This window comes from Micromonospora sp. DT44, from assembly GCF_049841635.1.
Lineage (GTDB): Bacteria > Actinomycetota > Actinomycetes > Mycobacteriales > Micromonosporaceae > Micromonospora.
Genome location: NZ_JBNCKS010000041.1, coordinates 1 through 54719, shown reverse-complemented (window position 1 = coordinate 54719; position 54719 = coordinate 1). Strand labels below are relative to the sequence as shown.

Below are 54719 nucleotides of genomic sequence, written 5' to 3'. Positions count from 1 at the left end.
ACTGCGCCGCGGTGCCGTTGCAGGTGTACTGGATGAGCTGGACGCTGTCCGCCGTGGATGCTCCCGGCACGTCCAGGCACTTGCCGCTGCTGCGGTTGACGATGCGGTAGTAGCCGCCGCCCTCGGACTCCGCGCGCCACTGCTGGTTGACGCCGCCGCTGTAGGACCAGAGCTGGATGGGGGCCGAGTCGGCGGTCGACCGGTCGGTCACGTCGAGCACCTGCGCGCTGTTGTTGCGGTTGTTGACCCGCAGGTAGCCGTCGCTGGTCGGGACGAACTGGTACTGCTGGGCGGTGCTGTTGTTGCAGGCGTACTGCTGGATCGCGGTGCCGTTCGCGGTGCCGGCGGCCCGCGCGTCCACGCACTTGCCGTTGCCCCGGTTGACGACGGTGTGCCAGGCGGTCGGGGAGATCGGGCCGGCGCTGCCGGTCGGGGTGGGCGTCGGGGTCGGGGTCGGCGACGTGCCGACGCCGGCGAGCCAGTGCAGCCCGTCGATCAGCAGCTTGTTCTGCTGGGCGCTGTCGAAGGTGGACGACAGGCCGGTCTTGGTGCCGTAGTCCATCTTGTTGTGCCCGAAGTTGGCGTAGATCATCTTGTACTGCCGGTTGCTCCAGACCAGCGGGTAGTAGCCGCTGTACCAGGACTGGTTGGGGTCGGTGCCGACCGGGAAGCTCGACGGGTCGACCGAGGCCAGGATGTCGATGTTGGGGTTCTGCCGCAGGTCGTTGCTCCACGAGTACCACTCGCTGAACGACGACGAGAACGTCGCCGGCAGGCTCCTGGTGGCCGCGTGGGTGCGGTTGTCGACGCGCATGGTGACCCGGGTCGGCAGCCAGGTGTTGGTCCGGAACGAGCCGGAGCCGAGGAAGGTGTTGTAGTACCAGCTCCAGCTTGACGGGTTGTCGGTCCACGCGCTGACGTGAAAGCCCATCCACGCGCCGCCGTTCTGCATGTACTGCTGGAAGGCGGGGCGCTGGGCGGCGGGCGGCGCGTCGTCCAGGAACATGACGACCTTGTACTGGGCCAGGTTGGACGTGTTCAGCAGGCTCCAGTTGTTGGTGGCTTCCCAGGAGAAGCCGTACTGCGCGGCGGCCCGCGGGAACCAGGCGCGCGCGTCCTTGATGAAGTCGATGTGCGCGTCGTCCCAGGTGCCGTTGTAGAAGGCCAGGACCTTGAACGTCGGCGCGGCCTGCGCGCTGCGCGCGACGCCGAGGCCGACGCCGGCGGTCACGGCGACGACGAGCGCGACGAACACCGACAGGATCCTTCTGGTACGGGAGGAAAGTTCTGCGATCACCTGATCGTCCCTTCGGTGGGGACGCGCGCCGCCGCGTCGTCGTAAATCTGTTCACAAGGTTTACAGATAGACGGCAGATTATGCGTTCCCGACGTGTGGCGTCAATCGCCAGGACGGCGATCGGGTGGGATTCCTGCGGCAACGGGTACTCCGGCCCGATGACCAGCCCGGATGCCGTCGACGTCGACAAGCCGCTGGCCGTGGACGTGCCCGCCGCCCCGCACGACGCCAGCGGCGAGCGGGTGCCGATCCGTGACCTGACCGCCCTCGCTCCGGAGGCGCGACCCGCGCGTCGGTGGACGCCGGGTCGGGTCGTGGCCACCCCCGCCGCCCTGGACCACCCGCACGGACAGCGGATCGTCGACCGGGTGCAGGCGCTCGGCATCGAGGTGCAACGGCTCCGAGCCAACCGACTCAGCGGAGTACGCGGGCAGACCGACCGCGAGACCTACGCGCGGGCCAAGGCGACCATGGCGATCGTGGTGAGCCCGCCGTCCCGGCGCGACCTGCAACCCATCGCGCCCAGCGCCGACTGGCGCGTCGACCTCGCCGAGGGCTGCCCCGCGCACTGCCAGTACTGCTACCTGGCCGGCTCGCTCTCCGGCCCGCCGGTGACCCGGGTGTACGCGGACCTCGACGACATCCTGGCCGGGCTGACTCCGTACGCCGGACGGGGCACGGTGACCAGCCGCGACGCGCGTCGCGCCGACGAGGGCACCACGTTCGAGGCGTCCTGCTACACCGACCCCCTGGCGCTTGAGCACCTGACCGGCAGTTGGCAACGGGCGGTGCGGCACTTCGCCGACTGGGACGCCCCCGTGCAGTTGCGCTGGACCACCAAGTACGCCGACGTGGACAGCTTCGTCGGCCTGCCCCACCACGGCCGTACCCGGGTCCGGTTCAGCGTCAACTGCGCGCCGGTCAGCCAGCGGTTCGAGGGCGGCACCGCCCGGGTGCCGGACCGGCTCGCCGCCCTGCGCCGGCTCGCGCTCGACGGCTATCCCGTCGGGCTGACCATCGCGCCCATCATCGCGCTGCCCGACTGGCGCGAGGCGTACGGCGACCTGCTGGACCAGGTCCGCGCGGCGGTCGACGGGGTGCCGGAGCTGGACCTGACCGCCGAGCTGATCACCCACCGGTTCACGCCCGGCAGCAAGGAGGTGCTGCTGGGCTGGTACCCGCGCACCCGGCTGGAGATGGACGAGGAGGTCCGCAGCCGCAAGCACGGCAAATTCGGCGCGGTGAAGTACGTCTACCCCCGGGACACAATGGCCGAGCTGCGACGATGGTTCACCGACGAGCTGGCCGCGCGGATACCCGCCGGCCGCGTCCTCTACTGGACCTGACCGCCGGGTCTCAGCCGACCGACGAACGGGCGACCGGCGCGGCGAAGAACGTGTCCGGGTACGGCTCGTCGCGCAGGCGGTAGTGCCACCACTCCCGGTCATAGTTCACGAAACCGGCGTCGGTCATCAGCCGTCGCAGCAACCGCCGGTTGTCCCGGGCGGTCCCGGTGATCCGCGGGTCGTCGGTGTGCGCTCGGGCGTCGAAGCAGTCGAAGCCCGTACCCATGTCGATGCTGTTGTCCGGGAAGCGTTGCGCCCGGGGCGCGGTGCAGGCCACCAGCGACTGGCCGGGCCGGTACGGAGGTTGGCTGGCGGCGGGCTCGTCGACGAGGGTGAGGTCCATCGTGCTGCCCCGGCTGTGCGCGGTCGGCGCGCCGATGTAGCCGTCGGCGAAGAGCCGGTTCTTCGCCAGGTCCGGGTAGAACTCGGCCTTGGTCTGCTGCTCACCGGGACGCTTCGACCAGGCGACGAAGTCGGCCACCGCCGGCTGCGGGCGGTAGCAGTCGTACACCTTGAGGCTGTGGCCCCCGGCGAGCGCGGCGTCCTGGACCCGGCGCAGCGCCTCGGCCGCCGACCGGGTGAGCAGACACAGCGGTTCGCGGTAGCCGGCGATCACCCTGCCCACGAAGTTGTGCGCCGTGCCGTACCGGATGTCGGCGTGGATGCGCGGGTCGACGTCGGTCAGCACCACGAAGCCCGGCAACCCACCCGCGCCCGGCGGGGTCGCGCTCGGGCGGGCGGTAGGGGCGTCAGGCGTCGGTCGAGGGCTCGCCGAGACCGGGGTGGCGACCGTCGGGGTGGAGCGTGGCGGCGAGGAGCAGCCGCCGAGCGCCGCGGCGAGCGCGAGCACGGCGACGCCACCCAACCGTCCTGACCTGCGCACAGGTCCTGTCTACCAAAGGCGGTCGGTGACGCGCGGCAGATCGCTCGGCGCGTCCCGCGCCCGGTCCCGCAGGCCCGCTTTCACGCGCCGGGCGTCAGCGGAACCGGGTGGACGCCGACCTTCGTCGCCTCGGGCGTCTCGACCAACTGCGCGGCGAGGAAGCGCAGGGCCGCCTCGTCGTCGTCGATCCCGCCTGCCTCGTGGCCGTTGTAGCGCCACACCGACAGCTCCGTCGGTCCGGCGTGGGAGTTGTGGGCGGCGTAGACACCCGAGGGCGGCACGATGTCGTCCATCAACGCCACCGAGTAGCGGGTGGGCCGGCGGCAGCGCCGCGCGAAGTTGACGCCGTCGACGTACGACAGGGTCGTCAGCGTCCGCTCCTCGGCGTCGCGGTGGATCGCCAGGTAGTCACGGATCTCCCGGTACGGGTGGGCGTCGGTGATCACCACGGCGCGGGGGATGTCGCACAGGAACGGCACGAGGGCCACCACCGCCCGCACACCGGGCGCCAACGCGCCGGCCGCCAGCGCCATGGCCCCGCCCTGGCTGTGCCCGAGCACCGCCAGTCGGGTCGGGTCGACCATGGGCAGGGTACGGGCGGCGTCCACGGCCCGTACCGCGTCGGTGATCAACCGTCGGTAGTAGTATGTGCGTGGGTCAGCGATGCCCCGCGTCGCCACGCCGGGCGCCTGCGCGCCTGTCGCGCCCAGGTCCGCCGTGTCGCCCCGGCTCCAGCCGGAGCCCTGCCCCCGGGTGTCCATCTGCAGATGGGTGAACCCGGCGGTCGCCCAGAGCAGGTTCTCCAGCGGGTGCCCGCGCCCGCCGCCGTAGCCCACGTACTGCACGACGGTCGGCAGCGCGGTGCCAGTGCCGTGAGGTACCCGGAGCCAGGCCCGTACGGGCTGTCCGGCGAAGCCGGGGAACGTCACGTCGTACACGTCGATGGCGGTCAGACCGGTCACCACGGGTTCGAGCCGGACCGGCCACGCCGCCTCGCGCGCCTGCACCAGAGTGCGCGCCCAGAAGTCGTCGAAGTCGGCGGGCTCGCGCACCACGCCGCGGTACTCGCGTAGCTGCTCCTCGGGCAGGTCCGTGTACATGGCGTCCTTGTCTGTCACGCGGGACGGTACGGCGAGACGCATCCGACAAATTACCGGAACATTTCCGCAACTTTGCCGAACGCTATGACCGACCTGGCGTGTCGTCAACCCCCCTCGGTGAGGCAAGATGACCCGAGGAGCGGGCGTGCCGTTCCGGGACACGGGACGGGCGACGCGGGCGGTGGCCCCTCCCGGAGCGGTGAAGGAGACACGGGTGGACGCGGACGACGGACGCAGGGTGACCATCACCGCGATCGCACGGGAGGCCGGCGTCTCGGTGCCGACCGTGTCACGGGTGCTCAACGGCCGGTCCGATGTGGCCCCCGACACCCGGGAACGCGTCGAGGAGTTGTTGCGCCACCACGGCTACCGACGCCGCAGCAGCCGCAGCGTCCGCCGCGCGGGCCTCGTCGACCTGGTCTTCAACGACCTGGACAGCCCCTGGGCCGTGGAGATCATCCGGGGCGTCGAGGACGTCGGGCACGGCGCGGGTGTCGGCACCGTCGTCTCCGCGATCCACCGGCAGCCCACCGCAGCCCGGCAGTGGTTGCAGAACCTGCGCACCCGGGCCACCGACGGGGTCATCTTCGTGACGTCGCACCTGAGCCCGCCGCTGCACGCACAGCTACGCCGCCTCAACGTGCCGGTGGTGGTCGTCGACCCGGCCGGCGTGCCGGCCATGGACGTGCCGACCATCGGCGCCACCAACTGGGCGGGCGGGCTCGCCGCGACCGAGCACCTGCTGGCGGTCGGCCACCGCCGGATCGGATTCGTGGCCGGGCCGACACATCTGCTGTGCAGTCGGGCCCGCCTCGACGGCTACCGGGCCGGGCTGGAGGCCGCCGGAGTGCCGGTGGACGACGCGCTGATCTACCCGGGCGACTTCTACCACGCCTCCGGCTTCGCGGGCGGCACGGCGCTGCTCGACCTGCCCGATCCGCCGACCGGCATCTTCGCGGCCAGCGACCAGATGGCGTTCGGCGTCTACGAGGCCATCCGCCGCCGAGGGCTGCGGGTTCCCGACGACGTCAGCGTGGTGGGCTTCGACGACCTGCCGGAGGCCCGCTGGGCGTCCCCGCCGCTGACCACCGTCCGGCAGCCCCTGGTGGAGATGGGCCGCCTCGCGGCGCGGACGGTACTGCGGCTGGCCCAGGGTGAGGGCATCGACTCCCCCCGGGTGGAGCTCGCCACCGAACTGGTCGTCCGGGACAGCACCACCACGCCGTCGACCGGGTGACCCTCGTCGTTCCAACGGCCTGAACCGGGTCGGATACCTGGTTCCGCCGCTACCGGTCGGGCTCCCGGAAATTCCGGCAACCGGCGTCGCGGTGAGCGGCCGTCGCCGCCCACCGCGCCCAGCGGATCAGTAGTGGTGTGCGCGTACGGCCCGACAAATGGTCACCGGCAGGGCGGGCGCGCCGTCGACCGGCGCGGGATCCTCGGCCGTCGGCGCGATGCCTCCGGCGGCGATCCGGTCCAGCGTGTCCAGCCCGGCCGCGTCGACCGTCCCGAAGATCGTGTAGTTGGGCCGCAGCGCCGAGTCGGCGTACACCAGGAAGAACTGGCTGCCGTTGGTGTCCGGACCGGCGTTGGCCATCGCCAGCACGCCCCGCGCGTAGAGCCGGCGTACGCCGGTCGGGTCGGTGGGCGCGGGCGGCAGGTCGGTGGGCAGCTCGTCGCGGTACCGGTAGCCCGGTCCGCCCTCGCCGGTGCCGGACGGGTCGCCGCACTGCAACACGCTCAGCGTGGGGTACGCGGTGAGCCGGTGACACGGGGTGCGGTCGTAGAACCGCTTACCGACCAGGTGCAGGAAGCTCTGCACGGTGCACGGCGCGGCAGCCCGGTCGAGGGTCAACCCGATCGGCCCCTGGTTGGTGGAGAGCGTCACGCGCACGGTGCCCCGGTCCGGTGTGCGGCGCGGGTCGGGTGGCAGCGGCACCGGCCGGGCCGCCGGCTCGTCGGGCGTCTCGGTGTACGCGCACGGGCCGTGCGTGGTGCGCGGCGGGCGGTCATCGGCGGGCGGCACCGGGGCATGCGCCACGGTGGCGACGCCGGACGCGTCGACGGTGGCGCCCGGCGCGGCCACGGCGCTGGCCGAAGCGCCGACGACCAGCGCCGCGGCGATCGCCGTCACGCCCGCGAGGCGGGTCAGCGCACGCACCGACGGGCGGGGTGCCGCCGCGCCGGAGGGCGTTTCGCGTTCACTCGACACAGGGATCCTCCTGGGACTCGCGCTGCCAGAAAGACCGGAGTCTATGGATGCCGGAGCCGGTTGTCGATCGTTGCGGCCCGTTGCCGACCCGTCAGGACAACCGGCGGCGGCGGTGCCACAGCAACCCGCCCAGCAGCACCAGCACCCCCGCGCCACTGATCGCGGAGACCGACCAGAGCCAGCCGGAACCGGTGTGCGCCGCACCGCTCGCCGCCGCCGGGCGGGGCGGACCGGACGCGGCCAGCACGGACGGGGTCGCCGACGGCGTGGCGGTCAGCTCTCCCGGCTCGACCAGGCGACCCACGCCGGCATCGCGGGGCAGCGAGAAACCCCAGTCCAACAGGGCCGCGCCCTGCTCCCAGCCTCGCTTCGGCGTCGGCTCGGCACCCAGCAACGTCACCACCAGCCGGCGACCGTTGCGTTGGGCCGCCCCGACGTACGTGTGCCGCGCCAGGTCGGTGAAGCCCGTCTTGCCACCCAACGCGCCCGGGTACCGGTAGATGAGCTGGTTCTCGTTCTGGATCTGGAAACCCTTCGTCCGCTGGGCCGGCTGCGCGGGAATCGTCGCCAGGTCGGTGAGCGCGTACCGGCGGAACGTCGGCTGCGCGAAGCAGGCCCGGGCGATCAGCGCCAGGTCGTACGCGCTGGTGAACTGGCCCTTGCCGTCCAGCCCGGACGGGGTGACGGCATGTGTCTGGAGGGCGCCGAGGTGGTGCGCCTGCTCGTTCATGGCGCGCACTCCCCCGGCCGCTCCGTCCGGGCCGCCGCCGAGGCGGGCCAGCGCGTTCGCCGCCTCGTTGCCGGAGTTCAGCAGCAGCCCCAGCCAGATCGTCTCGATCGTGTAGCGGCCACCCTCGACCAGGCCGACGGCGGACGAGCCGGGCTCGATGTTCATGTCCGCCGCGGTGACGGTCACCGTCTGGGCGGGATCGAGCCGGGGCATCATCGTGGCCGCCAGCAACAGCTTCTGAACGCTGGCCGGGGTGCCGTACTCGTGGGGGCCGCAGCCGCCGAGCACCTGGCCGGAGTCGAGGTCCGCGACCAGCCACGACGTGGCAGTGATCGCCGGTGGCGCGTCCACGCCGGCCGGCACCACCAGGCCGCTGGTCGCCAGTCCGACGCCGCCGACCACCCGAGCCTCGGGCGCGGCGGGCGGGGGCGACGGGCGCGGCGGCCGGGACACCGTCGGCGCCGACGCCCGCGGACACCGCACGGCCGGTGGGGCGGCAGCGGTACGGGTGGCCGCAGCCGCCGTGCCGACAGCCGACGCGGAGGCGGGCAGGACGGCAGCCGCCGTGACCGCCAGCAGCGCAGCAGCTCTCATGTGCCCGACCCTAGTCAACAAGATCGCCCGGCGGGGGCGGTTGACGCTCAGCCGGCCGGCACGCGGTAGGCCAGGCGTCGTGCGGGGCGGTTCGCGGCGTCGAGGTCAGGCGACGTGGCGCAGCCATCGGCGCTGCCACGGTGTCTCGACCGCCTTGGGGTGGTAGCCCGCGCGCACCCACGGCACTGCCCGCTCGGGCGGTAGGCCGTCGAGGATCGCCAGCGCAGCCAGCGCCGTGCCGGTACGGCCGATCCCGCCCCGGCAGGCCACCTCGACGCGTTCGCCGTCGTGCGCTCGTCGCAGCGCCTCGCGCAACGCGTCGAGCGCGTCCGCGCGGTCCACCGGCACCCAGAAGTCGGGCCAGCGGATCCGGCGGTGCGGCCAGGCCGGTTCCGGGCCAGGCGCCAACAGCAGCGTGAAGTCGGCCGGGGAGGCAGTCGCGGCGATGCGACGTCCACGCACCGCCGCCCCGCTCGGCAGGACGAGCAACCCCGCCTGCTCCGGCCAGGTCTGAGCGGCATCCACCGGCACATTGTGCCCCGCCCGAGGGCGGACCATGGTGCCCGGCGGACACCGAAAGCGCCGCCCCCGACCGTGGTCGGGGGCGGCGCTGGTGTCGGTGTGCAGGTCGCCTCTCGGCGAGTGGCGCGACGCGGCTCCAGCCGAACGGTATTCCGCGAGGGCTATGTAGGTGAGGCCCGGGGACACTGAGTCACACCGACACTGGTTCACAACCAGCCGACGCCTCCCGATGTTCCCGCTCCGGCGAAGTCGTACGGGCGGGAGGCCGGGCCGATGGAGATGCCGATGACCGGCGCCCCGGGGGGTGCCGGCCACCGGTCGGGTCGTGCGGTGGGTCAGCTGTTCCAGTACTGGCCGACCAGGTCGGCGGCCTGCTGCTCCCACTGGGCATACGCGTCCGGGTAGGCCGAAACCTGCACCGTCTGCGCGGCCTCGGTCAGCGGCATGTCCCGCCAGCCGTCAACCTGGCGCAGGCCCTTGAGGAACGCCGTCGTGGAGTACTCGGGGTCCGTGATCTGCTCCGGCGTGCCCCAACCGCTGGAGGGACGCTGCTGGAACAGGCCCAGCGAGTCGTGGTCGTTCATGTCGCCGAGGTGGCCCAGGTTCTCCAGCTTGGACTCCTGCAGGCTCGTCGCGATCGAGATGACCGCCGCCCGCTCGGGCAGGCCGGCCTTCTTCGTGGCCGCGATGATTGCCTTGGCGTTGGCGGTCTGCTCGTCGTTCAGGTCGATGTGCGACTGGTCGCCCTGGGTGCCGTGCGGGATCAGCTTGCTCGGGTCGGGCTTGTCGGCCTGCACCACGGCGACCGGCCGGGCGTCGGTGCTCGGGGCGGCGACGTGGGCGATCGGGCCGGCGAAGACACCACCTGCGAACGCGAGACCGGCCACGGACAGCATGCTCTTACGGAAGATCGTGTTCATGGGGGTAGCTCCTTCGGGGGTAGGAAACATCCGCCTCACCACAGGGGAACGGCGACGCGGATGTGAGCACCTCGTCCGGCGCTGCACAAACGGGGAAGGACTCCGGCGCGGCACCAAGCGAAACGGTGCCGGCGGTCGTTCGGGAGGCTGCAACGACCCGGTCCGGCCGGCCATTCCCCGGGCGGGGCGGCCGTGGTCCTGCGATCGTCAGGGTGTGTAACGACCCCGGTCCGGCCACGATTCCGGCCCGGGGATGCACCCGGTCACACCCCAGCCTGGCCCGAAAGCGGACATCACGCCCAAGACACGCCAGCCGGCGCTCGCCATCGGGTGACGTTCCGTGCGCGGGGCATGGCCGTGTAGCTGTGATGCCTGGGAGTCATCAAGATGACTCCCAGGCATCAACGCCGCAGCAGTGGTCGCCGCCCACTGGGATCGGAGAGCTGCCGGGTCGACTGCGGGTGCCGCGCGAGATCGGGTCCGCCACACGAGGGGCGTCGCGCGGGAGGCGACGGGCTAGCGCTCGTCCGAGGCCCAGGACGCGCCCCGGTAGAGGGTGCCCCGACCGTCGGGATCCGGCGTTCCCGCCAGGGGCGCACCGCGGCGAGAGAGATCCGGGTCCGATTCGGGGTTTCGGGCGGCGCGGCGAGCCTTCAGCACCCGCGAGCCGACGAACCAGGCGACAGCCGCGACGCACACGACGATCACCACATTCTGGAGCGTGCCGACGTAGCCCTCGACGAGGTGCCAGTTGTCACCGAGCAGGTAGCCGGCGAGCACGAAGGCGCTGTTCCAGATCAGGCTGCCCAGCGTGGTGTAGAGCAGGAAGGTCCGCACCGGCATCCGCTCCACCCCGGCCGGGATGGAGATCAGGCTTCGGAAGATCGGGATCATCCGGCCGAAGAACACCGCCTTCACGCCGTGCCGCAGGAACCACGCCTCGGTCCGGTCGACGTCGCTGAGCTTCACCAGTGGCAGTCGGGCCACGATGGCACGCATCCGGTCGCGGCCCATCCAGGCGCCGATCAGGTAGAGCGCCAGCGCGCCGACCACCGAACCCAGGGTGGTCCAGAAGATCGCGCCGACGAGGCTGATCCGACCCTGCGCGGCCACGAAGCCGGCCAGCGGCAGGATGACCTCGCTGGGGATCGGCGGAAACAGGTTCTCCAACGCCACCGCCAGACCGGCTCCCGGCCCGCCGAGCCGTTCCACCAGATCGCTGACGTACCCGACGATCCCGCCCTGCGGCGGTTCGGCCGCGGCGGCGGGGGTTCCGGTGGCGAGGACGGCGTGCGACGTTCGAAGCATGCCCACACGTTACGAACCGATCCTGAGAGTCAACCGCGAGGCGGAGACCTCGCAGACCGCCACGGACGGGCCGGCCCGTGGTCCCTTGCGGCTCGCCGTGGCGCAGCCGCCGTGCGTACCCCTGGATGTCGCGGAGAACGCGCGGGCGCACGCCGACGCGGTCCGCGCGGCGCGCGCCCGGGTGGTGGTCTTCCCGGAGCTGTCCCTGACGGGGTACGAGTTGCAGGGGCCGATCGTGCCGACGGATGACCGGCGGTTGACGCCACTTGTCGACGCGTGCGCCGAGGTGGGCACGGTGGCGCTGGCCGGCGCGCCGGTGACCGGCGACCACATCGGAGTGCTGGCGGTGACCGGCGACGGGGCGACGGTGGCGTACCGGAAGATGTGGCTGGGCGGCGTGGAGGCGCAGCGGTTCCGGCCGGGCGACGCACCGGGCGTGCTCGACGTGGACGGATGGCGGATCGGGCTGGCGGTCTGCAAGGACACCGGTGTCGCCGCGCACGCGGAGGCGACGGCGGCCCTGGGGATCGACGTGTACGCGGCGGGCGTACTGGAGTCGGCCCGGGACGCGGCCGTGCCGGACGAGCGGGCGCAGCGGATCGTCACGACGCACCGGGTCTGGGTGGCGATGGCGAGCTTCGCCGGGTCGACCGGCGGCGGTTACCGCGAGGCGGCCGGCCGCTCGGCCATCTGGACACCGCACGGTGACGTGGCCGCCCGGGTCGGCACGACACCGGGCGAGTGGGCGGCGACCTCGATCCACTGAGGCCGCCGGCGAATCCTGTCGTACCGGTGCGGCAGGATCGGGCGATGAGCGCTATCCCTCCTCGACTGTCCGTGGTCACCCTGGGCGCCCGCGACCTGGGCCGGCTGCGATCCTTCTACCGGTCCCTGGGCTGGCCGGAGCTGCCCGCCAGCGACGACGGCTGGTCGGCGTTCCTGCTCGGAGGTGTTCTGCTCGCCCTCTACCCGCTGCCCGAGCTGGCGGCCGAGGCGGCACCGGGTGTCGCCGATCCCGCCGGTAGCTGGTCCGGCGTGACGCTGGCCTGCAACGTCGACGACCGCGCGGGGGTCGACGCGGCCTTCGAGGCGGCTGTCGCGGTGGGGGCGTCGGTCGTGGCAGCGCCGACCGACCGTTCGTGGGGCGGCCGCTCGGCGTACATCGCCGACCCGGAGGGCAACCGGTGGGAGATCGCCTGGGCGGGTACGGCGGCCTTCGACGAACGCGGCGCACTCGTCTCGTTCGGCGGGTGAGCCGTGCCGTGGTTGATCCCGGGCGACGCCCTTGACATGCTTCGGTCCATGACCGTTTTCCCGCCCACCTTCGCCGACGACGTCGTCGACCAGCCAGCAAAGACGCAGATCGAGGCCTTCATCGACGAGCATCGCCGCGCGCTCAACGAGGCCCTGGACGGGCTGACCGAGGAGCAGGCCCGACGCTCGCTGGTGCCGTCGCGGACGACACTGCTGGGTCTGGTGAAGCACGCGGCCTTCGTGGAGAAGGTCTGGTTCGACGAGGCGATCACCTGCCGGTCGCGTGCCGAGATCGGCATCCCGGCGACGCCGGACGAGTCGTTCATCCTCGACGACGGCGACACCATCGCCAGCGTCCAGCAGGCCCACCGCGAAGCGTGCGAGGCGTCGCGCCGCGCGACAGCGTCGCACGGTCTGGACGACGTGCTGCGCGGCAACCGGCGCGGCCCGCTACCACTTCGCTGGATGTACCTGCACGTCCTGCGCGAGTTGGCGCAGCACTGCGGGCACGCGGAGATCCTGCGCGAGCAGATCCTGCGCGACTGACGCGCCGACCGTCCGACGTGGACGGGTCAGAGGGCCAGCCGACCCTGGACGGTGTCCCCGAAGCGCCGCAGGGTCCAGCGGGCCGGCGGCCAGCCGCCGGTGTCGTGGTCGGTGACCCACTCGCTGATCGACGCCGGAGGCACCTCCAGGTCGAACGCCCGGAAGATCGGCTGCGCGGCGAGCGCGTGGAAGGCGCCCTCCACGGTCTCGCTGTGGCCGACCAGGACCACGGTGCCGCCCCGGTGCCGGTGCGCGATCTCCATGACGGCGCGGCTGACGCGGACGACCAACTCGGCCCAGCTCTCGTTGCCGTCCTCGAACGGGCGGAACACTCCCCCACCGGGCACGGCGTGCTCGGTGCGGAAGCGGGCGACCGGCAGCCCGTCGGCGTACGGCGGGGTGTGCCAGGTGCAGAGGCCGCAGTCGGCCAGCGGCCGGACGCCGAACGCCGCGGCGATGGGCTGCGCGGTCTCGACGGCGCGGCGCAGCACCGACGAGTACACCGCCACCGGCCCCTCCACGGTGTAGTCGTCGACGAGTCGCTTGGCCAGCCGGTCGGCCTGGTCGTAGCCGAGCGACGTCAGCCCTCGGCACCCGTGCGGGCCGCCCACGATCCCGTCGACCTGGTGGACCGACTCACCGTGACGCACGAAGATCAGCCGTGTTCGCATCGGCCCATCATGCCAGCGACGTCCGCGGATAGATCAGCCGTCCGGACGGACGATGGCGTCAGTCGGCGTCCAGAACCTCGCGCAGCCGCGCCGCGAACTCCTCCGGCTTGCCCGCGTATCCGTGCTCGTCGCCGAGGAAGCCGCCGTGGTGACTCGGGAACACCACGGCCTCCTGGCCGAGGAGCGCCGCCGTGGCGAGGGCCGTACGCGCGGTGTAGGTGCCCGTCGACTCCGCGCCGACCGCGATCACGATGCGGCTCGACGCGGCAGTGAGGACGGCCGGGTCGGGGCGGTAGTCGGTGATCGCCCATGAGCTGTCGGACAGCAGCGGATCGTCGCGGCTGCCGTCGTCCTCGCTCGGCAGGCCGAACATCGCGGGGTCGGGGGCGGGCTGGGCGAAGTAGGCGTCGGTGAACTCGCCCTGCCACGACGTCATCGCGATGAAGGCGGCCATGCCGGCGCCGAATCCCTTGGCCTGGTACGCCTCGTAGAACGCGTTCCGAGCGCGCTCCGCTGCGGCGGCGTCCGGGAGCACCGCGTTGATCGGCGGCTCGTGCGCCACCAGCGTGGCGACGTCTCCGGGGTGGGTCGCGACGAGTTCGAGCGCCGTCACCGCGCCACCGCTGCTGGCGAACACGTCCACCGGACCGGCGTCGAGGGCCTCGATGAGCAGGTGCAGATCGGCCGCCTGCCGCTGTGGCGTCTGGTCGGACCGACCATCGCTACGGGTGCTGCGACCGAGACCGCGCGGGTCGTACGTGATGACGGTCCGGTCCGTGAGGTGCGGGGCGAGCGCGCCGAAGCCCTCCGCCGCCATCGGTTGGCCGATCAGAAGCAACGCGCGACGCCCGCCGGTCGGAGGCAGTGGACCTCGGACGTCGTAGACCAGGTCAGCGCCGGGTACGGCGAGGCGGTGCGTCTGCGTCGTCGTCATGCCGGCGAGACTACTCAGTCGTTGGCGCGATCGGTGGTTAGCTCACGGGTCTGGGCCAGCAGCGTGTCGAGCTGGACGGCGGTCTGCCGGGGCAACCGGCCACGGTCCACCAGCTCGGCGATGGTGTCCCGCAGGTCGGCGATGCGCCGCTCACGGTCCCGGGTCCGTCGGTTCACGTCGGCGAGGTCGTCGCGCAGGTCCTCGGCGGTTCTGCGGTCCACGTCGCCACGGGCCACCGCCGCGGTGAGCACCTGGTCGAACTCGTCGCTGACCTGGCGGAAGCTGACCGGCAACCCCTGCCCGACGGACGACGGCACGGCGCTGCTGGGGCGGGGCGACGGGGAGGCCGACGTCGCCGGCTTCGGCGACTGCGACTGCGTCCGGGGCGGGGGCGCCGTGGTGGAGGGCGACGACGGGCCGGCCACCGGCCCGGGGCCGGACGTGTCGGGTGCGCCGATGCCCTGGCTGAGCAGCGCGCCGAGGCCGACCAGCACGGCGAGACCGGCCGCGACGACGAGCGCCAGGGGCCGGCGCGGACGGCGTCGGACCGGCGCGGACACGACCGGCGCTGGCCGGGCGGCCGAGCGGTCGATCAGGGTCGGCGGGTGGGCGGCCGGGACGATCCGGAGCAGCTCGGTGGGGGGCTCGACCGGCTGGCCGGCGCCGAACCGTCGGGCGAGCTGTGCGGCGCTGGGCCGTCGAGCCGGGTCGGCGGCGAGGCAGGCGAGGGTCAGCTCGGCGATGTCGGCGGGTAGGCCGGGCACTCGTAGCGGGGGCACCGGTGTGCCCCGCCGGTGCACCTCGATGGCGTCCTCCCAGCTCTGTACGGGCAGGGGCGCCGCGCCGGTGAGCATGCGGTAGAGCACCGCGCCGAGGGCGTAGACGTCGCTGGCCGGGTCGGGCGGACCGGCGGCGAGGCGCTCCGGGGCGAAGTACGCGGGTGTGCCCATCACCGGCTCACCGGACTGGCTGTCGAGCCCACCGAGCGCGGCGATGCCAAAGTCGAGCACCTTGGCCCCGGTGTCGGTGAGCATGACGTTTGCCGGCTTCACGTCGCGGTGCACCACCCCAATGCGGTGCGCGGCGGCCAGCGCGGCGGCGATGTGCCCGGCCACCCGGACCGCCTCCGGCCAGGGCAGCGGGCCGGAGCGCAGCCGGTCGGCCAGGTTGTGGCCCTCGACCAGCTCCATCACCAGGTACGGGACGACGACGCCATCGGCCAGGGTCGCCTCGGCGTAGTCGTACACCTGAGTGACGTGCGGGTGGGTCAGCCGGGCGGCCGCGCGGGCCTCGCGCTGGATGGTGGCCCGCAGGTGCGGGTCGGCGGCGAGCTGGCCGGCGAGTACCTTGATCGCCACCGGCCGGCCCAGCACGTCGTCGTCGGCCCGCCACACCTCGGACATGCCGCCGAGACCGATCCGCTCGTGCAGCACGTAGCGGTCGTGGAGGCGGAGGGTGGGCGTGAAGGGTGACATGGCCAGACCAGTCTGCCCGGCGAGTGCGCGATCGACCACCCTACGTGTCCGGACCGGTACTGTTCGTCCCCGGAGTGCCGGAATGGGGCCGTGCTCAGGAGCAGCGGGGCACCGGGCGGGGCTGGATCCGGTCGGCGAGCCGGCGCAGGGCGACGGCGGTCAACTGCCGGGTCGGGGCGAGCAGCGGCCGGCGGGCGCGCTCGACGACGACCGGGGCGTCCGGTCGGGCCGAGGTGACGTGGCGGTTCATCGCGTCGAGGGCAGTGACGTATCCGGTCGGGAATTCCATGGTCAACTCCTCACGTGGGGTCCGGTGGAGGACCGGACGACGAGTTCGGTGGGTAGCAGCACGTGACCTGCGGCAGCGTCCGTGGGTGGGTCGAGCAGCAGTTCGGCGGCGATCCGGCCCTTCTCCTGCGCCGGCTGCCGGACGGTGGTGAGGCCGGCCGCCGCCGCCTCGGGGACGTCGTCGAACCCGGTCACCGAGACCGGCGGGCGGGTGCCGCCCGGTCGCCGGGCCAGGGCGTCGAGCACGCCGAGGGCGAGCACGTCGGAGCCGGCCAGCACGGCGGTGGGCGGTTCGGGCCGGTCGAACAGCCCGGCGACGGCGGCCGCCGCGGCGTGGCCGCTGTTGCCGGGGGCGTTGACCAGGGTCAGCTCCGACCAGGCGACACCGACCTCGGCGAACGCGTCGGCGAAGCCGGCGAGCCGGCCCCGGGTCGTCGGGTGCGGGGCGCGCTCGAACCCGGACAGAGTCACCGGACCGGTGGGCGCGTCGGGCAGGACGGAGTCCACGAGCAGGGCGACCCTCCGGTGGCCGAGACCGGCCACGTGCGCGGCGACGCTGTGCGCGGCGGCCCGCTCGTCGATGCCCACGAACCGCTCGTCAGCGGCGGCGTCGTCGCGTACGGCCGTGCTGACGTACGGCAGGCCGCGCGCCCGGATGACGTCCAGCGCCCACTCCTCGTCGGCCACGCAGTACACGCAGAAGCCGTCGACGGCGGCGTTCTCCACGGCTCGACGGGCGTCGGCCTGCGCCTGCGGCAGGGGCACGAGCAGCATGCTGGTGCCGTGTCGCTCGGTCGCGGCGCCCACCCCGGCGAGGAAGCGGACGGCGAAGGGGTCGGTGAAGGCGTACGACAGTTGCGACGTGAACAGCACCCCGATCGAGCCGACGAAGCCACGGCGCAGGGAGCGGGCGGTCGGGTTGGGTCCCGGGTAGCCGAGCTGGCGCGCGGCGACGAGGATGCGCTCGCGCAGGGCCGACGAGAGCTGGTCGGGGCGACTGTAGGCATTGGACACGGTGCTACGGGAGACACCGACGGCGTCCGCCACGGCTTGCAGTGTCGGCTTCACTCGACGCCCTTCTGTATCGATTCAGACTGGATCGATACAGAGACTAGCCCGACACGTCGGCAACGGTCAATGCCAATGAACCCGCGCGCGCCCTCAGGGCACCGTCACTGCGGGTAGGTCTCCTCCAGCAACCGGCCCAGGATCTCCGGCGTACGCTCCGGCGGCTCCGCCTCGACGCAGAGCCGCTCCATGGCCACGGCGTAGTAGTCGAGGTCGTCGCGCTTGTCCAGGTAGATGGCGCTGGTCAACTGTTCGATGTAGACGATGTCGGGCAACTCCTGGTCACCGAAGCGCAGGATGGTGAAGGCGCCACCGGCCGCCGCGTGACCACCTGCGGCGAAAGGGATGACCTGAAGTCGGACGGTGGGCGACTTGGTCGCCTCGATGAGCGCGGTGAGCTGGCCCCGCATCACCTCGCGACCGCCGATCGGGCGGCGCAGCGCCGCCTCGTCCACCACGGCCCAGAGCAGCGGCGGCTTGTCCCGGAGCAGCAGTTGCTGACGCTGCATCCGCAGATCCACCCGGCGGTCGATCTCGGCGACGCCGGCGCCGCCGTGCCCGAGCAGCACGACCGCCCGGGCGTACTCCCGGGTCTGCAGGAGGCCGGGGACGAACTGCACCTCGTAGCTGCGGATCAGCGCCGCCGCCGCTTCCAGGCCCAGGTAGGACTGGAACCAACTGGGCAGCACGTCGCCGTAACGGTGCCACCAACCGGGACTGTTGGCGTCCCGCGCGAGCTTGAGCAGCGCCTCGCGCTCCCCCTCGTCGTTGACGCCGTAGAGGGTCAGCAGGTCGGAGACGTCACGTTCCTTGAAGCCGACCCGGCCCAGCTCCATCCGGCTGATCTTCGACTCAGAGGAGCGGATCTCCCACCCGGCGCCCTCCCGGGTCACCCCGCTGGACTCCCGCAGCCGACGAAGCTGAGCGCCGAGCAGCATGCGCAGCACGGTTGGCCCGGTTGTCGGGCCGCCGTCGGCGGGAACCATCGTCACGTGCGGACCTCCGGATACCGACCACGTGGTCGGGCACCGAGCCCGACCGACGTGTAAGCATGCCATGGACCGACAGTGAGATGAACTCCTCCGGACCGGCGATTCAGTCCCGTCGCTGGGACCGCCCGCCGCGGCCGTCAGTTGATCAGATGGTCGAAGTCCCCGTCGCGGGCGCCGAGCACGAAGGCGGCGATCTCGTCCACTGTGTAGATCAGCGCCGGCCCTTCCGGATGACGCGAGTTGCGGACGGCGATGCCGGCCCCTCCGGGCAGTTCGGCGAGTTCGACGCAGTTGCCGCTCGGGTTGCTACGGCGACTCTTCTGCCAGGTCAAAGGAGGCAACAGAGGGATCGGAACGCCATTGGGTGGCTGCTGCATGAGAGGCGTCTTTCTGCTCACGAGCCCGCCGGTGCCCGTGGGAGGAGCGGTGACGCGGCGAGGTGCGGTATCGGGGTCGGGCCGTATGCACGTGCATCTGCTATTGCATCTGCACCGGATGGCGAGCATGATAACGCACGTGATCGGTGCTTATCCGTTCACTTTGTGTTACCCCCAGCGGGGTGATGACCAGGGAAAACTGGCCCCGACGCGGCAGGCGCGCCGCGCAGACCGAAGGCGGGAGGCGGTCGCGGCGATGGGAGGTCTCCTGCCGGATCCGATGAGCGTTGCCTCCGGCGTCTGTGCCGCGGGCGCCCTGCTCTCCTCCTGGCAACTGCGCCGCCGCGCCGTACGCGCCGAGGCCGAGATCGAGCACCTCCAGGCCGAGCTGGCCGCCGAACGCCACGCCGCCAGCCACGACCCGCTCACCGGGCTGCCCAACCGCCGCGCCTTCTACCGTCTCGCGGCCACCCTGCTCACCAACGCCGACGGTGAGCCGCTGATCGCCATCGTGCTCGACCTCGACGACTTCAAGCAGATCAACGACCGGTACGGGCACGCCGCCGGCGACCAGGTGCTGATCAGCGTCGCGGAACGACTGGCCGGGTTCGCGGGCGACAACCTCGTAGCCCGCCTCGGCGGCGACGAGTTCGCGGGGCTGCTCGCCAGCCCGACCGTCGACCGACGCTGGATCGAACACGCCACCCGACGCCTCAGCGAGACCGTCGCCGCGCCGATCCGGCTGACCGGGTGCAGTGTCCGGGTCACCGCGTCGGTGGGGCTCGCCCCGGTGACCTGTCCGACCCAGCTCACCGACGCGCTCAGCCGCGCCGACGCGGCCATGTACCAGGCGAAGAGCCTCTCCGGCCCGCGGGCGCCGCGACAGCTCGTCGACAGCGCCCGCTTCATGGACTAGGGCATGGTGGCGCTCGCGCCGAACCACCGGCGCAGCTGGCCCACCAGGTCGGTCTGATCGTCACCGACCCACGCCACGTGGCCGTCCGGACGCAGCAGCACACCGGGTACGTCGAACCCGTCACCGACGTCGACGACGTGGTCGACCCGGTCCGCCCATCCGGCGGCCGAGAGGCGACCGGTCGCGTCGAGCAGCAGCCCGCGGCCTGCGCGCATCAGTTCGTAGAGACGTCCCCGGGTCAGCCGGACGTCCCGCAGGTGCCGGCCGAGCAGCTCGTGACCCGTGCCGAAGTCGTAGCGGACCCCGATCGCGGTGACCTTCTCGATCAGGTACCGGTTCACGTCCTCGAAGTCCATCAGCTCCGACAACAGGTGGCGTACCGCCTGCGGCCCCGGATCCGGTGACAGCAGGAACATCTGCGCACGGGTGTTGACCAGGACGTCGGCGGCCACCGGGTGCCGCTCGGCGTGGTAGCTGTCCAGCAGCCCGTCGGGCGCCCAGCCGGCGACCTCGGCGGCCAGTTTCCAACCGAGGTTGACCGCGTCCTGGATACCGAGGTTGAGGCCCTGCCCGCCGGTCGGCGGATGGATGTGCGCGGCGTCGCCGGCCAGCAGCACCCGGCCGACCCGGTAACGCTCGGCCAACCGGGTGGCGTCGCCGAAGCGGGACAGCCAGCGCGGCGAGTGCACGCCGAAGTCGGTGCCCGCGTACGCCCGCAGTTGCTGTTGGAACTCCTCGATCGTCGGCGGGACATCGCGGTCCTCGGCCACTCCCTGGGCGGGCACGAGGACCCGGTACACACCGTCGCCGAGTGGCCCGAGACCGAAGCGGAGGTGGGTCCTGCGCACCTCGGCGACCACGTCCGCCACCGTCTCCGGGGGTACCCCCACCTCCATCTCGCCCAGCAGCGAGTCGACCCGGCTGGGTTCACCGGGGAAGTCGACGCCGAGCAGCCGACGGACCGTGCTCCGGCCGCCGTCGCAGCCGACCACGAAGCGCGACCGCAACCGCGTCCCGTCGGCCAGCTCCACCGTCACCCCGTCGTCGTCCTGGCGCAGCCCGACCACCTCGCTGCCGCGCCGGACCTCGACGCCGACCTCCACGGCGTGCTCCGCCAGCAGGCGGTCCGTGGTGGTCTGCGGGATGCCGAGGACGTACGCGTGGGCACTGTCGAGGCCGGCCGGCGGCGGCTTGGGGATCGCCGCGAAGTAGCCCCCGAGTGGATGCCGCGTACCCAGGGCGAGGAAGCGCTCCAGCAGTCCGCGCTGGTCCATGATTTCGATGCTGCGCGCGTGCAGGCCGAGTGAACGGACGAAGCGGGTCGGCTCGGCATCCCTCTCCAGCACCACGACGCGTACGTCGTGCAGCCGCAACTCACTGGCGAGCATCAGCCCGGTCGGTCCGCCGCCGGCAATGATGACATCGATCACGATTCCCCCGATTTTCCCAGGTTTGGGCTTCGGGTGACGATTCTGCGGCACGACGGGGGTCTTGCCGCAAGACCCCGGGTGCGATATACGTTAGAGGTGGCAGGGAGTTGGATCTCCCTGCCATTTCGCGTTTCCGGGCCGCTCAGCGCCGCCCGGCGAGGTCACGCAGCGCGGCATCGGCGAGGGTGACCAGGCCGACCGGCGACACGAGCCCACGAACGATCCGGGCGGCGGTCGCGCGATCGTCGGGGCTCGCGGTCGGGTCCAACGCCTGGCGGGTCCAGTCGCTGAGGTCGTCGAGCGCGCGCACCGCGAGGAACCAGGCCAGCCGCGCCGCGTCGATGTCGACCGCGTCGTACCCGGCGAGCACGGCCCTCTCCTGCCCGGGGGTGATCGGCGCGAAGGCGAGCACCCCGCCCACGACGAACATCAGGTCGCACTCGCGCGGGGCGAGCACGGCGTCGTCCCAGTCGATCAACCAGACCTGGCCGTTGGGGCCGAGCAGCAGGTTGCCCAGATGGGGATCGCCGTGGCGGACCACCGCCGGCCCCGACCGGTGGGCGGCGAGTCGCTCGACCCCACCGAGCAGGGTGGACATGCGGTCGGCGTGCGCCGCCCAGTGCGCCGCCAGGTCGGCCACCAACGGATCGCCCGAGTCGGCCTGATCACGGAGCCGTTCGGCCACGTCCCGGGTCGCGGCCACGATCGAGGGGTACGCGTCACCGCCGCCCGGCAGCAGCCGTTCCAGTTCACCGGTGACCGGGACCGCGTGAACGGCGGCCAGCAGTTTCCCGTAGGCACGCCAGTGCGCCTCGCTCATCGGGCCGTCCAGCGCCCGCAGGTCGGACACCCACGGGACAACGGAGAGGCGTACCCCGTCACGCTCGGCGTACAGACGCCCGTCACGGGTGCGGACCGGCGCCGCGACACCCGGCACGCCCCGCTCGGCCAGGTGCGCGGACACGATCAGACCGGCCGGCGTACCACCACCGCTGACCTTGACGGCATACCGCGCGCCGTCGCCCGTCTCACCCCGCCACAGCCGAGCCCGCAGATCAGCCCCATACGGAACCTCGTCCACCGTGGACAGCCGAAGCCCAAACGCCTCCTCAACCCACCCCAAAACCTCCACAACCTCAGACCCTCGCCCGTGTCGATCAAGAGGTTCGCGTCAGGATCGGCTCATATTCTGACGCGAACCTTTTGATCAACACGGTCCCGTCCGTCAGTGCATGGTGGACAGGTGCCGGTCGAGGGCCGCGTACGACTCGGCGGTGCCCTGCGCCATGCCGGCCTCGACGATGCCGTCGCGCTGGGCGGCGGTGTCCGCCGGATTGCCCCGGCACCACCATTGCTTGAGGTGCTCGGCTTGGGTGTGCGCGGCGAAGACGAGGTCTCGCGGGGCGTCGAACGAACGGACCATCGTGATGTCCCGCTCGGAGGACACGTAGACCGTCAGGTCACGGGCCTCGGTCATGGCTGGTCTCCTTCAGGTCGTGTAGATAGTCGTCGAGGGCGTCGTAGCGTTCGGCCCAGAGCCGGCGGTACTGGTCGACCCACTCGGCGACGGTACGTAGCGGCGTCGGATCGAGGCGGCACCGCCGCCACTGGGCGTCGCGGGTCCGCACGATCAGCCCGGCGCGCTCCAACACGCCCAGGTGCTTGGAGATGGCCTGGACGCTGATCGGGAACGGCGCGGCCAGTTCGTTGACCGTCGCCTCGCCGGTGGCGAGCCGGGCCAGGATGGCGCGGCGGGTCGGGTCGGCGAGCGCGCCGAACACGGCGCTGACCGGGTCCGCTGTCATGTCGCTTTCAACCACCTAGCTAATCAACCGACAGGTTGAATCTACAGCTCGACCGCCGACGGTCAACGGTTTCACCGGAACAAGACCGTGATTCGACCCGACACACGGGTACGGGGAGAGCAGCCCGATACGACCGACGAGAGGAACCCGTCGTGGTGAGCGTCCGCGCCCTGGTACTCAACTGCACCCTCAAACCGTCGCCCGCCCCCTCCAGCTCCGAGCAACTGGGCCGGGAGGTGCTGGCCGAACTGGCCCGCCAGGGCGTCGACGGCGAAATCGTCCGGGTGGTCGACCACGACGTGCACTTCGGGGTGTCGACCGACGAGGGCAACGGCGACGGTTGGCCCGCCATCCGCGCCAAGCTCCTCGCCGCCCAGATCCTCATCATCGCCACGCCGATCTGGCTCGGCCAGCCGGCGAGCGTCACCAAGATGGTCCTGGAACGCCTCGACGCCGAGCTGTCCGAAACCGACGACAAGGGGCGGCTGCTCACCTACGGCAAGGTGGCCGGCGTCGCGGTCGTCGGCAACGAGGACGGCGCGCACCACACCATCGCCGAAATCCAGGGGGCGCTCAACGAGGTGGGCTTCACCGTGGCCGCAGCCGGCGCGACCTACTGGGTCGGCGAGGCGCTGCACACGGTGGACTACCGCGACGTCGGTCCCAAGCCGGACACCACCGGTCGTACCACCAAGGCCCTCGCGCTCAACAGCGCCCACCTGGCCCGGCTCCTCGCCGAGCAGCCGTACCCGCCGCCGGAGGCGCAGGGCGCCGCGGTCGGTCCGAGCCGCGAGCCGGCCTGACGGTCCGTCCGGCCGCCGAGGGGTACGGTCAGCGCCAGCCGTAGCCGGCGCGCAGCGCCTGCCCGACCCGGTCGAACCGGGACCGATCGAGCACGGCACCCTCGCGGCGGATGCTGTCCTCGCGCATGGTGAGCACGCGGTCGAGCCGGACCCAGCTCGGCCGATTGTCCCGGTCCCACTCGCCGGGGCCGAGCGCGAACCAGTGCCGCTGCCCGTCCCGCTCGCTCTGACTGGACAGCATCAGCCCGAACAGCGTCCGGCTGTGCCGCCCCACCACCAGCACCGGGCGGTCCTTGCCCTGACGGGGGTCGTCCTCGTACGGCACCCACGTCCACACGATCTCACCCGGGTCGGCCTGGCCGTCGACCTCCGGCGCGTAGCTCAGCTCGCGCCGCTGCAACGCGTTCACCTGGCGCGGGCGGGCCACCCGTGCCGGAGACGGCCCGGTACGCCGGGGCGACGGAATCGCCGCGCCCACCCGGGAGATGCGTTGTGCCACGTTCCTCAACAGACCAGCCACGGCGGGCAGCCTACCGGCCCCCGCGCGGGCCCCCGGAGCCGGAGCGCTGCGGCAGACTGAGCCGATGGACCAACTGCCCGACGACCTGCCGATCCTTGAGCGGCGCGCGGTGCGCGTGGTCGTTGTCGACGCCTCCGACCGGGTGCTGCTGTTCCACACCCGCGACCCGGACCACCCTCGCCTCGGCACCTGGTGGGAGCTGCCCGGCGGCGGCATGGACCCGGGCGAGACATACCGCGAGACCGCGGTGCGGGAGTTGCGCGAGGAGACCGGCATCATCGTGACCGCCGACCAGGTGGGCGCGCCGACGTGGCGACGGCGGGCCAGCTTCCTGCACCGCCAGTTGCGCCACGTCCAGGACGAGGTGATCGTCACCGTCCGACTGGCCGGTCCCGGCCCGGACGTGGACGAGACGGACCGGCTCGACTACGAGCGGGAGGACTACTTCGGCTTCCGCTGGTGGCCGCTTGCCGACGTCGTGGCCAGCGCCGAACGCTTCTATCCCGGTCAGCTCCCCCGGCTGATCACGCCCTTCCTGGCCGGCGAGCGGATCGACGAGCCGTTCGAGCTGTGGTCGTGACCGGGCCGGTGCGGATGCCGGACCGGGTCGGGCCGGGCAGAGTGGAGGCATGACGAACGACCTGCACGGCCCGCTGTCCGCGTACGCCGAGCGGATGCACGCCACCATCGGCGACCGGCACCACGTCGCCTCCCCGCTCGGCGCCTGGCTGCTGCTCGCCGTCAGCGCCGCGACGACCGGGGCCGGGCCGGCGACCGGCCCGGACACAGCCGGCCCGGACGCAGCCGGCCCGGACACAGCCGGCCCGGACACAGCCGGCCCGGACACAGCCGGCCCGGACGCGGCGGCCGAGGCCCTGGCGGCGGCGCTCGGCACCGACCTGGTGGGCGCGGCGGAGGTGGCCCGCATGCTGCTGGACGCGCCGCACCCGCTGGTCGCGTCCGCCACGGCGTTGTGGCTCCGGGCGGTTCGAGGAGTCGACGAGCCGGCCGGGTGGCGGGCCACGCTCCCCGCGACGACCGAGGTCGGCCCGCTCCCCGACCAGGCCGGCCTGGACGCCTGGGCGCGCGAGCACACCGACGGCCTGATCGAGACGTTCCCCCTGAAGGTCCGCCCGGACGTGGTGTTCGCCCTGGCCAGCGCGCTCGCCACCCGCATCTCGTGGGCCGCGCCGTTCGACGTCACCGACGCCCGGGCGCTCGGTCCCGGTAGCGCCTGGGCGGGCGACCTCCGCCAGACGTTGCGCAGCCCGGGTCACGGGCACCAGGGGGCCATCGTCACGACCGACCGGGCCGGCGACGTCATCGTGCACACCGCCCGAGCCCAGGAGACCGACGGCGCGGGACTTGTGGTCCTCTCGGTGGCCGCCGCGCCGCACGTGCCGGCGGCCGATGTGCTCGCCACCGCGTACCGACTCAGTGTCGGCGCGGCCGACGGCGCGCCACCGGCGGGTCGGCGGTCACTGTTCGACCTGCCGCTCGGCGAGACCCCGCTGTGGACACTGCGCGAGGAGCGGGTACGGACCCGTGCGCGCGACGGCCGCGAGGAGCGGCATCAGGCGGTACTCCCCTGCTGGTCGGCGCGGAGCGAGCACGATCTCACCGCCGAGACGCTGGGCTTCGAGGCCGCGGTCGGGACACTGGCCCGGGCCCTCGACCAACCCGTTCAGAGCTTCGAGGCAGGGCAGGTGGCGATGGCCCGGTACGGCCGGTACGGGTTCGAGGCGGCGGCGGTGACCGGGATGTTCGGCACGGTCAGCCTGCCACCGGAGGGAGTCGCACGTACTGCCGAACTGCGCTTCGGCCACCCGTACGCCGTGGTGGCCGTCGCCACCGACAGCAGGGCGGACGGGACCACCGGGCCCTGGCACGGGGTGCCGGTCTTCTCGGCCTGGGTCAGCGAGCCCGAGGAGCCGTCCGACGCCGAAGGGTGACGCCCGCGCCCCTGACCGCACCGACGCCGCGCAGCTAGGTGATCGGCGGGCCGGGGCAGGTGAAGAAGACCCTTGCCTCCCAGCCGGGCACCAGATGGCCGTGGCCGTCGTCGACAGTCATCCGTTGGAATTCGGTCGTGTGGATCGTCGGCAGACCGGCGTCCATGCCGCAGGCTTCGCGGGCGGTCTGCTGCGCGATCGTCAGCGCCAGATACCTGTCGACGGCCTGGCCGGCGGCCAGGCGCGAACCCGGCGGCGGTGGTGTGTAGGTGCCGGTCTCCACCTGACCGCCGCCGCTCACACCGCTGTCCACCGCTGACGCGTCGAACCCGCCGACGCCGCCACCGCCCGGTTGGGGCAGTTCGGCTGGCGGGTGGTGAACGGTCACTTCGGGCCCCCAGCTCGACTCGCTCTTGCGCGTGACGAGCCTCTTGAGCTTCTCCCAGATGTTCATGTCGCTCCGCTTCCTCAAGGAGCGTTACCAGCCGACGACGGGCTGCGGTGCCTCTGATCGTACGTCCCGGAACCAGGACGGAGCCCTGGCAGAGGTGGCGTCAACAGCGCAATGGCATGGATCGGAGCGACACGGACGCACGGCCCAAAGGCGACCTCGACCGCAGGCGGATCGTCTCTCTCGATCACACCGGATCGGGCCGGTCCTCGTCGTGCGGCAGTCGGGCCACCATCTCGTGGAACTCCCGTACGGTCACCGCCTCGCGCAGGGTCGCGAACACAGCGCCCGTGCCCAGCCGTGCCGTGGCCGCGTCCACTCCGGCACGCTGGCTCACCCGGCGTAGGAAGTCCACCGGACCGGCGTCCATGGGTGGCGGCGTGGCCGGCCCACCGACGTCGAAGCCCACACCGGTGTCGAGCACGTCACCGCCGGTCGTGACGGCCGGGACCGGATCGGTCGGGTGGGCATCCGGCGCGAAGTCGTACAGGTAGCCGTCGACCTGGTCGGGGAGGTGCCCGGCGGGGTCGGGCGCGGCACCGGTGACGCGTTCCGCCATCGTGGTGAGCACCGCGCGGGCGAGAGCGGCAGCCTGCCCGGTCGGTAGGCCGGAGCGCCGGGACACCGCGTCGATGAAGTGCCCAAACCCGTCGCCGCCCGCGATGTCGGTCACGCCGGGGCGGTTACCCGCGCCCGAGGGCGGCAAACAGCGCCGGACGCGGGCCAGCGACAGTCAGCGCAGCAGGTCGGCGGCCGACAGGTGGTCGAAGATGAGCTGATCGACCGGGGAGGTGCGGTGCCGGTCGGCGTATCCGAGCCAGGCCATCTCGGCGATCTCGCTGGCCGGCTGCAACCGTCCCCGGTATCCGGCCTGGTAGCAGGTCATGCGCACCGCGACGCCGGCCGTGTGCCCGTGCGCCTGCGCGGTGAACGTGCCCAGGTGCGTCGCCCCGCGCACCTCCACCTCGACGCTCAACTCCTCACCGATCTCCCGGCGCAGGGTCTCCAGGTCGCTCTCCCCGGGCTCGCGCTTGCCGCCGGGCAGATACCACACGTCCTTGCCCTGCGACCGGGTGCTCAGCACCCGCCCGTCCTCGATCAGGATCCACGCCACCTTGTCGATCTCGCGCACGCCGCCTCCCGCCCCGCTGGGAGCAGGCACGTTACCACCCGACGCCGGCGGGAACATTCACGCGGCGAGCAGGTCGAGCAGGAGCGCGGCGGTCCAACCGAACGCCGGTGAGCCCAGCCCGGCGCCCGTGTCGGGGTGGAAGTACTCGTGGCAGCCCGCCCCGGCCACCAGATCGATCATCGAACGGCGTAGGCCGGCGGCCAGCTCCGGGTGACCGTGGGTGTTCAGCCCGCGCCGCACCAGCCAGCCGATGTTCAGCCAGCTCGGCCCGCGCCAGTAGCGCGGCGGCTCGAAGTCGGGCGCGGTGCGGTCGTAGCTGGGCAGCGGCCGGTCCATCCGCCGGGCCACCCCGAAGCGCGCCGACGTCGCCTCGGCGACGAGCGCGTCGACCTGCCGGGCCGGCAGGTTGGGCAGGAGCAACGGCGCGAGCCCGAGCACGGTACGCGCGCCGACGAGCCGGCCGGCGCGCAGGTCGCGGGGCTGGAACGTGCCGGTGACCGGGTCGTACAGCCGTCGTACCAACGCCTCGGTGACGCGGTCCGCGCGGACCCGGTGTGGGCCCGGGTCGAAGCCGGTCAGCGTGGCGATGTCGGCCAGCGCGTGCTCGGCGGAGCCGAACGCGGCGTTGAACAGCGGGCACTCCACCAGGAACGGATGGTCGTCGGCCAGGTCGCGGTCGGCGTAGCCGTGGTCGCGGTAGGCCGCGACGATCGCCAGGTAGCGCGCGTAGTCCAGGTCCGTGGGGCGGTGCGCGGCGTCGGCGTGCGCGGTGTCGTGGCGACGGTACGCGCGCATGACGGCCGCCTCGGCGTCGACCGCGGCCATCGGCTCGTCCCAGGCGGGGCTGTTGTCCAGTCCGGACTCCCACGGATGTACGACGCACACCAGCCCGTCGCCGGCCACATCCCGCCGCTCGGCCAGATAGCGCTGCTGAGCGACCAGCGCCGGGTAGAGCCGGCGCAACGCGGCCAGGCCGCTCTGGTCGGGCGCCCGCCGGTAGGCCAGCAGCGCGGCGAGCGCGTGCACCGGCGGCTGGACGAGGCCGGAGGTGTCGACCCCCGGGGCGCCCGGCACGTCGGACGAGCGCCACAGGTCGGGGCCGGGGAAGTACGCGCCGACCCGCAGCGCCGGGTTGAACACGATGTGCGGTACCCGTCCGTCGGCCCACTGCGCCCGGAACAGACTCGCCAGCTCCCGCCAGGCCCGCCCGGGCCGGACGTGGGCCAGCCCGATCGCGATGAACGCCGAGTCCCAGCTCCACTGGTGCGGGTAGAGCGTGCGCGACGGCACCGTGTGGTCGTGCTCCCAGTTCGCGTCCAGTGTGGCGACGGCCAGCCGGCTCAGCCCGGCCGGCTCGGCCGTACCGCCGATGCGGGCCGGTACGGCGTTGGCGGTCATGCCGCGGCCCGGCGGGGCAGCGCGTGCCGCAGCACCGTGACGGCCTCAGCGAGGGCGCGGACGGGGTCGCCGCGCAGCCGGCACTCGAGGGACAGCCAGCCCCGGTAGTCCAGCTCCAGCAGGGTCCGTACGAGCCCGGTCCAGTCGAGGTGCCCGGCGCCGGGCTGGTACCGGTTGGAGTCGCTGACCTGCACGTGCCCGAGGTACGGCGCGGCGGCCCGCAGTGCCCGGTGCGGGTCGTCCTCCTCGATGTTCATGTGGAAGGTGTCGGCGACCACCCGGACCGAGGGCAGCCCGAGGGCGGCGCACAGGGCGACCGCCTCGTCGAGCCGGTTGACCATGTGGTCCTCGTACCGGTTGAGGGGTTCGAGGAACAGGGTGACCCCCTCGGCCCGGGCGTGTTCGCCCAGCTCGCCGAGGGTGTCCAGGAGCACCTGCCGGTCGCCGGCCGGCGGGCGTGGCGGTTCGAAGGGCGGCAGCCGCCGGGAGAACATCCCCCAGGCGGCCGGGGTCATCGCCCCGATGCCGCCCAGCTCGGCGATGACCGAGAGCTGGGAGCGCAGGTTGCGGACCGCGTCGGCGGACCGGTCGGGGTCGAAGTCGCCGATGAAGTGGGTCATCTCGACGCAGACGGTGGGCATCACCACGCCGGCGGCGCGGGCCCGGCGCAGTTCGGGCAGGCGGCGGGCGAACGCGAGGTCACCGCGACCGCGCAGCTCGATGCCCTGGTAGCCGAGCGCGGTGGCGAGGGCGTACTTCTGGATCAGGTTGGTGCCCGGCAGGAGCTGTTCCTGGCAGGCGAGCGCGATGGTGGTCATCTAGAACCTCAACACCACTTGGAGGACGTCACCGGCGCCGCGGTCGAGCAGCGCGAGGGCGTCGGCGACCGCGCTGGCGTCGACGATGTGGCTGACCAGCGGCAGCGGGTCGACGCTGCGGTCGGCCACCAGCTCCATGAAGGTCTGTGCCACCCGGTCACCGGTCCACCGGCCGGCCATGCCCGGCGCGGGGGTGGGCCCGGAGACCTGGGCGGCCACCAGCTGGATGCGGTTGTGGTGGAACTCCTCGCCGAGGCCGAGCCCGTCGGCCTGGCCCTGGTAGAAACCGGCGGCCACGACCCGGCCGGCGTGCGCGGTGGAGCGGATCGCCTCGTGCAGCGCCGGGTACGCCCCGGACAGCTCCAGGCAGACGTCCGCGCCCCGGCCGCCGGTGGCCTCGCGCAGCACGGTGGCGGCGGACCGGACCTCGGCGTCCACGGTGGTCCGTGCGCCGTAGTGGGTGGCGTGGGCCAGCCGGCCGGGCACCCGGTCGACGGCCACCACCCGAGCGCCGGACAGCGCCGCGAGGCGGGTGGCGAGCAGCCCGATGACGCCCTGCCCGAAGACGCCGACCCAGTCGCCCAGGTGCAGGTCGCCGGCGAGCACGGCGGTCAGCGCGATGGCGCCGGGCCGGGCGAAGACCGCGGCGAGCGGGTCCAGCCCGACGGGCAGGGGTCGGACCGCGTCGGCGGGGAGCACGGCCTCGGCGCGGTGCCCCCAGATGCCCCACACGAGCTGGCCCGGATGCCGGTCGGCGACCTCCGCGGCCACCTCGATGACCTCGCCGACCTCCTCGTAGCCGAAGCCGACCAACGGGTACGGCACGGGGGCCTGACGGGGGACGAACATGCGGGCGGTGTCGTCCCAGTCCTTGCGGAGCCGGGGATTGCTGCCCCGGTAGAGGGTCAGCTCGGTGCCGGCGGAGATGCCCGAGTAGCAGGTGCGGACCCGGACCTGGCCGGGACCGAGCGGATCTGGCGGGCAGGGCTCGAGACTGATCTGTCGAGGCCCGGCGAGGGAGACCACCCAGTTGCCCATGTGTCACATCCCGGTAGCACTGGGCTCCAGGATAGCCACAAAATAGCCATATGTCTTGCTATTGATCAATCGAAGGTGTTGAATCCCTCTTGTACCCTTCGAGAGGAGTGCCACCGATGTCAGCACCTCCGAGGCGGATACTCGCCACCACCCTGATCCTGGCCCTGGCCACGTCCACCCTGCTGGCCTGCGGCGATGACGGATCCGACAGCAACAGCAAGAAGATCACCGTGTGGAGCCTGGAGGACGTCGCCGACCGCGTCACCGCCACCAAGGCGATCATCGCGGACTTCACCGCCAAGACCGGAATCCAGGTCGACCTCGTCACCGTCAACGAGGACCAGTTCCCCTCGTTGATCGCCGCAAACGCCGCCGCCGGCGAGCTGCCCGACGTGGTCGGCTCGGTGTCGCTGGCCGGCATCCGTACGCTCGCGGGCAACGAGTTGCTGCACGCATCGGCGAACGCGGAGGTCGTCGACGAGCTGGGTCGGCAGACGTTCTCCCCCCGGGCGCTGGAGCTGACCTCGGACGACGGCAAGCAGCTCTCCGTGCCCAGTGACGGGTGGGGGCAACTGCTCGTCTACCGCAAGGACCTGTTCGACGCCGCCGGCCTGCCCGCCCCCGACACGTACGAACGGATCGCCACCGCCGCGACGAAGCTGAACACCGGCGGGGTCGCCGGCATCACGGCCGCCACCTCGGCGAGCGACGTGTTCACCCAACAGACCTTCGAGCACCTGGCCCTGGCCAACGGTTGCCAGCTCACCGACGACTCCGGCGCCGTCACCCTCGACTCCCCGCAGTGCGTCGAGGCGTTCCGCTTCTACGGCGACCTGATCCGCACCAGCTCCGTCAAGGGCGCGCAGGACGTCGACACCACCCGGGCCACCTACTTCGCGGGCAAGGCGGCCATGGTGATCTGGTCGCCGTTCATCCTCGACGAGCTGGCCGGGCTGCGTAACGACGCCAAGCCCACCTGCCCGCAGTGCCAGGCCGACCCGGCGTTCCTCGCCAAGAACAGCGGGTTCGTCACCGCGATCAAGGGTCCGAACGGCGCCGAACCCGCGCAGTACGGCGAGATCAGCTCGTGGGCGGTGCTGGACGGCGCGGTGACCGACCCTGCCAAGTCCTTCGTGGAGTACATGCTCGGCGACGGTTACCCGCGCTGGTTCGGCATGTCCCCCGAGGGCCGCTTCCCGGTGCGCAAGGGCACCCCGGCCGAGCCGGAGGCGTTCCTGACCGCCTGGACCACCAGCCCGGCCGGCGTGGACACCAAGAAACCCCTCACCGACGTGTACGGCGACGACGTGCTCGCCACCCTGCGGCGCAGCCCGGACACGTTCGGGCGCTGGGGGCTCAGCCAGGGCCAGGGAAAGCTGGTCGGCGCGATGCTCGGTGAACTTCCGGTGCCCAAGGTGCTGGGCGACCTCACCGCCGGCAAGTCCGACGCGGCGGCCGCCGCCGGTCGGGCCAAGAAGGACGTCGAGGCGATCAAGGCGAGCGTCAATTGACCACCACCGCGCCCGGCCGCTCCCCCACCGAAGAGCGGCCGGAGCGGGCGCGTCGTCGACCGCTGACGCTGCGCCGCCGAGAGTCCCGCGCCGGGCTGGCGTTGGTCGCGCCGACCCTGCTCGTCACCATCGTCGTCATCGGCATCCCGATCGTCTGGACCGTGGTGCTCGCCTTCCAGCGGGTCCGGCTCGCCACCCTGCGCAAGACCGGCCTGTTCGGCGAGCTGACCCTGGACAACATCGACCGGGTGCTGCACACCCCCGGCTTCGCCGACACGCTGTGGGTCACGCTGCTCTACAGCGTCGGCGGCACCGTCGGGTCGATCGTGCTCGGCCTGGTCGCCGCGCTCGTCGTCCGCCGGCCGTTCCGCGGCCGCACGCTGGTACGGGCCTCCATGCTGCTGCCGTACGTGGCGCCGGTGGTCGCGGTGACCTTCGTCTGGCAGGTGATGCTCGACCCGCAGCTCGGCATCGTGAACCACTGGGGGCAGCGCCTGTTGGGCTGGGACGCGCCGGTGCCGTTCCTCACCCAGGAGTCGACGGCGCTGGCCACGGTCATCACGTTCGAGGCGTGGCGGTACTTCCCGTTCGCGTTCCTGTTCCTGCTGGCCCGACTCCAGGCGGTGCCCGGCGAACTGGAGGAGGCCGCCCGGGTCGACGGGGCCACCCCCACGCAGCGGTTCCGGCACATCCTGCTGCCGCAGCTCCTGCCGGTGATCGCCCTGCTGGGCATGCTGCGCTTCATCATGACGTTCAACAAGTTCGACGACGTCTACCTGCTCACCGGCGGGGCCGCCGGCACGGAGGTGGTCAGCGTCCGGGTCTACGAGTTCCTCACCGCCCGTACCGACGTCGGGGCCGCTGCCGCCCAGGCGGTCGTGCTGGCCGTGGTACTCATCGTGTTCGTGCTGATCTATCTGCGCTTCTTCGGACGGAGGGTCGGCTGATGGACCGGGACATGGTCGAGACGGTGAGCCTGCGCTGGCTGCGCCGCCTGGTGATCGCCGCGTTCCTGGTGGTCACCGTCTTCCCCTTCTACTACATGCTGGTGCTCTCGGTACGCCCCATCGAGCGGCTGCTGCTCGACCCGGGCGCGCTGGTCGTCGGCTTCGGCGAGCTGACCGTGGCCACGTACGCCGAGGTCCTCAAGGCCACCGACGACGGCGGCCAGGGATTCCTCACCTTCATCCGCAACAGCGCCTTGGTGGCGATCGCGGCGACCGTCCTCACGCTGCTCGTCGCGATCCCCGGCGCGTACGCGGTGGCCCGGCTGCGGTTCTTCGGTCGGCGGCAGGTCGACTTCCTGTTCCTGGCGGTCTACCTGTTCCCCTCGATCGTCATCGCGATCCCGCTGTTCGTGGTGTTCAGCCTCGCCGGGCTGCGCGGTTCGCTGTTCGGGCTGGTGCTGGTCTACGTCTCGCAGACCCTGCCGGTGTCGGTCTACATGCTGAAGAACTACTTCGAGACCATCCCGGTCAGTCTGGAGGAGTCCGCGGCCATCGACGGCGCCGGCCGGCTCGGCATCATCCGCCGGGTCAGCCTGCCCCTCGCGATGCCGTCGATCATGGCGGTCGCGCTGTACGACTTCATGATCGCCTGGAACGAGTTCCTGTTCGCCCTGCTGTTCCTGGTCGACAGACCCGACCGCTGGACGGTGTCGCTCGGTCTGTCGCTGCTCTCCGACGGCGTGGAGGTGCCCAAGACGGTGCTGATGGCCGGATCGGTCGTCCTCACCCTGCCCATCGTGATCCTCTTCTTCGCCAGTGAACGGCTCCTGACCGAGGGCCTGACCAGCGGCGCGGAGAAGGGCTGAGCCGACCGCGCGATCGGTGGCGACACAGCGGTACGACACGCCGACCCCGGCGCCGCTGAGCCGCCACCGATCGGCGCACCCGCCAGCCCGGCCCCGGCCGACCCGGTTACCGTGGGCCGTATGGCCAACCCGACCCGCTGGGCGACCGACACCGGTCCGGAGCACTCGCAGTGGTACGTCGACCGGTTCCGCAAACTCGCCGCCGAGGGCGCCGACCTGGCCGGCGAGGCCCGACTGGTGGACACCCTGGTCGAGCCCGGGTCACGGATCCTCGACGCCGGCAGTGGCACCGGCCGGGTCGGCGCGGCCCTGGCCCAGCGCGGGCACACCGTCGTCGGGGTGGACGCCGACCCCGTCCTCGTGGAGGCCGCCCGCGCCGATCATCCCGGTCCGCGCTGGCTCGTCGCCGACCTGGCCGACCTGGACCTGCCGGCGATGGGAGAGGGCGAGCCGTTCGACGCCGCCGTGCTCGCCGGCAACGTGCTCGCGTTCGTCGCCGTCGGCACCGAGCCGGAGGTGCTGCGCCGCCTCGCCGGGCACCTGCGTCCGGACGGCGTCCTGGCGGTGGGCTTCGGCACCGAACGCGGTTACCCGCTGACCGCGTTCGACGCCGACGCGGTCGCCGCCGGGCTGCGCCTCGAACACCGCTTCGCCACCTGGGACCTGCGCCCGTGGCGTGACGACGCGCCCTTCGCGGTCAGCGTCCTGCGCCGTCCGGCAACCTGACGCCCAGGCGGCATCGGGACGAGGCCGCGAACGGCCCCGGGCGGCATCGGGACGAGGCCGCGAACGGCCCGGGGCGGCGTCAGGACGGGGCGGCGACGGCCCGGGCCGCGGCCGGGTCGAGGGTCGCGCCCGGCGGCACGAGACTGACCAGGCCAGCGGGTAGCCGCACCGGTCGCACGTCGCGGTAACCGAGCATCGGCAGCACCTCCCGGTCGGCCAGCACGTACCGCCGGCCCAGGTCGGTGACCACGGACACCGCCCCTCCGGACGCGCCGGGCGCCGCGGCGGCCTCGACCACCGCGCCGCCACCGGGCTGCACCACCACGTGGTCGGCCAGCGCCGCGCCGCCGGACGGCGCGGTCCGCGGAACGGCCGCCAGGTCCGGCAGGTGTACGCCCCAGCGCACCTCGCCCGCGTCGTCATCGCCGACCCGGGTGCAGATCGCCGCCTCGTCGGTGGCGGCGAGCCGGGGCGGGGCGGGCGGCGGAGCGGTCGGGCCGCTCGGGGCGAGATCGGGCATCGTGGGCAGCGCGGCGAACCGACCCAACGTCATCGGCTCCGACTCCCCCTGCCCGGTACGGGCCAACAGCAGCCCGGCCTGCAACTCGGTGATCCCGGCCAGCCCGTCGTCGAGCGCCACCGCGTACTGCCGGCCGCCGCCGGAGTTGCGGACCAGGTAGACCTGCCCGATCGTGGCGCCCGGCACCCGGGCGGAGGGCCGGCCCTCACCGGGCAGCGACGGCGGGGCCAGGTCGACCCCGGCGGGGAGGGCGTTGAGCAGTGCTGGCGCGACGGGCACCGCCCGCGTCCGGGTGGTCGCCAGCGCGGCCAGCACCCGGTTGGGATCGCGGATCAGGTAACGACGCTGGTGCCACACGAGGTGCAGGTCGCCGTCCGGATGGCGGAGCAGCAGCGCCTCGTCGCCGAGTGGCCGCCCGCCGTCGGGGTCGACGCCGATGAGCAGCGCCGAACGGGAGTCCGCGCCGGCCGTCGTCGAGCAGACCGTCCAGGGCGACTTCGCGAGGCGACCCGGCGCGGGCAACGAGTCCGGCGCGTCGGCGATGCCCAGTGGCAGGCCGCGCGGCACGCCGTCGATCGACCGCCGGGAGACCAGTACGGTCTTCGACCGGTCCGCGCCGACGATCAGCAACGCCGAGGCGTAGTTGAGCACCGGGTGCAGCTTCTGCTCGCGGTACACGAACCGGGCGCCGGACTCCTTCTCCACGATCACCGCGCCCGGGTCCCGCCAGCCCTTGCCACCACCGGCGAACAGGCCGTACAGCGCCGCACCGCCGAGCCCGATCACCGCGACGAGGACGCTGGCCAGGCCCGCGCCCGCCAGCCGTCGGAACGGCGACTGGGCCGGGTCGGTCTCCCGCATCACCAGCGCGGCGACCGCCCGCTGAACGCTGAACTGGTAGGAGTGCAGCTGATCCTGCCGCGACGGCATGGGGTCCCTTCCGCTGGTTCGACCGGGCACAGGATATGCGCTGCGTCGATGTCCCGTGGACCCTGCGTGGCGGGGCCGAAGCCGGTCGGTACCATTCGGGGACGAATCCGGCGGCGAGAGGGCACCGTGGGCGCGCGTTTCGAGGAACTGGCCTGGCGGGAGACACCGTTCGGCGCGATCAGCCTGCGGCGGCGTCGCGACCCGGCGCTCCAGGTCGAGGTGTACGAGGTCAAACTCGACGACGAGTACCTGATGTCCAGCCTCTTCCCCGTCGCCGAGATCGAGCTGGCCCGCCTCGGCCTCGCCGAACTGGCCGGTGACGCGCTCGACGTGGTGGTCGGCGGCCTCGGACTGGGCTATACGGCGTGCACCGCCCTGGCCGACCCACGGGTACGGGCACTGCTGGTGGTGGAGGCCATCGAGGACGTCATCGACTGGCACCGGCGAGGGCTGCTGCCCTTCGCGGCCGGGCTGGCCGAGGACCCGCGGACCCGGTTCGTGCGGGCCGACTTCTTCGCCGCCGTGGCGGGTGACGAGGGGTTCGACACCGAAGCGCCCGGACGACGCTTCGACGCGGTCCTCCTCGACGTCGACCACTCACCACGCAACGTCCTGCACCCGAGCCACGCGCCGTTCTACACCCCGGATGGCCTCCGTCGGCTCGCCGCGCTGCTCCGTCCGGAGGGTGTCTTCGCGCTCTGGTCCGACGACCCACCGGACGACGGGTTCACCGCGGCGCTCGGGAAGGTGTTCACGACCGTACGGGCGCACGTCGTGCCGTTCGCCAACCCGCTGACCGGTGGACAGTCCGCCAACACCGTCTACGTCGCCCGCCGCTGAGAACGCCGCCCGGCGTTTGCGGCGGGCGGAATCGGGAAGGTCGGGGACGAGTCGCCGCATCTCGCGCCGCGGCCGAGTTACGGGAGGTCGCGATGCGTGCCCTGCTCTGGGTCGTCGGCGTGGTGGCTGGCGTGCTGATTCTGCTCGGGCTGATTCTCGAGGCCGTCCGCTGGCTGATCATCATCGGTCTGATCGCGCTGGTGATCGTGATCGTCCTGGGTGTGGTCAAGGGGCGGCAGGCCATGAACCACCAGGGCCGTCGACGCTGACACCGAGCCCGGTCAGAACCAGTCCGCGCGCATGTCGAGCGCGGAGCGGTCGAGGCTGTCCAGCAGGTCGAACTGGGGTCCCGTGCGGGGCAGTTCGACGCTGAAGAAGTAGCGGGCGGCCTGCCGCTTCCCGGCGTGGAAGGAGTCGCCGCTCTCGGCGGGCGGCAGCGCCAGCACCTGCTCGAGCCACATCCAGGCGATCACCACGTGCCCGACGGCCTCGAGGTACGCGCTGGCGTTGGCCAGGGCGAGCACCGGGTCGCCGCCGGCCCAGAGCCGCCGGGTGACGGTGGTGATCCGTCGTACCGCCGTGTCCAGCCGCTCGGCCAGTTCGGCGATCTCGCCGCCGGCCACCCGCGCCCGCGCGACGGTCTCCCCCATCGTCTCGGTCAGCAGGAGCAGGCCCGCGCCGCCGCGCATGGTCATCTTGCGCCCCAGCAGGTCCAGCGCCTGGATCCCGTGGGTGCCCTCGTGGATCGGGTTGAGCCGGTTGTCGCGGTAGTGCTGCTCCACGTCGTGGTCGCGCGTGTAGCCGGCGCCGCCGAGGACCTGGAGGCCAGGTCGTTCGCCGCCAGGCACCACTGCGACGGCCAACTCTTGGCGATCGGGGTGAGCACGTCCAACAGCAGGTGCGCCCGTTCGCGGTCGGTGTCGGCCGGCGCGGTCCTCTCCTCGTCGAGCAGCCGGGCGCAGTAGAGCACCAGGGCGAGCGCCCCCTCCACGTAGCTCTTCTGCGCCAGCAGCATCCGGCGCACGTCGGGGTGGTCGATGATCGGCACCTGCGGCGCGGCCGGGTCCTTCGCGCCGACCGGTCGGCCCTGCGGCCGTTCCCGGGCGTACGCCAGGCTCTTGAGGTAGCCGGTGTAGCCCAGCGCGGTGGCGCCGGCCCCCACACCGATCCGGGCCTCGTTCATCATGTGGAACATCTGGGCCAGTCCCTGGTGGGGCGCGCCGACCAGGTGGCCCACCGCGCCGGGCTGGCCGCCCGGGGTGTGCCCGCCGTCGCCGAAGCTGAGCAGCGCGTTGGTGGTGCCCCGAAACCCCATCTTGTGGTTGAGCCCGACCAGCGCCACGTCGTTGCGCTCCCCCAGCGAGCCGTCCGGGCCGACCAGCACCTTGGGTACGACGAACAGCGAGATGCCCTTCACCCCGGGCGGGCCGCCGGGCATCCGCGCCAACACCAGGTGGACGATGTTCTCGGCCAGTTCGTGGTCGCCACCGGAGATCCACATCTTGGTGCCGAACAGGCGGTACGTGCCGTCGGGCTGCGGCTCGGCCCGGGTGACGATGTCGGCCAGTGAGCTGCCGGCGTGCGGCTCGGACAGGCACATGGTGCCGAAGAACCGGCCCTCGAGCATCGGCCGGACGTAGGTGTCGACCTGCTCGGCGCTGCCGTGCGCCAGCAGCAGGTTGGCGTTGCCCAGGGTCAGCAGCGGGTACGCGGAGGTGGCGACGTTGGCCGCCTGGAACCAGGCGAAGCAGGCCGCGGCGACGGCGTGCGGCAGTTGCAGACCACCGACGGAGTCATCCATCGCGGCGGTGAGCAGGCCCGTCTCGGCAAAGCTGCGCAGTGCCGCCTCGATCTGCGGGATCGTCCGCACGCGGTTCCCGTCGATCGTGGGCTCGGCGAGGTCGGCGGCCCGGTTGTGCGGGGCGAACTGGTCGGTTGCCACCCGCTCGGCGAGGTCGAGGGCATCGTCGAAGGTCTCCCGGGAGTGCTCGGCGTAACGGGGACGCTCGACGAGGTGCGACACCCGCAGCCAGTCGTGCAGCAGGAAGTCCAGGTCACGGCGGGAGAGCAGGGTGGAGGGCACGGTACTCCTCGGCGGGCGCAGGGGTGTGTCGGTGCGGGCGGCGGCCCGTCGTCGCCCCGGCCCATACTGGCGGATCGGCCGAGCGGACACTACCGCCGTCGTCGAGGCCGATGCGTCGCGCCAGGTGGGCGTTGGGCACAGGCTGGCGTTTCGTGAGGTCCGCCCCGGGGATACCGCGTCGATGGCGACCGGTCCGGTCGGCCACCGACGGGAGCCGGAGACGCCGCCGGGCGCGTGAGGAGCGGGCCGATGCCGCTGCTGCCCACCGACGAGGACCCTCGGTTGACGTCGGTGCTCACCGAGAATCGGGTGTGTACGGGTGTGACCACCCTGCAGGGTCGGGTCTTCGTGAGCTACCCGTCCGCGGACGGGCCGGGCGTGCAGGTGGCGGAGGCGCTACCGGACGGCGGTCGCAACCCCTACCCGGACGCCGCGTGGAACCGTCCGGCCCAGTCGCCGGACGGCGCGTTCGTTCACGTCAACGGGTTGCGTGCCGGCCCGGACTGCAGGCTGTGGATCGTCGATTCGGGAGCGCCCCAACTCGGTGCCCGGCAGGTCCCGGGCGGCGCACGGCTGATCGTCGTCGACGTGGAACGCGACCGGGTGGACCGCGTCCACCACCTCGACGCGGCGGTACGCCCCGACAGCTATATCGACGACGTCCGGTTCCACGACGGCACCGCGTACCTCACCGACGCCGGCGCGCCCGGCCTCATCGTGCTGGATGTCGACTCGGGCCGGTGCCGGCGGGTGCTGGACGGACATCCGAGCACGGTGGGCGGGCCGGTGGTCGCCGACGGTCGGGCGCTGCGGGATCCCAGCGGCGCCGAGGTGTGTCTGCACGCCGACCAGTTGGAGGTGTCACCGGACGGTCGGTGGCTGTACTACCAGCCCGCCTCCGGCGGCATGTCCCGGATCGGCACCCGCTGGCTGAACGACCCGACGCTGTCGGCCGAGGAGTTGGCCCGGCGGGTCGAGCCCTGGTGGGACACGCCGAGCACCGGTGGCACGGCCATCGACGCGCTCGGCACCATCTACGTCAGCGATGTCGAGAGCCGCCGCATCCTCGCGGTGGGGCCGGACCGTAGCGTGCGTACGCTCGTCGCGGACCCACGCCTGAGCTGGGTGGACGCGATGTGGCTCGACACCGAGGGGCAACTGTGGCTGCCGGCGGCGCAACTGCACCTGACGACCGGGTTCAACGGCGGGCACCCGGCCGTCGCCTACCCCATCCGGATCTACCGGATTCCGGTCGACGCCGGCCCGCCACCGACGGACAACGCCTGACGCTGCGGAACGGCTCGGATCGCCACGATGGGCGGCCGGTGGCCGTCCTCGATATCCTGCCTCGCATGCATCGAAGCCGTGTGTACGCGTTGCTCATCGACGCGCCCGAGGCGGAGGCCGCGCGGGCGGCGGAGTTCTGGTCGGCGGCCCTGGGCGTCGAAACCCGGTCCCACCCGGAGGAGCCGCAGTTCGTGGGTCTGCACGAGGCGGTGCCGGGCCTGGTCACCGCCGTCCAGGCCGTCGACGACGCGCCGCGCTACCACCTCGACATCGAGACCGACGACGTGCCGGCCGAGACCGCCCGGCTGGTCGGCCTGGGCGCCACCGAGGTAACGCGGTGGATGGAGTGCCGCATCCTGCGCGCGCCCGGCGGGCATTTGCTCTGCGTCCTGCCGGTCGAGAGTCCACCCGAGGTGTTCGACGCCCAGGCCCGGACCTGGTCGTGACGCGCGAACCTGTCGCAGGGCCGCAGTAGGGTTCCGGCCATGGCTGATCTGGTGTTGGTGGCGGGAGCGTGGCTGGGGTCCTGGGCGTGGGACGAGGTGACGCCGCCCCTGCGGGCGGCCGGCCACCAGACCTTTCCCCTGACCCTCTCCGGTCTCGCCGAGAGGCAGGGAGTGCCGGCCGGCCAGCAGACCCACGTGCGGGACATCGTCGACGAGATCGAACGCCGCGACCTGCGCGACGTGGTGCTCGTCGGGCACAGCTACGCGGGCATCCCGGTGGGGCAGGCCGCCGAGCGGATCGGCGACCGCTTGACCCGCGTGGTCTTCCTCGACTCGGAGGTGCCGGTCGACGGCGGGTCGTTCGCATCCGGATGGTGGCAGGGTCAGACGGCGTTCGAGTCCGTTCTCGCCGACAACGGCGGCGACTGGCCGCCGCTCGCCCCGGCCGAGTTCGACGGTCAGGGTCTCACCGACGAGCAGATCGCGCGGCTGGTCAAGGGCGCCACCACGCATCCGGGCCGCACGCTGACCGAGCCGGCCGTGCTGAGCGATTCCCTGGGCGACCTGCCGGCGACGTACGTCAAGTGCCTGCTCGACGGGCCCGAGCCCAACGACGTGGTGGCGGCGTTGCTGACCAGCGAGCGCTGGCGGCTCGTCACCATGGCCACCGGCCACTGGCCGATGTTCTCCCAGCCCGCCGAGTTGGCCGCGCTGCTCGCGGCGGAGGCGAGCTGACCGGCGCCCGGTGTCGGCACGCCGTCAAGGTCGGCTCGGAGGGCTAACGGTGCGATGAGCGTGATGCCGGTGAGTCATCAAGATGACTCACCGGCATCACGCTTGAGGGGGTAGGCGCGTCCGGTCGGGAGCGGCACACGCGGGGCGACGGCCAGGCCGGGTCGGTCAGGGTGTGACGGTGTCGAGGTTCCTGATGTGGCGTACGGGGGACGCGAGCAGCCACAACACGGCGAGCACACCGCCCACTCCGGCGACGACCAGGGTCGGCCGCAGTCCGAGGGTGGTGCCGAGCGTGCCGCCGACTAGCGCGCCGAGCGGCCGAATGCCGTAGTTGACGGCGCTGTACGCGCCGGCTCGACGACCGCGCGCGTCGTCCGGGGTGACGGCGGCGAGCAGGGCGTTGAGGTTGATGTCCATCAGCATCACTCCGACGCTGGACACCAACTCGATGGCCGCCAGCATGGCCACCTTCGCCCAGGTCGGGCCGTCGATAAGCGCCGTCAGCGCCAGCGGGGCGGGAAACACCACCGCACCGATCATCGCCGTCCGACCGAGCCCGATGGCGCGCGAGATGCGGGGTGCCAGGGCCGCGCCGGCCAGGCCGCCGAGCGCTCCGACGCCGAACGCGACACCGATCGCGCCGGCCGACAGGCCGAGTTCACGGTTGGCGTAGAGCACCAGCAGCGCCGACGCGATGAAGGTGAAGAAGTTGACGGTGCTGGTGCAGCCGAGCGCGGCGCGCAGCACGGGGTGGCGCAGCACCAGCGTCATGCCCTCGCGGACCATGCCGAGCGTGGACGTCTGCCGTGGCGGTGGCGGGGGTTCGGTGACCGGGATACGACGCAGCAGAAGCGCGGAGAAGAGGAAGGACACCGCGTCGACGAGGATGGCCACCGGCGCGCTGAGCGCCTGGACGAGTCCGCCGCCGACGGCCGGGCCAACGATGAACGACAGGGACCGGCTCACGCTGAGTTGGCTGTTGGCCTCCACGTACGCCGAGCGCGGCACCAGGGCGACGAAGAACGCCTGCTGCCCCAGGGCGAACAGCACCGCTCCGGCGCCGGTGAGCAGCGCCACCAGGTAGAGCTGGGTCAGGGTGACCGCGCCGAACAGGTACGCCACCGGGAGGCTGAGCAGCACGACGGCGCGGACCAGGTCCGCGATGATCAGGAGGCGGCGTTTGTGGGTGCGTTGGTCCACCCACGCGCCGAGGAACAGGCCCAGCAGGTTGGGCAGCCAGATCAGCGCGGTGAGGACACTGACCTGCACGGGCGTCGCGGTGAGCAGGGCGACGGCGATCAGGGGCAGGGCCAGCTCGCTGATCCGGTCGCCGAACGCCGTGATCGTCTGACCGATCCAGAAGGTGCGGAAGCGCCGGTCGCGGTGCGGGGCCGGTGCGGCCGGGGCGTCGACGGCGGTCATGACGCGGACGGATCGTCGGCGGCCTCGGGCAGCAGGTAGCGCAGCATCCGCACGACCTGCGCGCCGGCCGGGGGCCTGTCGTCGTCCTTGCGCCGCACGTACGGGGCAAGCAGGTTCTCGATCGCCTCCTCCAGCTGGCGCATCTCGTCGGGAGTGGCGATGAATGAGGTGTCGGCCACCCCCGCGAGCCCGCGCCAGGTGTCGTCGAGTCGGGGCTCCTCCTGCAACAGCCACTGCTGGGGCGTCTCGGCGTACCGGGCGAACATCTCGCCGCGGAGTTGCCGCGCCGCGGCCTGCCCCTCGGCGTCGTCCGGCAGGCTGAAGCGGAACCCACGGGAGGTCGCCTGCCACCAGCGTTCCCGCTTGCTGGTGCTCCCGTCGGCGTCGGCGACCAGGCCGAACGTCGCGAGGTGGCGCAGGTGCCAGCTCACCACCGACGGCGTGGCCCCGACGTGCGGCGAGAGCCCGGTGGCGGTGGACGGGCCGTGTCGTTGGAGCCGGTCGAGGATGGCCAGGCGGACGGGGTGTGCCAACGCCCGCAGGGCCTGCGGCTCGGTGATCTCGAAATCCCCGTACGGATTCTTGAGAGACATGTTTCGAAAATAGTCTCTCAAGTCTCTCGGGGCAACCCGGTCAGCTCACCCCCAGGCGAGCCAGCGGCTCGACGAGTTCCCGCTCCTCGTAGCTCAGGTGCGACAGCAGGGCGTCGGTCAGCAGGTTCACCGCTTCACGCAGCTCGGCCAGGCCGTCCGGTGCGCCGACGTACGCCACCAGCGCCTTGTCGACACCCTCCAGCACGTCGTGGATGACGTGGTGCTCCTGCTCCAGCCGGTCGACGACCGGCCGCAACCGCGGGTCGGCCTGCCGCAGTCGTGGGAAGAGCGCCTGGTCCTCGATGGTGTGGTGGGTGGTGACGATGCGGCAGTAGGACTCGCAGTACGCGCCCAACGTCCACCGGTTCTGCCGCATGGTCATCGTGTTGATCTGCGACCGCGCCGCGCCCGCGTCGATCTCGCCGGCCGCGACCTGCTCGATCAGGTCGTGGATCTGCGCCAGCTCGGCGCGTAGCCCGTCGTGCACCTGCACCAGGTGCTGGCCGGTGGCCTGCTCGTGGGCGGTGTAGGTGCGGGTGGGATCGGGCGTCGGCCCGGTGGGGCGCTCCGCCTCGTCCCAGACCTGCCGGCCGCTGAGCCGCCGGCCGTCGTCGGGCGTCGGCACCACCGCGAAGGCGCCGGCGGTCACCCGCGCGCGGGTCGGCGGCGCGAAGGGCGCGACGACCGCCGCCGGCTGCGTGTCCGCAAGGACCTCGGCGGGGGTACGCACCGACGCGGCGCCCCGGTCGCGCTCGGTCGCCACCAGTTCACGCACGGCGGGCGCCACCTCACCGGCGAACCGGCGCAGGTCGTCGGGGTCGTCGCTGGCCAGGATGAACGTGCCGATCCCGTCCCCCAGCGCCAACTCGGTCAGCTCCCGCACCCACTGCTCGACGGGTCCGTGCAACGGGCCACGGCCCACGGCGGCGAACGTGCCGGAGATGTTGAGCAGCCGGCGGACGTCGGCGGGTGAACGGCCGGCTTCGCGGGCCGCGTCGTCGATGATGGCGTTGCCCCGGGCCAGGTCACCAGGTTCGAGGTAGCCGAGCGAGGGCAACCAGCCGTCGGCCCGGCGACCGGTGAGCGCGAGCATGCGCGGCTTGTACGCCCCGAGCCAGATCGGCACCGCGTGGGCGGGGGCCGGGCCGCGCTTCGCGCCGACCACCCGGTGGAACTCGCCATCGACCCGTACACCGCCGCGCGCCTGGGCGTCCCACATCTGCCGGAGGACGTCGATCCCCTCCTCCAACGCCCGCACGCCCTGCCCGGGGGTCAGCCGCCGCCCGCCCATGGCCTCGATGGCATCCCAGAACGCGCCCGCGCCGAGGCCCAACGCGACCCGCCCCCCGGTGAGCAGGTCGAGGCTGGCGACGCTGCGGGCGAGCACGGCGGGTGGGCGCAGCGGCAGGTTGGTGACGTTCGCGGAGAGGTGCACCCGATCGGTCCGGGCGGCGACGAAGCTCAGCAGCGTCCAGGTGTCCAGGAACCGCGGCTGGTACGGGTGGTCCTGGAAGGTGACCAGGTCCAGGCCGACCTGCTCGGCCAGGACGGCGAGCCCGACGGTGCGGTCCGGGTCGTCGTTCCCGGGCGTGGTGAACGAGCCGAAGACCAGGTCGTGGCCGTAGTCGCTCATGTGCGAGCCTCCTGTCGTACGCGCCGCGTCGCGTGATGCGTCGCGATGCCAACCTTATGTCAGACAGAACATCTGTTGCCAACAAGGTCTGTGACTTCGGCTATCGTTCGGGTATGACGGGTGCCACCGACCGGCCGGAACGGCCCGATCCGCTCGACGACGACCTGGGCTGGATGCTGGGGATCGCCTTCCGTGGCTACGTCCGGGCGGCCGAGCACGCGCTGACCGATTTTCCCGGCGGTCCGCGCGGCTTTCAGGTGCTCACCGCCTCGGTCAACGGCCCGGGCCGTAATCAGGGCGCGATCGCCGAGGAGTTGGGGATCGACCGCACGGTGCTGACGTACCTGATCGACGACCTCGAACGCCCCGGCTTCGTGGCCCGGCGGGCCGACCCGTCCGACCGGCGCAGCCGAATCGTGGACGTCACCGACGCCGGCCGGGCGGCCTGGGAGCAGCGGCGCGAGGCGCTGCGGCGGGTGGAGGCGCACCTGTTGGGGTCGCTCACGCCGACCGAGTCGACGACCCTGCGCACCCTGCTGCAGAGAGTGGCCTGCTCAACCCAGGCCACCGACCCCCTCCGCGACCTCTGCGAAGCGGTAACCCACACCCACCCCACCCCACCCCCAGAACGGCGTTGATCAAGAGGTTCGCGTCACCGCAGGCCGGAATCCTGACGCGAACCTCTTGATCAACAGGGTAGGTGGGGCGGGATCAGCGCACGTGCACGAACACCGGGTTGGAATAGAACCACAGGTCGTCCCACGGGCTCTCGAGACCGTCCGCGAGGGGCTCGGCCTCGTCGGTGCTGGTGCCGCGCACCCGGGCGTACGTGTCGGCATCGACGTTGCGCAGGGTGTGCCGGATGACGTAGTCGTGACCCTGACGACGCCAGTCCCGCGGGCCGAACCGGGCCACCACCTTGGTGGTGGGGTTGGTGTCGGCGTCCAGGTTGGCGCTCGGTCCGGTGATCTGCCCGACGATCAGGTCGACGCGGCGGACCTCCGGGCGGTCCCCGTTGGCGTTCACGCCGTCCAGCGGGCGGAACCGGATCTCGATATCGACGTCGGTGCGGCTGCGACGGTTGACCGTGATGGTCTCGCCGACCTCGGCCGTCCTGCCCTGCGACGTGGCGCTCACGTCGAGGCTGCGGATCAGGTCGCCGGTGGTCACCCAGATCCGGCCGTTGCGCAGGCCGTCCATGATGTCGCCGTAGTCCTGGCGGGCGTGCACGTAGGTCTTGCTGTACTCCCCCGGCCAGAAGTCCGAGCCGCCGCGCGTCCAGTGCACGTGCGAGTCGGACGTCGCGGTGATCCACCAGCGCCGCCCCTCGCCGAGGAGCGAGTCCCAGAGCCCACCGACCCGTGCGGTCATCTGGTCGAAGCCGCCGTAGGTGGGGTGGTTGCCGTACCCGCCGCGCTTGCCGCCGTTGAGCGGACCGGCCTGGTGACCGGGCGCGCCCTCGAATCCGATGTAGACGTCGGGCGCGGCGTTGTTGCCGTTGCGGAACTCGCGCGGGGTGTCCTGGCCGTAGACGCCGAGGCCGGTCGCCGAACGGGAGGCGTGGTGGGCGATGACCAACGGCTTGTGCGGCATGCCCCGGGCGACCTTGAGGAACTCCACCATCTTGGCCTCGGTGTCGCGGGCCGGGTCGGTGGGGAACGCGTCGTACTTGGCGAAGCGGCTCTCCAGCTCGAAGAGCTGCTTCGCCTCGTCGTCGTGGCGCGGAATCATCAGCGTGTGGTGGTCCAGCGAGGGCGCGTCGAACTCCATGCCCCAGAACTGGAGCACCTCGGGGACGAGCTTGCGGGACCGCAGCAGGTCGGGGTACGCCTGCTCGATGTTGACCTTCGAGTGCGTCGGTCCACCGTGGTCGGTGCACATCGCCCAGGTCAGGCCGAAGTTCTTGGCCATGATGGCGTTGGTGACGATCGGGTAGACCGCGTCCGCGCCCTTGTGGAAGACGATCGGGGACTTCGTGGTGTCGAACTCGCCGCTGTACTCGGAGTGGACGTGGTGGTCACCCGCGCGCCACGACCGGTTCTTGTTGCCGCCCCGGTCGCCCTCGTCGTCGCCGGGCCGGCGCTCCTCGTCGGCCCACGCCGCGCCGCCGCCCACCAGGGGACTCGCGGCGGCCAGCGTCGCGCCGACACCCGCGTACTTGACCAGCTTGCGCCGCGACAACTGCGCGCGCTCGACCTCTTCGGCTTGCTTGTCTCTCACGTCAGAGCCTCTCCTCGATCAAGCGAATGCTCTTTCGATCAAGGAGCCTCGGAGAGGTCGGTGAACGCCCGCCGTACGCCGGACGGGTACCCGATGAACTCCCTGGCTGAGCCCGTTGAAGGGCACGGCGACGCGCCGCTGGGTGACGAAACGACAGCGGGGCGGCAGGATCAGGGCCGTTGGCGCTCCCGCTTCACGCGTGCCGATTCGGCCGTCGACGGCGCGGCGGGCGCGGTGACCACCGTCGGCGCGACGGCGACGGCGGGCAACCCGGTCCGACCGGCGACCGGCAGGACCAGTTCACTGTGCCCGAGGTCGACCCGGACGGCGGCGTCCCGGTCCTCGGCCATCGTGAACTCCGGGTCGCTCTGACCGAGCACCAGGCCGAGGACGTGCCCGGCCGGCACCACCGCGTCGTACGCGTTCAGCGGCACGGTGACCGTGTACCACCGGTCCGCCCGCAGCGGCGTGGTGAACCGCAGCGAACGATGGTGCGCGGCGTCGAGCCAACCCCGGGCCAGCACCGCGTGGTCGGAGACCTCGGTGATCTCCTCGGTGTCGCGGTAGCAGGCGTCGTCGGCCTGGGTGGACGCGCCCCAGCAGGACTCGGTGTCCAGCGTCCGCACCGCCCCGAACCAGCTCCGCTCGGCGGTGCCGTAGTCGACCAGGCGGGCGCTCAGCTGCGTGGTCGGCCGATCCACCCGGACGCGCAGTCGCACCGACGCGCTGCCGGAGATCCGCAGCGCGGAGTCCAGCGGACCGGAGAGGAAGACCAGCCGGCCGGCGGTCGCGCTGTTCGGCTCGGCGACCACCGCGTCCTCGGTCAGCGCCTCGTCGACGTACTCCCGCTCCTGGCCCGGCCGCGCGGCGCGGCCGCCGAGGGTACCGGTGACGCCGTCCCCGACGCCGAGGGGAACCCGCACGTCCCGGGTGCCGGGTGCGGGCCAGTCGCGCTGCGTCGTCCACCTGCCGGGGGCGGTCTCCAGGTCGACCCGTGGTTCGTCCATCACCCCGTTCGGCAGCCCCTGCAACCAGTAGTCGAACCAGCGGTGCAGGGTCGCCACCCACTCGGCGCGTCGCACGTCGAACGGATCCTGGTGACCGGCCTGGGAGAGCCACAGCTTGCGGGGTACGCCCCGCTCGGCCAACTCCTGCCACCAGCGGGCGAACTGGTTCGTGGTGACGTTCAGGTCGTTGAGACCGTGTGCCACGAAGACACTGGCCCGCACCCGGTCGGCCGACGGCCGGTAGTCGCGCTGCGCCCAGAACCCGTTGTAGTCGCCGGTCTGCTCGGCGCTGTCCGCCCGCAGCCGGGCGAGCACCGCCGCGCAGGCGGCCTCCGGGCGGCTGCTGACGACCGAGTGCAGCCAGCCGGGATAGTCGGTCGACACCAGCGTCCCCTGGTATCGCACATAGTCGTACCAGCTTGAGATGGCCGAGACCGGCACGATGGTGGCCAGGCCCGGCACGCCCGTGGCGGCGACCCCGTTGGCGACGGAGCCGTCCCACGACTTGCCGATCATGCCGACCCGGCCGGTGCTCCAGCCGGCGTCGACCGGTCGCCCATCGGCGGTGTACGCGCGGGCCCGGCCGTTGAGCCAGTCCACCACCGCCCTGGCGCTGCCCACCTCGACCGGGCCTCCGACGTCCTCGCACCCGGTCGAGCGCGCGGTGCCGGCGAGGTCCACGGCGAGGAAGGCGTAGCCGCGCGGAACGAAGTAATTGTCGTAGAACAGGGGCACCGAGGCGATGACGCCGGACGCGTCGTACGCCTTGAACTCGCCCTCGTTGCCCCGGCCGCAGCAGAGGTAGTAGGGCGACGCCTCCATGACGACCGGTACGCGGACCCCTGCGGCGGCGGCCTCCCGGGGCCGGACGATGTCCACCGCGACCCGGTCGCGGACGCCGTCGCCGTCGCTGTCGGCGCGGGTCTCGACCCAGACGCTCTCCCGGATCGCGCTGGCGTAGGAGTAGGCGGGGACCGTGGCGGTGCCGACGACGTGGGGTGGGGCCGGACGGTGCCGGTCGGACGGGTCGGCGCTGGCGGGAGCGGCGGCGAGCGTCGCGACCAGCAGGCCGGCCATGGCAGCGGCGCTACGTGCGCGGGTTCGGGAGGTCGGCATCGGTGTCCTTCCGGGTACGACGCGTCCAGGACATTCCATCGCATCGATGCCTCTCTGCCCAGCCCCCACGGCGGCGCGCCGTCGTCAGATCCGGGCGCGGGGCAACCAGCCCAGGAAGCGGTGTCGTGCGCTGGGCAGGGGCAGCGTCGGCAGGTCCTGGGCGGCGGCGACGAGGCACGAGCCGAGGTAGACGGCGAGGGAGGTGCGCGCCCCGCCGAACTCGGCGAGCAGTTGGCTCTGCTTGGTCGCGCAGGGCCATTCGCGGCCACAGCCGGTACACGTCCAGCTCGGCGGGTTGGGCAGGTGCTCGGGCAGCTTGGCACGCCGGTAGCGGCCCACGACGCTGTTGTCCGCGCGGACGTCGCGTCGCCGGGGTTCGGGGCCCTTGTTACGGGCCGCGGGCGGCCGGGCGCCGGGCAGGTAGCGCCGGACGGTGCCGAGGAGCGCCCCGACGCGTACCAGGGCGTCCGGCCCGACGTGGTGGGCCAGCAACGCCGTGAGCAGGTAGTGCCCCAGCAGGTCGAACGAGTCGCGGTTGAGCCGTAGGTCGCGGCAGAGGTCGACGAACTCGGGCGTGGTCAGCGGTACGCGGTCGTCGAGCGCGCGGCGCAGCACCTCCCGCAGCGCGACGCCGAGGCTCATCAGCGCGTCGCCCTCGCCCAGTCCCAGGCTGTCCTCGTCCGCCACCCGCGCCAGCGCCTCGGCTACCGCCAGTCGTACGACGCGGTCCGGATCGGTACCGTCCAACGACTCACCCCCGCCTGTCGGCCGGATCTCCGGCTGTGATCCGGGCGTCGGGACGCCCGGGAGATCATGAACAAGATTTCGCTGCCGCACCGGGGGCGACTAGGACAGCGGGCGCAGGATCGCCGCGCGCGATAGCCGGAAAGCGAAGTCGGCTCGGTAAAACAGCGGATCGACCGACGTGCACGGCCGACTGCCGTATGGTGGTATTCCCATCAATAGATATGTGATTTGCTGGGAATGACGCCACCACCACCGCCGAACCCGGTCGGCAACGCGCCGCGATCACCGGCACGTGCGCCCAGCCACGTCCCGACCACACCGCCGGCCCCGATCCGACCGGCGGTCTCCTCTCGGACGGAGACAGCGGATGACGTCACCAGTGCAGGCCCGAGCATTCGAGAGTCACGACCCGGCGGCCATCCACCGCTTCCTGGCCAGCACATACACCGCGGACCTGCGCATCCAGGCGAGTGAGACCGGCTACCACCTCGTCCACCAGCGCGTCGACGCCGGGCCGTTCGCCCTCGCGACGACCGGCCAGAGCGCCCATCTCGACATCGAGGTGGGCGACATCGACGGGCTGATCGTCTGCCGTACCCGCAGCGCCCTGATCAGCCGCACCTCTCAGGGGGAGACCCACCGCTTCGGCCCCGGCGACGTGTTCCTGACCAACCGACCGGGCGAGCCGTTCAACCTGCGGTGGGAACCCGGCGAGGTGGAACTCTGCGTCCTGGACGTCGGGGTACTGAGACAGGTGGCGACCGCCACGCCGGCGCGGCGGCCCGGTCCGATCCGTTTCACCGACCTCGGCCCCGTCGACGCGACCCTCACCCGGCAGTGGCGGCGGACCACCAGGTACGTGAACGATGCTGTCCTGAACAGCCCGACCGCCAGCGTCCAGCCGCTGGTGATCGGCAGCGCCGCCCGCATGCTCGCCGCGGCGGCTCTCGCGATCTTTCCCAACACGGCGTTCACCGACGAGACCGTCCGGGACCGCCACGGCGCCAGTACCGCAACCCTGCGTCGCGCCATCGCCTTCATGGAGGAGAACGCCGACCGGAACATCGGCGCCGCCGACATCGCCAACGCCGCCGCGGTCTCCCTGCGCGCGGTGCAGCTCGCCTTCCGTCGCCACCTCGGCACCACACCGATGGCGTACCTGCGCCGGGTCCGGCTCGACCGGGCGCACCACGACCTGGTCCGGGCCGACCCTCGACGGGAGACCGTGTCGGCCATCGCCAGCCGTTGGGGGTTCGCCAGCCACAACAGGTTCACCGCCTGGTACCACGCCAGCTACGGGGTGCCGCCCCGCGAGACGCTGAACGCCTGAGGTCGCCCCGGCGTCGACCTTGTGACACGTCGTGGCAGCGACGAAAATCGATGCCGTGAAGCTTTCGTCGAGGGTCGCCGGGCCGCTGGTGTGCCTGCTGCTCCTCACCGGCTGCGGCACCTCGCCCGGGACCACCGACGGGCCTACGGTCGGCACCCCGCCCACGTCCCTCTCCCCTGCAACCTCCGTCTCCCCTGCGACCTCCGTCTCCCCCGCCGCCTTCGACAAGGCGCTGCACGACGAGTTGATCGCGATGCTGGAGCGCGACCAGGCCGACCGCGAGGGCACCCCGCAGACCGAGTCCGACCAGGCGCGCACCCTCCGGCTGAAAGAGATCATCCGTACCCACGGCTGGCCGACCTTCGCTCTCGTGGGCGAGGACGGGGGCAACGCCGCCTGGGCCATCGTCCAGCACTCCGACCTGGACCCCACCTTCCAACAGGAGGCGCTGGACCTGCTGCGCGCGGCCGTCGCCGCCCGCCAGGCGTCGCCGGGCAACCTCGCCTACCTCGAGGACCGGGTCGCCGTGGCCAAGGGCGAGCCCCAGGTGTACGGGACACAAATCCGCTGCGGGCCGGACGGTCCCGTCCCGGCGACCCCGATCAGGGACGAGCCGGGCGTCGAACGCCGCCGCGCCGAGGCTGGCCTGCCCACACTCGCGAGCTACCTCGCCGAGATGACCACGATCTGCGCCCAGGACACCAACTAGGCGGGTGCCCGTCCAGCGCGGGACGGTCCCTCAGGGCCGCTCCCGCTCGCGGGCGGCCCGCACCTCGGGCACCGAGGCTTCCAGCAGGTCGGCGAGGCCACGGAGCTGCTCGGCGACCCGGACACCGAGCGGGGTGAGCGTGTATTCGACGCGCGGGGGGATCGCGGTGAGCACCTCGCGGGTGAGCATCCCGTCGCGCTCCAGCGTCTGCAGGGTCTGGGAGAGCATCCGCTCGCTGACCCCTTCGATGCGCCGCCGCAGGGCGTTGAACCGGTAGCTGCCCTCACCGAGCGCGAGCAGGGCGAGCGAGGCCCACCTCGACGTGACGTCCTCGAAGGCGGCACGGGAGGTGCAGCTCCGCGCGAAGACATCGCTGACGAATTCCTGGGTAGGCCCCGCCGGGTCGTGGGCCGGCATGTCGGTCACGTCACCAGCCTACCCGAGGCTTACTCAACGACTTGTGCTGTAGATTCGTAAGTGCTTACGGGAAGTAACCGCTCATCGGAGGTCCCCATGCCCACCTATGCCGTCACCGGCGCCACCGGCCGTCTCGGCCGGCTGGTGATCGAGCACCTGCTCGACACCGGCGTGCCCGCCGCCGAGATCGCCGTCGTCGTCCGCAGCCCGCAGAAGGCCGCCGACCTGGCCGCCCGCGGCGTCGAGATCCGCCAGGCCGACTACGACGAGCCTTCGACGCTGCCCGGCGCCGTGGCCGGCGTACGCCGCCTGCTGCTCATCTCCGGGGACACCCCGGGGCAGCGGGTGCCCCAGCACACCGCGGTCATCGACGCCGCCCGGCTCGCCGGGGTCGAGCGCCTGGTCTACACCAGCATCCTGAAGGCCGACACGACCACGAACCCGCTCGCTCCCGAGCACAAGGCCACCGAGGAGGTGCTGGCCGCGTCGGGCCTGTCGTACACGGTGCTGCGCAACGGCTGGTACACCGAGAACTACACCGATCAGCTTCCGCAGTACGTGTCAAGTGGCACCATCCTCGGCGCCACCGGCGGCAGCAAGGTCTCGGCCGCTCCCCGGACCGACTACGCGGCCGCCGCCGCGGCGGCGCTGACCCGGGACGAGGGCGGCAACGCCGTCTACGAGTTGGGCGGCACCGCGTTCACCTTCGACGAGCTGGCCGACGCCGTCACCGAGGTCACCGGCACGACTGTCGTGCACCGGGACATGTCGACCGCCGAGCTGGCCTCCGCGCTGCAGAACGTCGGGCTCGACGCCGGCACCGCCGGGTTCGTGGCCGCCCTCGACCACTCGATCGCCATCGGCGAGCTGGCCACCGACAGCGACGACCTCAGCCGGTTGATCGGTCGACCCACCACCGGGCTACGCGACGCCGTCCGCGCCGCGCGCGCCTGACTCGGGCCCCGGTTCGTCGTGCTGGCGGGCGACGGGGGCACGCCCTCCGTCGCCCGCCCGCTCAATCGGCGGACGCCGGCGTCAGCAGGCCGGTGAGCAGGCTGCGCAGCGTCCGCTCGAAGAGGTCCGTCGGGGGCGTCGGCGGCCCGACCCGGCCGAGGGCCGCGACGAGATGTGGGTACGCCCCGAGGTCGACGCCCGCGAAGCCAGGTGACCCGGCGGCGGCCTCGCTGCGGGCGAACAGGCTCACCACGCCGGTCAGCACGGCGATCGCCTCGAACTTGGCGCTGACGGCGCAGCGCACGGGTTCCAGGATCCGGATGCAGTTGTCGAACCAGGCCAGGCTCTCCGGACCAACGCCCGACGGCCGTTGGATCACGTCCACCAGCCACGGGTGGGCGCGGAACAGGGCCAACTGCTGGCGGGCAACCAGCAGCATCTCGTCCTGCCAGTCGTCCCGCTCCGGCGGGTACGGCCGCAGCTCCCCCACGACGCGGTCGGTCATCAGGTCGAGCAGGTCGTCGCGGGACGACAGGTACCGGTAGAGCGATCCGGCGCCGGTGCCGAGCGCGCTCGCGACGGCGCGCATCGACACCGCGGCGAGCCCTTCGGTGTCGGCCAGGGTGATCGCCGCCGCGACGATCGCCTCCCGGCTGCGCGTCGGCGTCGGGCCACGGGTTCCCCGTTCGGGTCTGGCCCAGATCGGCTGCCGGCCGGCCCCGCGGTCGCCGGACCTCCCCGCTGCGTCGGTCACCAGGCCACTCTAGAGCTGGTGACGGGGTTGGCCGCTCAGGTGCCGCGCGCCCGGCCACTCCTTACGCGAGGCACTAGATGATCGATTCCAAGGGGTCAGTGGTCGTAGGCGGTCAGGGATCGCATGACCGGTTGGCCGGTGTGCCA

At 72.4% G+C, this 54719-nt stretch carries 59 protein-coding genes (1 of these 59 running past the window's edge); 22 read left to right on the top strand and 37 right to left on the bottom strand.

The genetic code is table 11. From position 1 onward, the window contains the following. Nucleotides 1-1255 carry the 5' portion of an RICIN domain-containing protein gene (locus tag ACLQ25_RS22880; protein ID WP_425732840.1) on the bottom strand. 26 nt of this gene lie to the left of the window's left edge, so only the first 1255 of its 1281 coding nucleotides appear in the window; it begins with the start codon at nt 1253-1255; the stop codon falls past the left edge of the window. A 200-nt stretch (nt 1256-1455) separates the two neighbouring features. Here ACLQ25_RS22880 and ACLQ25_RS22875 point away from each other — a divergent pair, with 200 nt between their 5' ends. Next, nucleotides 1456-2643, top strand: coding sequence for a spore photoproduct lyase family protein (locus ACLQ25_RS22875; RefSeq protein WP_425732839.1), 1188 nt, complete (start codon nt 1456-1458; stop codon nt 2641-2643). A 10-nt stretch (nt 2644-2653) separates the two neighbouring features. Here ACLQ25_RS22875 and ACLQ25_RS22870 read toward each other — a convergent pair whose 3' ends face one another. Next, a complete protein-coding gene (locus ACLQ25_RS22870; protein ID WP_425732838.1) occupies nt 2654-3526 on the bottom strand; it encodes a M15 family metallopeptidase in 873 nt (290 codons plus the stop codon). Between the two features lie 80 nt (nt 3527-3606). Further along, nucleotides 3607-4626, bottom strand: coding sequence for an acetylxylan esterase (locus tag ACLQ25_RS22865; RefSeq protein WP_425732859.1), 1020 nt, complete (start codon nt 4624-4626; stop codon nt 3607-3609). A 214-nt stretch (nt 4627-4840) separates the two neighbouring features. Here ACLQ25_RS22865 and ACLQ25_RS22860 point away from each other — a divergent pair, with 214 nt between their 5' ends. Then, on the top strand, nt 4841-5863 hold the full coding sequence (locus ACLQ25_RS22860) for a LacI family DNA-binding transcriptional regulator (RefSeq protein WP_425732837.1): 1023 nt from the start codon (nt 4841-4843) through the stop codon (nt 5861-5863). A 126-nt stretch (nt 5864-5989) separates the two neighbouring features. Here ACLQ25_RS22860 and ACLQ25_RS22855 read toward each other — a convergent pair whose 3' ends face one another. The 5 genes from ACLQ25_RS22855 to ACLQ25_RS22835 all read right to left on the bottom strand — a co-directional run bounded on the left by ACLQ25_RS22855 (nt 5990) and on the right by ACLQ25_RS22835 (nt 10912). Next, nucleotides 5990-6838 (bottom strand): peptidylprolyl isomerase, encoded by an 849-nt coding sequence (locus ACLQ25_RS22855; RefSeq protein WP_425732836.1) that lies wholly within the window; start codon nt 6836-6838, stop codon nt 5990-5992. A gap of 91 nt (nt 6839-6929) precedes the next feature. Next, on the bottom strand, nt 6930-8162 hold the full coding sequence (locus ACLQ25_RS22850; RefSeq protein WP_425732835.1) for a D-alanyl-D-alanine carboxypeptidase family protein: 1233 nt from the start codon (nt 8160-8162) through the stop codon (nt 6930-6932). A gap of 105 nt (nt 8163-8267) precedes the next feature. Beyond that, on the bottom strand, nt 8268-8687 hold the full coding sequence (locus ACLQ25_RS22845; RefSeq protein WP_425732834.1) for a protein-tyrosine phosphatase family protein: 420 nt from the start codon (nt 8685-8687) through the stop codon (nt 8268-8270). Between the two features lie 332 nt (nt 8688-9019). Continuing rightward, a complete protein-coding gene (locus ACLQ25_RS22840; protein ID WP_425732833.1) occupies nt 9020-9604 on the bottom strand; it encodes a hypothetical protein in 585 nt (194 codons plus the stop codon). Between the two features lie 516 nt (nt 9605-10120). After that, a complete protein-coding gene (locus ACLQ25_RS22835; protein WP_425732832.1) occupies nt 10121-10912 on the bottom strand; it encodes a DedA family protein in 792 nt (263 codons plus the stop codon). An 85-nt stretch (nt 10913-10997) separates the two neighbouring features. On the opposite strand from ACLQ25_RS22835, the gene ACLQ25_RS22830 reads away from it, so the two are divergent. Genes ACLQ25_RS22830 through ACLQ25_RS22820 form a run of 3 tightly spaced genes read left to right on the top strand, consistent with a single transcriptional unit; the run spans nt 10998 to nt 12712 of the window. Further along, the gene (locus ACLQ25_RS22830) at nt 10998-11678 is read left to right on the top strand and encodes a carbon-nitrogen hydrolase family protein (RefSeq protein ID WP_425732858.1); all 681 of its coding nucleotides are present in this window, start codon (nt 10998-11000) and stop codon (nt 11676-11678) included. Nucleotides 11679-11722: 44 nt separating this feature from the next. Then, nucleotides 11723-12166 (top strand): VOC family protein, encoded by a 444-nt coding sequence (locus ACLQ25_RS22825; protein ID WP_425732831.1) that lies wholly within the window; start codon nt 11723-11725, stop codon nt 12164-12166. 48 nt (nt 12167-12214) lie between these two features. After that, on the top strand, nt 12215-12712 hold the full coding sequence (locus ACLQ25_RS22820) for a DinB family protein (RefSeq protein ID WP_425732830.1): 498 nt from the start codon (nt 12215-12217) through the stop codon (nt 12710-12712). Between the two features lie 26 nt (nt 12713-12738). Here the strand turns inward: ACLQ25_RS22820 and ACLQ25_RS22815 are convergent, their stop codons facing one another. From ACLQ25_RS22815 to ACLQ25_RS22785, 7 genes are all read right to left on the bottom strand, one after another. Then, entirely contained in the window at nt 12739-13383 is a 645-nt protein-coding gene (locus ACLQ25_RS22815) for a histidine phosphatase family protein (RefSeq protein WP_425732829.1), read from the bottom strand. A gap of 58 nt (nt 13384-13441) precedes the next feature. Next, on the bottom strand, nt 13442-14317 hold the full coding sequence (locus ACLQ25_RS22810) for an alpha/beta fold hydrolase (protein ID WP_425732828.1): 876 nt from the start codon (nt 14315-14317) through the stop codon (nt 13442-13444). Nucleotides 14318-14331: 14 nt separating this feature from the next. Beyond that, a complete protein-coding gene (locus ACLQ25_RS22805; RefSeq protein ID WP_425732827.1) occupies nt 14332-15792 on the bottom strand; it encodes a protein kinase domain-containing protein in 1461 nt (486 codons plus the stop codon). 94 nt (nt 15793-15886) lie between these two features. Continuing rightward, nucleotides 15887-16081 carry a hypothetical protein gene (locus ACLQ25_RS22800; protein ID WP_357392765.1) on the bottom strand — a complete coding sequence of 65 codons (195 nt, stop codon included), beginning with the start codon at nt 16079-16081 and terminating at the stop codon, nt 15887-15889. 2 nt (nt 16082-16083) lie between these two features. Beyond that, complete coding sequence (locus tag ACLQ25_RS22795) at nt 16084-17127, bottom strand: LacI family DNA-binding transcriptional regulator (RefSeq protein WP_425732826.1); 1044 nt, start codon at nt 17125-17127, stop codon at nt 16084-16086. A gap of 125 nt (nt 17128-17252) precedes the next feature. Then, complete coding sequence (locus ACLQ25_RS22790) at nt 17253-18134, bottom strand: helix-turn-helix domain-containing protein (RefSeq protein WP_425732857.1); 882 nt, start codon at nt 18132-18134, stop codon at nt 17253-17255. Between the two features lie 143 nt (nt 18135-18277). After that, complete coding sequence (locus tag ACLQ25_RS22785) at nt 18278-18517, bottom strand: DUF397 domain-containing protein (protein WP_425732825.1); 240 nt, start codon at nt 18515-18517, stop codon at nt 18278-18280. A 268-nt stretch (nt 18518-18785) separates the two neighbouring features. On the opposite strand from ACLQ25_RS22785, the gene ACLQ25_RS22780 reads away from it, so the two are divergent. Then, complete coding sequence (locus tag ACLQ25_RS22780) at nt 18786-19433, top strand: GGDEF domain-containing protein (RefSeq protein WP_425732856.1); 648 nt, start codon at nt 18786-18788, stop codon at nt 19431-19433. Here the strand turns inward: ACLQ25_RS22780 and rox are convergent. The 4 genes from rox to ACLQ25_RS22760 all read right to left on the bottom strand — a co-directional run bounded on the left by rox (nt 19430) and on the right by ACLQ25_RS22760 (nt 22668). Further along, nucleotides 19430-20863, bottom strand: a complete 1434-nt coding sequence (gene rox, locus ACLQ25_RS22775) for a rifampin monooxygenase (protein ID WP_425732824.1) — start codon at nt 20861-20863, stop codon at nt 19430-19432. The genes ACLQ25_RS22780 and rox overlap by 4 nt on opposite strands. Before the next feature lie 142 nt (nt 20864-21005). Continuing rightward, complete coding sequence (locus ACLQ25_RS22770) at nt 21006-21944, bottom strand: phosphotransferase enzyme family protein (RefSeq protein ID WP_425732823.1); 939 nt, start codon at nt 21942-21944, stop codon at nt 21006-21008. Nucleotides 21945-22088: 144 nt separating this feature from the next. After that, nucleotides 22089-22340: an SRPBCC domain-containing protein gene (locus tag ACLQ25_RS22765; protein WP_425732822.1), complete on the bottom strand. Its 252-nt coding sequence runs from the start codon at nt 22338-22340 to the stop codon at nt 22089-22091. Further along, nucleotides 22324-22668, bottom strand: a complete 345-nt coding sequence (locus tag ACLQ25_RS22760) for an ArsR/SmtB family transcription factor (RefSeq protein WP_425732821.1) — start codon at nt 22666-22668, stop codon at nt 22324-22326. Before ACLQ25_RS22760 ends, ACLQ25_RS22765 begins: the two co-directional genes overlap by 17 nt. A gap of 152 nt (nt 22669-22820) precedes the next feature. Between ACLQ25_RS22760 and ACLQ25_RS22755 the strand changes: the two genes are divergently transcribed. Beyond that, nucleotides 22821-23471: a flavodoxin family protein gene (locus ACLQ25_RS22755; RefSeq protein WP_425732820.1), complete on the top strand. Its 651-nt coding sequence runs from the start codon at nt 22821-22823 to the stop codon at nt 23469-23471. A gap of 28 nt (nt 23472-23499) precedes the next feature. Here ACLQ25_RS22755 and ACLQ25_RS22750 read toward each other — a convergent pair whose 3' ends face one another. Continuing rightward, nucleotides 23500-23991, bottom strand: coding sequence for a type II toxin-antitoxin system PemK/MazF family toxin (locus ACLQ25_RS22750; protein ID WP_425732819.1), 492 nt, complete (start codon nt 23989-23991; stop codon nt 23500-23502). Nucleotides 23992-24055: 64 nt separating this feature from the next. Here ACLQ25_RS22750 and ACLQ25_RS22745 point away from each other — a divergent pair, with 64 nt between their 5' ends. Both ACLQ25_RS22745 and ACLQ25_RS22740 read left to right on the top strand, forming a co-directional pair. Continuing rightward, complete coding sequence (locus ACLQ25_RS22745; RefSeq protein ID WP_425732818.1) at nt 24056-24571, top strand: NUDIX hydrolase; 516 nt, start codon at nt 24056-24058, stop codon at nt 24569-24571. 49 nt (nt 24572-24620) lie between these two features. Continuing rightward, nucleotides 24621-25943 (top strand): hypothetical protein, encoded by a 1323-nt coding sequence (locus tag ACLQ25_RS22740; protein WP_425732817.1) that lies wholly within the window; start codon nt 24621-24623, stop codon nt 25941-25943. Nucleotides 25944-25977: 34 nt separating this feature from the next. On the opposite strand, the gene ACLQ25_RS22735 is transcribed toward ACLQ25_RS22740, so the two are convergent. From ACLQ25_RS22735 to ACLQ25_RS22710, 6 genes are all read right to left on the bottom strand, one after another. Continuing rightward, nucleotides 25978-26397: a hypothetical protein gene (locus ACLQ25_RS22735; protein ID WP_425732816.1), complete on the bottom strand. Its 420-nt coding sequence runs from the start codon at nt 26395-26397 to the stop codon at nt 25978-25980. Between the two features lie 184 nt (nt 26398-26581). Further along, on the bottom strand, nt 26582-27067 hold the full coding sequence (locus ACLQ25_RS22730) for a DUF2267 domain-containing protein (RefSeq protein ID WP_425732815.1): 486 nt from the start codon (nt 27065-27067) through the stop codon (nt 26582-26584). 60 nt (nt 27068-27127) lie between these two features. Beyond that, nucleotides 27128-27526, bottom strand: coding sequence for an NUDIX hydrolase (locus ACLQ25_RS22725; RefSeq protein WP_425732814.1), 399 nt, complete (start codon nt 27524-27526; stop codon nt 27128-27130). Nucleotides 27527-27583: 57 nt separating this feature from the next. Continuing rightward, on the bottom strand, nt 27584-28924 hold the full coding sequence (locus ACLQ25_RS22720; protein WP_425732813.1) for an MGH1-like glycoside hydrolase domain-containing protein: 1341 nt from the start codon (nt 28922-28924) through the stop codon (nt 27584-27586). After that, entirely contained in the window at nt 28921-29742 is an 822-nt protein-coding gene (locus tag ACLQ25_RS22715) for a TIM barrel protein (RefSeq protein ID WP_425732812.1), read from the bottom strand. The genes ACLQ25_RS22720 and ACLQ25_RS22715 overlap by 4 nt, the downstream gene beginning before the upstream one ends. After that, nucleotides 29743-30780: a zinc-dependent alcohol dehydrogenase gene (locus ACLQ25_RS22710; protein WP_425732811.1), complete on the bottom strand. Its 1038-nt coding sequence runs from the start codon at nt 30778-30780 to the stop codon at nt 29743-29745. A gap of 116 nt (nt 30781-30896) precedes the next feature. Between ACLQ25_RS22710 and ACLQ25_RS22705 the strand changes: the two genes are divergently transcribed. The 4 genes from ACLQ25_RS22705 (at nt 30897) to ACLQ25_RS22690 (ending at nt 34830) form a co-directional block, all read left to right on the top strand. Beyond that, a complete protein-coding gene (locus ACLQ25_RS22705) occupies nt 30897-32291 on the top strand; it encodes an ABC transporter substrate-binding protein (protein WP_425732810.1) in 1395 nt (464 codons plus the stop codon). Then, a complete protein-coding gene (locus ACLQ25_RS22700) occupies nt 32288-33238 on the top strand; it encodes a carbohydrate ABC transporter permease (RefSeq protein WP_425732809.1) in 951 nt (316 codons plus the stop codon). Before ACLQ25_RS22705 ends, ACLQ25_RS22700 begins: the two co-directional genes overlap by 4 nt. Further along, a complete protein-coding gene (locus ACLQ25_RS22695) occupies nt 33238-34104 on the top strand; it encodes a carbohydrate ABC transporter permease (protein WP_425732808.1) in 867 nt (288 codons plus the stop codon). The genes ACLQ25_RS22700 and ACLQ25_RS22695 overlap by 1 nt, the downstream gene beginning before the upstream one ends. A gap of 120 nt (nt 34105-34224) precedes the next feature. Then, entirely contained in the window at nt 34225-34830 is a 606-nt protein-coding gene (locus ACLQ25_RS22690; RefSeq protein WP_355050020.1) for a class I SAM-dependent methyltransferase, read from the top strand. 79 nt (nt 34831-34909) lie between these two features. Here ACLQ25_RS22690 and eccB read toward each other — a convergent pair whose 3' ends face one another. After that, nucleotides 34910-36280 carry a type VII secretion protein EccB gene (gene eccB / locus ACLQ25_RS22685; protein WP_425732807.1) on the bottom strand — a complete coding sequence of 457 codons (1371 nt, stop codon included), beginning with the start codon at nt 36278-36280 and terminating at the stop codon, nt 34910-34912. A gap of 126 nt (nt 36281-36406) precedes the next feature. On the opposite strand from eccB, the gene ACLQ25_RS22680 reads away from it, so the two are divergent. Together ACLQ25_RS22680 and ACLQ25_RS22675 are read left to right on the top strand one after the other, a co-directional pair. Beyond that, the gene (locus ACLQ25_RS22680) at nt 36407-37120 is read left to right on the top strand and encodes a spermidine synthase (RefSeq protein WP_425732806.1); all 714 of its coding nucleotides are present in this window, start codon (nt 36407-36409) and stop codon (nt 37118-37120) included. Nucleotides 37121-37212: 92 nt separating this feature from the next. After that, nucleotides 37213-37389 carry a hypothetical protein gene (locus ACLQ25_RS22675; RefSeq protein WP_425732805.1) on the top strand — a complete coding sequence of 59 codons (177 nt, stop codon included), beginning with the start codon at nt 37213-37215 and terminating at the stop codon, nt 37387-37389. A 12-nt stretch (nt 37390-37401) separates the two neighbouring features. Here the strand turns inward: ACLQ25_RS22675 and ACLQ25_RS22670 are convergent, their stop codons facing one another. Together ACLQ25_RS22670 and ACLQ25_RS22665 are read right to left on the bottom strand one after the other, a co-directional pair. Beyond that, nucleotides 37402-37902 (bottom strand): acyl-CoA dehydrogenase, encoded by a 501-nt coding sequence (locus ACLQ25_RS22670; RefSeq protein WP_425732804.1) that lies wholly within the window; start codon nt 37900-37902, stop codon nt 37402-37404. Beyond that, entirely contained in the window at nt 37812-39203 is a 1392-nt protein-coding gene (locus ACLQ25_RS22665) for an acyl-CoA dehydrogenase family protein (protein WP_425732803.1), read from the bottom strand. The genes ACLQ25_RS22670 and ACLQ25_RS22665 overlap by 91 nt, the downstream gene beginning before the upstream one ends. Before the next feature lie 249 nt (nt 39204-39452). Between ACLQ25_RS22665 and ACLQ25_RS22660 the strand changes: the two genes are divergently transcribed. The 3 genes from ACLQ25_RS22660 (at nt 39453) to ACLQ25_RS22650 (ending at nt 41671) form a co-directional block, all read left to right on the top strand. After that, nucleotides 39453-40490 carry an L-dopachrome tautomerase-related protein gene (locus ACLQ25_RS22660; RefSeq protein ID WP_425732802.1) on the top strand — a complete coding sequence of 346 codons (1038 nt, stop codon included), beginning with the start codon at nt 39453-39455 and terminating at the stop codon, nt 40488-40490. Nucleotides 40491-40555: 65 nt separating this feature from the next. Further along, entirely contained in the window at nt 40556-40936 is a 381-nt protein-coding gene (locus ACLQ25_RS22655; RefSeq protein ID WP_425732801.1) for a VOC family protein, read from the top strand. Between the two features lie 39 nt (nt 40937-40975). Continuing rightward, a complete protein-coding gene (locus ACLQ25_RS22650; RefSeq protein ID WP_425732800.1) occupies nt 40976-41671 on the top strand; it encodes an alpha/beta fold hydrolase in 696 nt (231 codons plus the stop codon). 165 nt (nt 41672-41836) lie between these two features. Here the strand turns inward: ACLQ25_RS22650 and ACLQ25_RS22645 are convergent, their stop codons facing one another. Genes ACLQ25_RS22645 through ACLQ25_RS22635 form a run of 3 tightly spaced genes read right to left on the bottom strand, consistent with a single transcriptional unit; the run spans nt 41837 to nt 45319 of the window. Then, complete coding sequence (locus tag ACLQ25_RS22645) at nt 41837-43093, bottom strand: MFS transporter (RefSeq protein WP_425732799.1); 1257 nt, start codon at nt 43091-43093, stop codon at nt 41837-41839. Next, nucleotides 43090-43686 carry a helix-turn-helix domain-containing protein gene (locus ACLQ25_RS22640; RefSeq protein ID WP_425732798.1) on the bottom strand — a complete coding sequence of 199 codons (597 nt, stop codon included), beginning with the start codon at nt 43684-43686 and terminating at the stop codon, nt 43090-43092. Before ACLQ25_RS22640 ends, ACLQ25_RS22645 begins: the two co-directional genes overlap by 4 nt. 40 nt (nt 43687-43726) lie before the next feature. Further along, nucleotides 43727-45319, bottom strand: a complete 1593-nt coding sequence (locus tag ACLQ25_RS22635) for an LLM class flavin-dependent oxidoreductase (protein ID WP_425732797.1) — start codon at nt 45317-45319, stop codon at nt 43727-43729. A 113-nt stretch (nt 45320-45432) separates the two neighbouring features. Here ACLQ25_RS22635 and ACLQ25_RS22630 point away from each other — a divergent pair, with 113 nt between their 5' ends. Beyond that, a complete protein-coding gene (locus tag ACLQ25_RS22630) occupies nt 45433-45957 on the top strand; it encodes a MarR family winged helix-turn-helix transcriptional regulator (protein WP_425732796.1) in 525 nt (174 codons plus the stop codon). A 73-nt stretch (nt 45958-46030) separates the two neighbouring features. Here the strand turns inward: ACLQ25_RS22630 and ACLQ25_RS22625 are convergent, their stop codons facing one another. The 3 genes from ACLQ25_RS22625 to ACLQ25_RS22615 form a co-directional block, all read right to left on the bottom strand. Continuing rightward, nucleotides 46031-47539 carry a phosphoesterase gene (locus ACLQ25_RS22625; protein WP_425732795.1) on the bottom strand — a complete coding sequence of 503 codons (1509 nt, stop codon included), beginning with the start codon at nt 47537-47539 and terminating at the stop codon, nt 46031-46033. 170 nt (nt 47540-47709) lie between these two features. Further along, entirely contained in the window at nt 47710-49662 is a 1953-nt protein-coding gene (locus ACLQ25_RS22620; protein WP_425732794.1) for a Xaa-Pro dipeptidyl-peptidase, read from the bottom strand. 84 nt (nt 49663-49746) lie between these two features. Beyond that, the gene (locus ACLQ25_RS22615; protein WP_425732793.1) at nt 49747-50409 is read right to left on the bottom strand and encodes a hypothetical protein; all 663 of its coding nucleotides are present in this window, start codon (nt 50407-50409) and stop codon (nt 49747-49749) included. 367 nt (nt 50410-50776) lie between these two features. Between ACLQ25_RS22615 and ACLQ25_RS22610 the strand changes: the two genes are divergently transcribed. Together ACLQ25_RS22610 and ACLQ25_RS22605 are read left to right on the top strand one after the other, a co-directional pair. Then, nucleotides 50777-51739 carry a helix-turn-helix transcriptional regulator gene (locus ACLQ25_RS22610; protein WP_425732792.1) on the top strand — a complete coding sequence of 321 codons (963 nt, stop codon included), beginning with the start codon at nt 50777-50779 and terminating at the stop codon, nt 51737-51739. 55 nt (nt 51740-51794) lie between these two features. Continuing rightward, a complete protein-coding gene (locus ACLQ25_RS22605; RefSeq protein ID WP_425732791.1) occupies nt 51795-52448 on the top strand; it encodes a DUF6624 domain-containing protein in 654 nt (217 codons plus the stop codon). Nucleotides 52449-52478: 30 nt separating this feature from the next. Here the strand turns inward: ACLQ25_RS22605 and ACLQ25_RS22600 are convergent, their stop codons facing one another. Then, complete coding sequence (locus ACLQ25_RS22600) at nt 52479-52865, bottom strand: winged helix-turn-helix transcriptional regulator (protein WP_425732855.1); 387 nt, start codon at nt 52863-52865, stop codon at nt 52479-52481. 96 nt (nt 52866-52961) lie between these two features. On the opposite strand from ACLQ25_RS22600, the gene ACLQ25_RS22595 reads away from it, so the two are divergent. Beyond that, nucleotides 52962-53819 carry an SDR family oxidoreductase gene (locus tag ACLQ25_RS22595; RefSeq protein ID WP_425732790.1) on the top strand — a complete coding sequence of 286 codons (858 nt, stop codon included), beginning with the start codon at nt 52962-52964 and terminating at the stop codon, nt 53817-53819. Nucleotides 53820-53880: 61 nt separating this feature from the next. Here the strand turns inward: ACLQ25_RS22595 and ACLQ25_RS22590 are convergent, their stop codons facing one another. Further along, nucleotides 53881-54573, bottom strand: a complete 693-nt coding sequence (locus tag ACLQ25_RS22590) for a TetR/AcrR family transcriptional regulator (protein WP_425732789.1) — start codon at nt 54571-54573, stop codon at nt 53881-53883. Between the last annotated feature and the right edge of the window lie 146 nt (nt 54574-54719).

Excerpts from the sequence above, each read along its gene's own strand:
- ACLQ25_RS22875 (WP_425732839.1), top strand. The coding sequence starts at position 1,456 with ATGACCAGCCCGGATGCCGTCGACGTCGACAAGCCGCTGGCCGTGGAC.
- ACLQ25_RS22865 (WP_425732859.1), bottom strand. The coding sequence starts at position 4,626 with ATGTACACGGACCTGCCCGAGGAGCAGCTACGCGAGTACCGCGGCGTG.
- ACLQ25_RS22850 (WP_425732835.1), bottom strand. The coding sequence starts at position 8,162 with ATGAGAGCTGCTGCGCTGCTGGCGGTCACGGCGGCTGCCGTCCTGCCC.
- ACLQ25_RS22840 (WP_425732833.1), bottom strand. The coding sequence starts at position 9,604 with ATGAACACGATCTTCCGTAAGAGCATGCTGTCCGTGGCCGGTCTCGCG.
- ACLQ25_RS22835 (WP_425732832.1), bottom strand. The coding sequence starts at position 10,912 with ATGCTTCGAACGTCGCACGCCGTCCTCGCCACCGGAACCCCCGCCGCC.
- ACLQ25_RS22825 (WP_425732831.1), top strand. The coding sequence starts at position 11,723 with ATGAGCGCTATCCCTCCTCGACTGTCCGTGGTCACCCTGGGCGCCCGC.
- ACLQ25_RS22820 (WP_425732830.1), top strand. The coding sequence starts at position 12,215 with ATGACCGTTTTCCCGCCCACCTTCGCCGACGACGTCGTCGACCAGCCA.
- ACLQ25_RS22815 (WP_425732829.1), bottom strand. The coding sequence starts at position 13,383 with ATGCGAACACGGCTGATCTTCGTGCGTCACGGTGAGTCGGTCCACCAG.
- ACLQ25_RS22810 (WP_425732828.1), bottom strand. The coding sequence starts at position 14,317 with ATGACGACGACGCAGACGCACCGCCTCGCCGTACCCGGCGCTGACCTG.
- ACLQ25_RS22805 (WP_425732827.1), bottom strand. The coding sequence starts at position 15,792 with ATGTCACCCTTCACGCCCACCCTCCGCCTCCACGACCGCTACGTGCTG.
- ACLQ25_RS22800 (WP_357392765.1), bottom strand. The coding sequence starts at position 16,081 with ATGGAATTCCCGACCGGATACGTCACTGCCCTCGACGCGATGAACCGC.
- ACLQ25_RS22790 (WP_425732857.1), bottom strand. The coding sequence starts at position 18,134 with ATGGTTCCCGCCGACGGCGGCCCGACAACCGGGCCAACCGTGCTGCGC.
- ACLQ25_RS22785 (WP_425732825.1), bottom strand. The coding sequence starts at position 18,517 with ATGCAGCAGCCACCCAATGGCGTTCCGATCCCTCTGTTGCCTCCTTTG.
- ACLQ25_RS22765 (WP_425732822.1), bottom strand. The coding sequence starts at position 22,340 with ATGACCGAGGCCCGTGACCTGACGGTCTACGTGTCCTCCGAGCGGGAC.
- ACLQ25_RS22760 (WP_425732821.1), bottom strand. The coding sequence starts at position 22,668 with ATGACAGCGGACCCGGTCAGCGCCGTGTTCGGCGCGCTCGCCGACCCG.
- ACLQ25_RS22745 (WP_425732818.1), top strand. The coding sequence starts at position 24,056 with ATGGACCAACTGCCCGACGACCTGCCGATCCTTGAGCGGCGCGCGGTG.
- ACLQ25_RS22740 (WP_425732817.1), top strand. The coding sequence starts at position 24,621 with ATGACGAACGACCTGCACGGCCCGCTGTCCGCGTACGCCGAGCGGATG.
- ACLQ25_RS22735 (WP_425732816.1), bottom strand. The coding sequence starts at position 26,397 with ATGAACATCTGGGAGAAGCTCAAGAGGCTCGTCACGCGCAAGAGCGAG.
- ACLQ25_RS22720 (WP_425732813.1), bottom strand. The coding sequence starts at position 28,924 with ATGACCGCCAACGCCGTACCGGCCCGCATCGGCGGTACGGCCGAGCCG.
- ACLQ25_RS22715 (WP_425732812.1), bottom strand. The coding sequence starts at position 29,742 with ATGACCACCATCGCGCTCGCCTGCCAGGAACAGCTCCTGCCGGGCACC.
- ACLQ25_RS22710 (WP_425732811.1), bottom strand. The coding sequence starts at position 30,780 with ATGGGCAACTGGGTGGTCTCCCTCGCCGGGCCTCGACAGATCAGTCTC.
- ACLQ25_RS22705 (WP_425732810.1), top strand. The coding sequence starts at position 30,897 with ATGTCAGCACCTCCGAGGCGGATACTCGCCACCACCCTGATCCTGGCC.
- ACLQ25_RS22695 (WP_425732808.1), top strand. The coding sequence starts at position 33,238 with ATGGACCGGGACATGGTCGAGACGGTGAGCCTGCGCTGGCTGCGCCGC.
- ACLQ25_RS22690 (WP_355050020.1), top strand. The coding sequence starts at position 34,225 with ATGGCCAACCCGACCCGCTGGGCGACCGACACCGGTCCGGAGCACTCG.
- eccB (WP_425732807.1), bottom strand. The coding sequence starts at position 36,280 with ATGCCGTCGCGGCAGGATCAGCTGCACTCCTACCAGTTCAGCGTTCAG.
- ACLQ25_RS22675 (WP_425732805.1), top strand. The coding sequence starts at position 37,213 with ATGCGTGCCCTGCTCTGGGTCGTCGGCGTGGTGGCTGGCGTGCTGATT.
- ACLQ25_RS22660 (WP_425732802.1), top strand. The coding sequence starts at position 39,453 with ATGCCGCTGCTGCCCACCGACGAGGACCCTCGGTTGACGTCGGTGCTC.
- ACLQ25_RS22655 (WP_425732801.1), top strand. The coding sequence starts at position 40,556 with ATGCATCGAAGCCGTGTGTACGCGTTGCTCATCGACGCGCCCGAGGCG.
- ACLQ25_RS22650 (WP_425732800.1), top strand. The coding sequence starts at position 40,976 with ATGGCTGATCTGGTGTTGGTGGCGGGAGCGTGGCTGGGGTCCTGGGCG.
- ACLQ25_RS22645 (WP_425732799.1), bottom strand. The coding sequence starts at position 43,093 with ATGACCGCCGTCGACGCCCCGGCCGCACCGGCCCCGCACCGCGACCGG.
- ACLQ25_RS22640 (WP_425732798.1), bottom strand. The coding sequence starts at position 43,686 with ATGTCTCTCAAGAATCCGTACGGGGATTTCGAGATCACCGAGCCGCAG.
- ACLQ25_RS22635 (WP_425732797.1), bottom strand. The coding sequence starts at position 45,319 with ATGAGCGACTACGGCCACGACCTGGTCTTCGGCTCGTTCACCACGCCC.
- ACLQ25_RS22630 (WP_425732796.1), top strand. The coding sequence starts at position 45,433 with ATGACGGGTGCCACCGACCGGCCGGAACGGCCCGATCCGCTCGACGAC.
- ACLQ25_RS22620 (WP_425732794.1), bottom strand. The coding sequence starts at position 49,662 with ATGCCGACCTCCCGAACCCGCGCACGTAGCGCCGCTGCCATGGCCGGC.
- ACLQ25_RS22610 (WP_425732792.1), top strand. The coding sequence starts at position 50,777 with ATGACGTCACCAGTGCAGGCCCGAGCATTCGAGAGTCACGACCCGGCG.
- ACLQ25_RS22600 (WP_425732855.1), bottom strand. The coding sequence starts at position 52,865 with ATGCCGGCCCACGACCCGGCGGGGCCTACCCAGGAATTCGTCAGCGAT.
- ACLQ25_RS22595 (WP_425732790.1), top strand. The coding sequence starts at position 52,962 with ATGCCCACCTATGCCGTCACCGGCGCCACCGGCCGTCTCGGCCGGCTG.